Genomic DNA, 55,898 nt, shown 5'->3' with positions numbered 1-55,898 from the left:
GGGAAAGCGCGGCCCGGCCGGGGCCGAGTGCAGAGACGACAGGAAAGGGGCCAGCCGCTAGAATGCCTAACGAGCGTTAGCCAGACCCTGGAGCTGGAGTGCCGCCCGACCCGGCGGCGCCTGCGGCCCCGGCGCTCAGGAGGCTTCCCATGATTCAGCCGTTCACGTCTGACCCCCTGCGCTGGGTGTCTGAAGACGGCCAACCAATCCGGGAACTGCCCGCGCGCTTCACGCCCGAGCTGCTGCGTGAACTGCACCGCGAGATGGTGCGCGCCCGGGAGTTCGACAAGAAACTCGTCACGCTACTCAGGCAGGGCCGCACCACCTTCTACGCGCAGGCCAGCGGCATGGAAGCCACCCAGGTCGGCCTGGCGCGGTCGCTGCGCATCGGGCACGACTGGGTGTGGCCCTACTACCGCGACCACGCGCTGGGTCTGGCGATGGGCGTGTCCATGCTCGACATCGTCAGCCAGTGCCTGGGCACCAACTCGGACCTCTGCCGGGGCCGCCAGATGCCGCACCACTTCGGCTCGGCGGCCCAGAACTTCGTGTCTATCAGTTCCTCCATCGCCTCGCAGGTGCCGCCCGCTGCGGGCAACGCCATGGCCCAGAAGTACCTCGGCGTGGACGAGATCACCGTCTGCACCTTCGGGGACGGCGCCACCAGCGAGGGCGACTGGCACGCGGGCATGAACATGGCGGGCGCGGCTGGGGCACCCTGCCTCTTTGTCTGCGAGAACAACCAGTGGGCGATCAGTACCCACCTGCGCGAGCAGACGGCCAGCGAGACCATCCACATCAAGGCCAAGGCCTACGGGATGCCCGGCTACTACGTGGACGGCAACGACATCGTGGCCGTGATCGAGGTGCTGTCGCACGTGGCGGAGGGGGTCCGTTCGGGGCAGGGTCCGGCGCTCGTCGAATGCCTGACCTACCGGGTCGGTTCGCACTCCAACGCCGACGCGGACGCCGAGAAGAACTACCGCACCCGCGAAGAAGTGAACGAATGGCTGGCCCGCGACCCGATTGTGCGGGTCGAGCGGCTGCTGGAGCACCTGGGCGCGCCCATCGACGCGGGAGAGATCGCCGAGTTGACCCGCGCCACCCACCGCGAGGTGGACGAGGCCGTCCTGGCCGCCGAGGCGACCGGGCAGCCCGACTGGCAGATCATGTTCGAGGACGTCTACGCCGACATTCCGGTGCATCTGCGCGAGCAGGAGGCCTTCCTGCGCGCCGAGCAGACGGGTACAGCCGTGGGAGGCCGCGCATGACCGCCACCCAGAGCAAACCGGCGGCGGCGGGGGAGACCCGCACCCTCACCCTGATCCAGGCGATCACCGAGGCGATGCACGAGGAACTCGCCCGCGACGAGCGGGTGGTCGTCTTTGGAGAAGACGTGGGCGCGCGCGGCGGGGTTTTCCTGGCGACGGCGGGCCTCCAGGCCAGCTTCGGCAAGCACCGCGTCTTCGACACCCCGCTGTCCGAGGCGAGCATCGTGGGCGCGGCGGTCGGCATGGCGGTGCGCGGGATGCGGCCCATCGCGGAGATCCAGTTCGCGGACTACATGGGTCCCGGCTTCGACCAGATCATCAGCCAGGCGGCCAAGATCCGTTACCGCTCGGGCGGGCAGTTCACCGCGCCGCTGGTGATCCGCACCCCCTCGGGCGGCGGGGTCAAGGGCGGGCACCACCACTCGCAGAGTCCCGAAAGCTACTTCGCGCACACCCCCGGCCTCAAGGTCGTGATGCCGTCGACCCCGTACGACGCCAAGGGGCTGCTCAAGGCCGCCGTGCGCGGGGGCGACCCGGTGATCTACTTCGAACCCAAGCGGCTTTACCGCGCGGCGAAGGGCGAGGTTCCGGCGGGCGACTACACCGTCGAGATCGGCAAGGGGGCGGTGCGCCGCGAGGGCAGCGACCTCACCCTCATCGGCTACGGCGGCGTGATGCCCGACGTGGAACGGGCCGCGCAGGCCCTGGCCGCCGAGGGAGTGCAGGCAGAGGTGATTGACCTGCGCTCGCTGGTGCCCTGGGACCGCGAGCTGGTGCTGGAGAGCGTCAGCAAGACGGGCCGCGCCGTGCTGGTCAGCGAGGCGCCGCGCACCGCCAACTTCATGGGCGAGGTCGCCTACGTGATTCAGGAGCAGCTGTTTGACGGGCTGCTTTCTCCGGTCATGCAGGTCGCGGGCTTCGACACGCCGTACCCCTACGTGCAGGACAAGGTGTACCTTCCCGGCCCCAACCGCATCGCGGCGGCCTGCGTGCAGGCGCTGAACTATTAGCCGGGCCGGACGACGTGAAACCTGACCTGTGGCGGCCCCTGCTGGGAATGCTGGGGCTGGCCATCGGCTTCGGCGTGTATCCGCTGATCGGGCGGCTGCCGGAGCCGTGGCCCCCAGTCGTGGTCGGTCTGCTGTTTCTGGCGCTGGGCGCCGCCGCCTGGGTCTACGCGCAGGGAGAGCGCTGGATTCAGGTGCTGGGCCTGCTGCTCGCGCTGTACGGCCTGGCCCGCATGTTGTTTTTCCGCTAACCCCACTGAATCGAGGTCCGAATGAAAGAAGTGCTGCTGCCCGAACTTGCCGAGAGCGTGGTCGAGGGCGAGATTCTCAAATGGCTGGTGCAGGAGGGCGAGACGGTCGCGCTGGAGCAGCCCCTCTGCGAGGTGATGACCGACAAGGTCACGGTCGAGCTGCCCAGCCCCTACGCGGGCGTGCTGCACAAGCGTCTGGCCCAGGAAGGCGACGTGGTCGCCGTCCACGCCGCCATCGCCGTGATTGCCGAGGCGGGCGCGGCAGGTGGCGCCCAGGCCAGCGGGGGAGGGGAGAGCGTGCAGAACGCTGCCGCGAGTGCGGCCCCCAGCGCCACCCAGGCGATTCAGGAGACGGGCGAGAACCCGGCGACCGTGGACGCCGAGCTGCCGGTTCAGGCGACCGAGGAGCGCGAGCAGATGGGCGGAAGCATCGTGGAGGCCGGGCACGTGGCCGCCAAGGGGGAGGACGACACCAGCCTCTTCAAGGCCTTCGCCTCCGACGAGGCCGTGCGGCTGGAGGGGCTGGGCAACCGCAGCGGCAGCGGGGCGCCGGGCACCTACACGGGCGGCACGGGCGCGATCCTCAACCGCGCCCAGACGCCTTCCGGGCGCACCGACGGCCGCGTCCTGGCCGTGCCCGCCGCCCGCCAGATGGCCCGCGAGCTGGGCGTGGACCTCGCGCAGGTGCAGGGCAGCGGTCCCAACGGGCGGGTGCGGGTGGGCGACGTGATGGCGCATACCCAGGGCAACAGCGCCCAGACAGTCCCGGCTCCGGCCGCTCCGGCCCCAAGCGCCCCCGCTCCGGTGGCGGCTCCCACCCAGGCCGCCCCCCAGCCTGCCCCGGCCCCCGCCGCGCCCGCCGCCAAAGGCACCGGGGGAATGCCCGTCGCGCCCGTGCAGTACCGCACCCCCAAGGGCTACGAGCACCTCGAAGACCGGGTGCCGCTGCGCGGGATGCGCCGCGCGATCTCCAACCAGATGCAGGCCAGCCACCTCTACACCGTCCGCACTCTGACGGTGGATGAAGTGAACCTGACCAAGCTGGTCGAGTTCCGCAGCCGCGTCAAGGACGACGCGCAGGCGGCGGGCGTCAAGCTCTCGTACCTGCCCTTTATCTTCAAGGCGGTCGCGGCGGCGCTGAAAAAGTACCCCAGCCTCAACTCGTCCTTCGACGAGGCGACCGGCGAGATCGTGATGAAGCGGTACTACAACCTCGGCATGGCGGTCGCCACCGACGCGGGCCTCACAGTGCCGGTGCTGCGCGACGTGAACCACAAAAGCATCTTCGAGCTGGCCTCCCAGGTCACCGATCTGGCGGGCCGCGCGGGCGCCGAGAAACTCACGCCCGACGAGCTGGCAGGCAGCACCTTCAGCGTCACCAACATCGGCTCCATCGGGGCGCTGTTCTCCTTCCCGATCATCAACGTGCCTGACGCGGCGATCCTGGGCGTGCACTCGATCGTGAGGCGGCCCATCGTGAACGAGCAGGGCGAGATCGTGGTCGCGCACATGATGTACCTCTCGCTGTCCTTCGACCACCGCCTGGTGGACGGCGCCGAGGCCGCGCGTTTTTGCAAGGAAGTCATCCGCCTGCTGGAAAACCCCGACCGGCTGATGCTGGAAGCGATGTAAGGTCCACTTTCCCGGCGGCTGGCCCCCCAGGCTGGCCGCCCCTCTGGTGCGCGGCGGCGGGCAAACAGGGCCTGCGCCGCTGTAAATCTCTGCTCAAAGGCGCGTCACGGGGGCGTCAGCTTGGGCCGCTAGGGTGGGAAGTCATAGGACGCCCCCTCTCAGTCGGGCGCCCGAGGATTGGATACAGTGACCCCGATGACCCGCACCCTCGCCCTGCTGACCCTGTTTGCCCTCGCCAGCTCGGCGCAGGCGCTCAAACTCACGGTCTGGGATCCCGAGCTTCAGCTCAAGGTGGGGTACGGCGAGACCAGCGGCAGCCGCATGACCGTGCAGCTTGTCAAGGACTACAGCGGCCCGGTCAAGGTGGTTTTTTCCCGTGAGGAGGACGAGAAGGCCCGTGGCCTCTACCCCAGCCTGCAAAGCAGCTATCCGGGCACCCTCAGGGCCGGACAGCTCACGCTGGAGGTCGGCAACACCACCGTGACCCTGACCCGCTTTCTAAGCAGCCTGAAGCTGACCCTGACCCCGCAGCCTGCCGGACAGGTGTTCAGCCTGCCGGGCCTACGCAACGTGACCGACAAGACCCCCGACCGCCCCGAAGGAGGCCGCTGAATGCTCGCCCAGATTCTCGTGGTGGAGGACGATCCCCACCTCGGCCCGCTGCTCAAGGAATACCTCTCTGCCGACTACCTCGTTCACCACGCCGCGACCCTGAGGGACGCCCAGGCCTGGTTGGGCACCCACTCGGCGCAGCTGATCCTGCTCGACCTCAACCTGCCTGACGGCGACGGCCTCGATCTGGTACAGGCGCTGCGGCAGTACTCCAGCACGCCGGTCCTGGTGCTCTCAGCGCGCTCGGGAGTGCAGGAGCGGGTCGCGGGGCTGAATGCCGGCGCCGACGACTACCTCACCAAGCCCTTCGCGATGCCTGAACTCGACGCGCGGATCACCGCCCTGCTGCGGCGCACCGCCGCCGGAACGGGCGTGAACCTGGGCAACACCAGCCTCAGCACCAGCAGCCTGCTGCTCACGGTGAACGACAAGAACGTGAACCTCACCGAGCACGAGGCGCGCATTCTGGAGCTGATGATGCGGACCCCCGAGCGGGTCTTCTCGCGCGCCGACATCGAGTCGCACCTCTACGGCTGGGAGACGCCCAACAGCAACTCGGTCGAGGTGCGCATCTCGCAGCTGCGCAAGAAGCTGGAGCACGCCGCCAGCGACCTGAGAATCCGCACGATCCGCAATGTCGGGTATGTGCTGCAAGCGTAAGACGCCCCGGCCTACACTCCGGATATGATCCCGACCCCGCCCCACCCCGCGCCTCCCCGCCGGAGTGGGGCGTGCCGGTTCCTGCGGGAGGCCCCGTGACCCGCGCGGCCCCGCTGCGCTCGGCGCGGGTGGCGTGGCGCCACAGCCTGCGCTTCCGGCTGGCGCTGGTGTACACGCTGGTGGCGCTGGCCCTGATCAGCGTGATCGGCCTGGGCGTAATGACGCTGCTGCTGCGCAGCATGGACCGGCAATTTCAAGCGAGGCTGGAGGACCGGGCGGAGGCTGTGGCCGAACGCTTCACCAATCTCGAACTGGGCCTGGGCGAGAAGCTGCCCCCCATCAACGGCTACACCACCATTCTGGACGACCAGGGCCGGGTGATCGCGGCGGCGAGTTCGCTGCGGCTGACCTCGGGCGAGCCTTTTCCGTACGCGGGCCGCAGCCGCTTTCCCATCCTGGACACGCCCATGCGCGCCGCTACCCGCCCCGCCGGGGACTTCGGAACCGTCTGGGTGGCGCTGCCCGAAGACGACCTGGTGAACGCCCGCGAGAGCGCCACCCGCGCGCTGCTGCTGGCGCTGCTGCTCACCCCGGCGCTGATGCTGCCGCTGGGCTGGTGGGTGGGCAAGCGGGCGCTGGCCGACCTGGGCGAGGCCGCCGACCTGGCCGACCGCATCGACCCCACGCGCAGCGTCGCCACCCTGCCGCTGCCGCAGCGCGAGGACGAGGTCCACCGCCTGCTGGCCGCCCTCAACCGCCTGCTGGTCCGCATCGAGGCCGGGCAGGCGCGTGAAAAACAGCTGCTGGGGCAGATCGTGCATGAACTCGGCGCCCCGCTGACGGTGCTTCAGGCCAGCCTGACCCGCGCCGCCGACCGCACCCACGACCCCGAGGTCGCCCGCGCCGCCCTGGTGGCCGACGAGCTGACCTTCACGACCCAGGACCTGATGCAGCTCGCGCGCGGGCAGCTGGAGATGAAGGTGGCGTGGCACTTTATCCCCGCCGCCACGCTGCGCGGGCGCCTCGACCGGCTGGTGCCCGGCACCACCTTCGCGGGCGGCTGGGGGGGGATGCTGCTGTGCGACCCCGACCGCCTGACCCAGGCGCTGCGCAACCTGCTTGCCAACGCCCGCCGCGCCGCCGGGCCGGAGGGCACGGTCACCCTGACCCTGACCGAGACGGCCGAGCACGCGACCTTTACCGTGCGCGACAGCGGTCCCGGCCTGCCCGCCGACCTGGGAGAACGGATCTTCGACCCCTTTGTCAGCGGCAGCGGCTCCAGCGGCCTGGGCCTGAGCGTCTCGCGTCAGATCGCGGGGCTGCACGGCGGCACCCTGCGGGCCAGCACCCCGGCGGGCGGCGGCGCCGAGTTCGTGCTGAGCATCCCGGGCGCGGCCCTGGGGGATGAGGACGACGAGCCGGAGGAACTGGACCCCGGCGCGCCGCTGCAACTCTCGTGACCCCCGCGCCGGGGGTGGTCCGGGCGCTGCTCCGGGAAATCCGGGCGGCGGGCGGCGCCACTTTCGGTCCGTCCGGACAGCCTGCCGATCCGGGCGACCGGTGGCTCTTTCCACGGCATCCCGGCCGAACCTTGATTCTGGAGCCTGCCGCGGACTGGGAGGCCGGGCTGAGGGCCTTTCTCCAGCAGCACGGGCCGCTGCTCGGGGAGGGCGGCTGCGGCTGGGCCGCCCTGGGGGCCTGGATTCATCCTGGTGGCTGCCTCTACCTCGATATCGTCGCCGGGTGCCGCTCACGGGACCGGGCCGTGCGCGAGGCCCTGAGGGCCGGGCGGCGGGAGGGACGACCGGTGGCGGCGATCTATCAGGCGTCCAGCGGGCAGACGCTGACGCTTCCCCCGCCGGGGTGAGGGCCGCGCCGGGAGAGGGGGCTCGCTATCCTGACCCGGTGACCACGACCACCGACCGCGCCGAACTCCAGGCGCTGCTGACCCTGCGCTTCACGCCCGGCCTGGGGCCCCGGCGCACCGAGACCCTGCGGCGGCACTTCGGAAGTGCGCAGGCGGCGCTGGGGGCTTCCCTGACGGCGCTGCGGAACGTGCCCGGTCTGGACGCGAAGTGGGTGGCGGGCCTGGGCACGGCGGGGCCTCGCGAGCAGGCGCAGGCGGAACTCGGCCGGGCGCGGCAGGCGGGCGTGACCCTGCTGGGACGCGGGCTGGAGGGCTATCCCGCCGCGCTCGACGCGCTGGGAGACCCGCCAGCGGTGGTGTGGGTGCGCGGTGACCTGCCCGACTTCCCGGTCGTTCCCCGCGCGGTGGGCATCGTGGGGACCCGGGGGGCCAGCCCGCACGCCCTGGGCCTGACCCGGCAGCTCGCCGCCGACCTCGCGCGGGCCGGGGTGACGGTCGTCAGCGGACTGGCGCGCGGCGTGGACACCGTCGCCCACGAGGCCAGCGTGGACGCGGGCGGCCCCAGCGTGGGCGTGCTGGGCAGCGCCGTGGACCGCATCTACCCGGGCGAGAACGCGGCCCTGGCCCGCCGCCTGACCCTGCTCAGCGAGTACCCGCTGGGCACCGGCCCCGCGCAGCACCATTTCCCGACCCGCAACCGCCTGATAGGTCAGGAGAATAGGGTAGGGAAATATCCCCGTGCATGACCAGTCTGATACTTGCTACCCGTTTCTCCCTGTCCCTCTCGCTGTAGTCGCCCACGAAAGACAGCCCAATTGCCGCCATTGTCTCATTGACGGTGGTCCAGTCCTTAGCGGCTAGGCTAGTCCTCAGGGTTCCTAGCAACTCAGTTATTTTCAAGGAGTGTGAAACAACAAGCTCTCTGAAAAAGGAGCTATTGAGTTCTCTTTCTTTTTGCTCGGCAAACGTACCCGCCTTGAGTATCAATTCTCCTAACTCTGCCACGTCTGCCCCAGCTTGAGACCTTTCTAGAATCATTTTGGCTAAGTGTACTGTTTCTTTGTCCTCCTCAATCTGCACACTCTCTAGAGCCTCTCTGCTAATACCCATGCTAGAAAGCTCACTGATTTCTTTAGCGTAGAGTTCTGTCTTTTCTTGGATGGACTCTCTCACTCTCTCTAAGTTTGTCTCAATGTTATCCAGCTTTCTTTCTAGGACTGCCCCAACTCTCCCTAATTCGCCCCCTGCTAGATTGACAATCTTATTTTCTGTTTCGGCAAGCTCATTGATAAGCTGTTCTTTTTCCTCCTCTAGTTCATCAATGCTGTAACCCGTGTGACGCACCTCACTAATTCGATTAGCAATAATCTCCTCTAGCTTAGTCTGAAAGAGACCGTCATCGAGAGTATCTAGGAATTGGTTTAGGTGTTTAATAAACTTGCTAGTTCCTATTTCAGAATTACACTTGGTTTCTTTGACTAGGTGAGGCAATCCTACGCGGGCATAGTTTTGGCTCTTGCTACGGCCAAAGCAGATAGTGTAATGATAGTCACTTACTCTTTTGGTGTTAGCTGGGGTTTTGGTGCAGACTTTGGCTAAGTTGCCGCAGCATGAACAGGTAATCAGACGGCGAAAAGGTTTAGGCAGGGTACCCGGAATATCCCTGTTTCTGAGCTTATCTGCCGTTCTTACTCTCTCGGCTAGCTGCTGAGTAATAATAGGTTCATGTTGCTGGGTCTGAGTAAGTTTCTCCCCGTTAATCTCACGGGTTACAACGTAGGGCAGACCTAAATAAAGGTCTAAATTGTCAAACATTCTTGTCATGCTTGTTGCAATGAAAGAACGTCTCCTCTCTGGGTTCTTTACTAGATTGTATTTATTTAGCATGACAGCGGCTTGTCTGTAGCTCTGAGTCTCCGCAAAGTATTCTAGGCCCTGTCTAACTAGGTCTGAGTCAATGGGATTAGGTTTAAGCTTAGTGACGTTTACCTGCATTCCACTTACAGACACTAGCTCTTTTGCTCTCTGATACCCAAATGGGGGAGACGTTAGGTAAGCTCCCGCTCTAAAAGCTGTTTTCATGCCCCGGCGAGTCTCAATAATAATCTTTCGTCTATTGTGCTCGGCTACGGCAATCTGGAAATGATACGCTTGGATAAATTCGTCAGCACTCGCAAACTCTCTAGAGTCAAGACTAATGATAGGTCTTGCCCCCTTAATCTGGTAGATATCCTCAATAAATTTCCTGAGCTTTTCCCCGTCTCTGCCTGCACGGTCAATGTCATTGATAATGACTCTTTGGACTAGGCCAGCCCGTACCAGCTCTAAGGCTCGCTGAATTCCCTTTCTTTCTTCGTAGGAGACCCCCGTTTGAGTGTCATGAATGTGCGGCTCTTTCTTGTAAGGTTTCCAGCCCTGAGAGATTCCGAACTCATGGCAGCTATTGAGCTGGGTAATCGGAGACCATGAGTCCCCCTGAGACCGGGTGCTGACTCTGCTGTACGTAATAAAGGTCAGGGCCATGCCCCAGCCTACAGCCTGACAGCGCAAAAAGGGTAGGGAAATTGAGCCAGCTCAAAGAGCAAGCCAGAACCCTACTCCGCAGAACCGAAATTATCCTGAGTAACTCTGAGTGAATAACTGCCCATTTATGCACCTGATTATCCGATGATAAAAGAAACTATCAGCGGATGGGACTTTGCATATCTGCATAGACTTTGTTTCCTGTACTCTGGCAGGTTTGGCCTCCCCCATGAGAGCAAAGACCTTTAGACTAGGGCATGAAAAAGTTCTTCCTGATGCCGCTGTTCCTATCTGGTTTGTCTCTGGCTCAAACTCTTCCCACGCCGAGTGAGTCCGTGACAAGGTACGTTGACAGCCTAAATACTTACACTGAAACCGTTAATCTCTGGCAGGCTTTAAATATTTCCCAATGCACTCTTGCCAGAGCTAGAATCATTGTTACTATGTCTGCTCAAGTCGAGTACAATAAGAGGCTTACGGCGTATTTTACTTCTACTCCGGCCACAAGCATATCAACAAGTCAGTTGAATGATTACAGAACACACGTAAATCTCTTAAACGCATTGGTGTCACTGAATAAGGCGACGGAGCTTAAATGTAACGGTAATACTGGGGATACTCCTAATCTGTATTTCCAAATAGCTGTCCTGCACGTTAGTATTGCTGATTTATTTTACTCAAAATAAATATTCCTGATTTTGGGAAACAGACTTGAAGCCGATTGATAGTCGGGTTATTCATCTTGTTCTCCTATTTAAGCCTACTCAAAATAATTGTCAATGATTACCAGTAGCTCATGATTTCAATGCCAAAGACTCCGTAAAAGACATAGTAAAAGAGCACCTAAAATGCAGAATAATCAGTGCGTATTTCTCGGCTATCCTGCTGCTCATCTATTGCTTGTTGCAAGTGCAGAAAGAGTACTCCTACTGGGTATTGAGGGAGAAATTTTAAACCTGTTGATAATGTTTTTCTTGCTTTTCATTTGTAAAGTTTTGTGATAGGGTTAGGTCATAGTAAGTACCTGCTTTTTGGTGGGTAATGCTGTGTAGGGCGGTGTTTTTGGATAGGTGACGGAGTTAGGTGGGGAGGGCATACACACAAATAACCGTCAGAATCCATGCAGTCCAACCGTGCGACTAAAGACTAGGCGTTTCGGTGGTTTGGTTACTACCTTTCCCGTTTTGATATCCAGTTCTACCCTGTAGTTCTCCTGTTGCCGTTTAGCATATTCTGAGTCCCACCAATCGGCGTAAGCGTAGGCTCTCAACTCCTTTCTACCTTTCTTTCCTCTGCTGTCAATCTCTTTTTGTTCGTAGCCAACAAACTTTCTGATTTGAGTCTCTAGCGGGATAACGGCGTAAGCTCCCACACCAATTGGGATAGCCCTTACAATCACTGGAAAATTAGCCGGGATAACTGGATGGTTGTCGAGCAGGGTTAAAGCATGGAAATGAGTTCCATTGCTCCTCACGTTTGCATGTTCTAGTTTTTCGTACCGGGGAACCTTACCCAATAACCGCTCTGAGTAATCTTTAGCCGTGTTCCATGTTTTTTCGTTGTACAGCGGCAATGAGCCAAGTTCAAAAACTATTGAGTAGAAATCCCCACCGTGGTAGCCCTGAGCGTACAGTAAGCGTTCTGCAACCTTGCTCCGTTCTCTCTCGGCTGTTGATTTTCCCTTGAGTCTAGCGGGTTCTGTCCAAACCCCAGACTCTCTCAATTTCGCAATCACACTAAAAATCAAATCTCGCTTGTTCGGGTGTTGATACAGTTCCCCAACCGTCAACCCGTGCTCGCCCATTACCGCCCTATTTATCATTTGATAGGGCGTCATTTTCTATTCTCTAAAGGTCTTCTAGGTCTAGATTACCCTCTAAGTATCCTTTAAACCTGAGTAAGTCTGCCTCATGGATTGCGTAAATGGGTTTCCTTTCTGTGCCGATATTCTGAATCCTAATAAAACCCTGCCTAATACGTCTGTGCATTGTCATTTTTGGAATGCCTAGAATCTTTGCTGCTGACTGTGCAGAATAAACTCTGCCTAATGTGGTAGTCATGTAATCACCTCTAATTGATTGTAGTAATGATACAGCAATACCGTGATTCTTTCTAGTTACTCCCGCCTGTTATCAAGTAAAATGTCTAGTCATGTCCAAGATTAATGGACAGAAACATGACAGTCAGAAATCAACAGACTTATTCCAACCAAATGTCTCTGTGAGGCTCTAGACGGCTCTGCAACCTTTTAACAGGGGGATTTCCTCCTAGTGGGTTCTCCTAAGCCTTTTAGGACGGTTCTGGGGCAAATGCAGGGGCTTACAGGGAAAAGGGAAAGGACACCTCTGGGGGTGCCCTGTCTGGTCTCTCGGCTGTGTGTTCTGGCAGGTTAGCGGGAGTAAAACTCTCGGATTTCAGCGGCTAGGAAACGCTTTACCCAGTTTCCCGCTCCTTTTTGCGTACCTGATCGCGGCGCTGTCGGCGGCGACGGTGGTCGTCGAGGGCGAGCTGAAAAGCGGCAGCCTGATCACCGCGACCCACGCGCTGGAATGCGGGCGCACGGTCTTCGCCGTGCCGGGCCGCGCCGGAGATCCCCGCGCCGCCGGGCCGCACCGGTTGCTGCGCGAGGGCGCCGTCCTGACCGAAACGGCCGCCGACATCCTCAGCGAGCTGGGCTGGGGCGAAGCCCCCGCCGTGCCCGCCCCCGACCTCCCGCCCGAGCAGGCCCGCGTCCACGCCGCCCTGAGTACCCCCGCCACCCTCGACGACCTGCGCGGGGCGACCGGCCTGGCGCTGCCCGACCTCCAGACCGCGCTGGTGATGCTCCAGCTTATGGGGCTGGCGGAGGAAATCGGCGGACGCTGGGCGCGGCGGTAGGGGAGGGGAGAGGGGAGCGTCAGGCGTGCGGCGGCCCGTCGTCCTTTTCCACGTCCACGCGCGGCGGCCCCGGGAGCGTCACGCCTTCTCGCGCCTCGTCGAGCAGCTCCGGCAGCCGCGCACGCAGGCCCACCCGCAGCGTTCCGCCCTCGCCTGAGACGCCCTCGGAAGCGGGGTCGAGCGTCAGCGCCCAGCCTCCGCCCGGCCAGTCCACCCGGGCCGCGAGGTCGTCGCCGCGCGCCAGCGCCGCGACCTCCAGATCGTCGAGGCGGACGCGCACCCGGCCAGACGTGAAACGCACCTTCATGCGTCCCACTGTAGGGCCGTGGGATGCTGCGGGCATGACAAGGCCGGGGCTAAGCGTGCTGGTGCTGGGCGGAACGCAGTTCGTCGGAAGGCATATCGTGGAAGCGCTGCTGGCCGGGGGGCACCGGGTCGCCGTGCTGACGCGCGGGCGTACGCCCGACGAGTTGCCGGACGCGGTCGAGCGCCTCAAGGGGGACCGCGACGAGGGCGCGGCGGGCCTCGCGGCGCTGGAGGGCCGCCGCTGGGACGCCTGCGTGGACGTGAGCGGTTACACGCCCCGGCAGGTGCGCGCGAGCGCCGAGGCGCTGCAAGGCCGGATCGGGCGCTACGTCTTCGTGAGCACCGTCAGCGTATACGCCGAGCAAGGTCGCCACCCCGTCCGCGAGGACGACCCCCTCTTGCCCCCCGCCGGGGAGGATGTGACCGAGGTGACGGGCGAGACCTACGGACCGCTGAAGGTCACCTGCGAGCACATCGTGGAGGAGGTTTGCGGCGAGCGCGCCACCGTGCTGCGCCCGCAGATCGTGGCCGGTCCCCACGACCCGACCGGGCGCTACACCTACTGGGTGGACCGGATCGCGGCAGGCGGCGAGTTTCTGGCGCCCGGAGACGGTTCCGACGCCATGCAGGTGATCGACGCCCGCGACCTCGCCCGCTTCACCGTGACCGTGCTGGAGGAGGACGTGCCGGGCACCTTCAACCTCGCCGGGCCGCGCCTGACGTGGCAGGAGTTCGTGCAGACCGTGCGGGAGGCGACCGCAGGAGACGCCCAGCCCGTTTGGGTGGACGCCGCCACGCTGGAAGCGCAGGGCCTGGGCTGGAGCGAGTTGCCCGTGTACGTCCCGGCCGACGGTGAACAGGGCGGCCTGATGGACGTGTCCTTCGCGCGGGCGCGGGCGGCAGGGTTGACCCACACGGACCCGGTCACCACGGCGCGGGACACCCGGGCCTGGAGCGCGGACACTCCACAAAAGTCCTTCCTGACCCCGGAGCGTGAGGCCGAGGTGCTCGCTGCCGTGCGGGGCGCGCGGGGCTGAGCCGGGGCGGCCTGCCCCCCCCTTTCCCTCAGATGGGAGAGAGACGGGCCAGTGCTATGCTGGCCGCGCAAGCTCGAAGCGGGCAAGACCACGGGGGAGGTGCGCGTTATCTCGCAGGAAATCTGGGCGGACGTGCTGGGGTACGTCCGCAAAAACATTTCGGAAGTCGAGTACCACACCTGGTTCGCTCCGGTGAAGAACCTGGGCGTGCAGGAGGGGTCGCTGGTGCTGGGCGTGCGGAACTCCTTCGCGCAGGAGTGGTTTCGCAAGCATTACCTGGAACTGCTGGAAGATGCCCTGAGAAGCCTGGGCGCGCAGAACCCGCAGGTCAGCTTCCAGGTGCTGCCCGCCGTGCAGGAGGCGATGATCCTGCCCCAGGACCCGCCGCCCGCCCCGCCTCCGGCCCGCTCCGGTCCCGGGCCGCGCCAGGCTCCCGCCGCCTTTCCCGCCGAGAACCGCAAGAGCCTCAATCCCAAATACACCTTCGAAAACTTCGTGGTGGGGCCGAACAACAACCTCGCGCACGCGGCGGCGCTGGCGGTGGCCGAGTCGCCCGGCAAGGCGTACAATCCGCTCTTCATCTACGGGGACGTGGGCCTGGGCAAGACCCACCTGATGCATGCGGTCGGGCACTACATCACCGAGAGATTCCCCGAAAAACGCATCGAGTACGTCTCGACCGAGTCCTTTACCAACGACCTGATCAACGCGATCCGGGACGACAAAATGACGCAGTTTCGCAACCGCTACCGCTCGGTTGACCTGCTGCTCGTCGACGATATCCAGTTCCTGGCGGGCAAAGAGCGCACGCAGGAGGAGTTTTTCCACACCTTCAATGCGCTCTACGAGAATCACAAGCAGATCATCCTGAGTTCCGACCGTCCCCCCAAAGACATTCAGACCCTCGAAGGCCGGTTGCGCAGCCGCTTCGAGTGGGGCCTGATCACCGATATCCAGTCCCCCGAGTACGAGACGCGGGTGGCGATCCTGAAGATGAATGCCGAGCACAACCGCATCGACATTCCGCAGGAGGTGCTGGAACTGATCGCCCGGCAGGTCACCAGCAACATCCGTGAACTGGAGGGCGCCCTGATGCGGGTGGTGGCCTTTTCCAGCCTCAATAGCGTGCCCTTCTCGCGGGCGGTGGCGGCCAAGGCACTGAGCAATGTGTTCGCGCCGCAAGAGATCAAGGTCGAGATGATGGACGTGCTGCGGGCCACCGCCGCGCACTTCAACATGCCGCCCGACGTGGTGCGCGGTTCGGGCCGGGTGCGCGAGGTCGTCGTGCCCCGTCAGGTCGCCATGTACCTGATCCGCGAACTCACCAGCCACTCGCTGCCGGAAATCGGCCAGTTTTTCGGCCGCGACCATTCCACCGTGATGCACGCGGTCTCCAAGGTCACTGAACAACTGGGCCGGGACGCCGAGCTGACCGCCTCCGTGGATGCCCTGCGCCGCCAGATGCAGGCCGTGGATGACCCCGAAGAGGGGACAGAATGACGGCGTACGGTTCTGTTGGGAGGCGAATAAGTTCCAAATCCCGTTCCAAATCCGCGTGCAAAGTTTCACTTTCTGTGGATAACCCTGTGGATAAGCTGTGGATAAGTGCCTTTTTCCTGTGGATAACCCTGTGGAAAAACCGGCCAGTTATCCACAGGTCATCCAGCCTGTGGATAACCCCCCAAGTTATCCACAGCTTATCCACAGGCTGAGGGGGTTATCCACAGGTCTATTGTGGATAACTTTTCTCCTCCCAGCGCAGCCCGAAGCCAGTTATCCACAGTTTCCACAGGCCCTATTACTACTACTACTATCTTTTTTAGTTAAGAAGAACAGTTAAAAGATAGGGAGCCAACCCAGAGAGGGGCAGCATGAGAGCACACGTCACGAAGAAAACCCTGAGCGAAGGTCTCGGCCTGCTGGAGAGGGTGATCCCCAGCCGCAGTTCCAATCCGCTGCTTACCGCGCTCAAGGTGGAAGCCAGCGACCGGGGCCTGACCCTCAGCGGCACCAACCTCGAAATCGACCTGTCGTGCTTCGTTCCGGCGGAGGTGCAGGACCCGCAGAATTTCGTGGTGCCTGCCCATCTGTTCGCGCAGATCGTACGCAGCCTGGGCGGCGAACTCGTCGAACTTGAAATCAGCGGGCAGGAACTCGCCGTACGCGCTGGCGGCTCGGATTTCAAGCTTCAGACCGGAGACCTGGAAGCCTACCCGCCGCTGACCTTTCCGGGCCATGCCGACGTGAGCCTCGACGCCGCCGAACTCGCCCGCGCCTTTGGCAGCGTGCGCTACGCCGCGAGCAACGAGGCCTTTCAGGCGGTCTTCCGGGGGATCAAGCTCGAGCACCGCGCGGACGCGGCGCGGGTGGTGGCGTCGGACGGCTACCGGGTCGCCATTCGCGACTTTCCGGCGAACGGCGAGGGCCGCAACCTGATCGTGCCCGCCCGCAGCGCCGACGAGCTGATCCGGGTCCTGAGGGACGGCGAGGCCCGCTTCACCTACGGCGAGGGCCTGCTGAGCGTGACCACCGACCGCGTCCGGATGAACCTCAAGCTGCTCGACGGCGACTTTCCCGACTACGAGCGGGTGATTCCCAAGGACATCAAGCTTCAGGTGACCCTTCCCGCCACCGCGCTCAAGGAGGCCGTGAACCGCGTGGCCGTGCTGGCCGACAAGAACGCCAACAACCGGGTCGAGTTTCAGGTGTCGCAGGGCAAACTGCTGCTTGCCGCCGAGGGGGACTACGGACGCGCCCAGGACACGCTGGACGTGGTGCAGGGCGGCAGTGAACCCGCCATGAGCCTCGCGTTCAACGCCCGGCACGTGCTCGACGCCCTGGGGCCGATCGAGGGCGAAGCCGAGCTGCTCTTTTCCGGCTCCACCAGCCCCGCCATCTTCCGCGCGAGCGGGGGTGGGGGTTACATGGCGGTGATGGTCACGCTGAGGGTCTGAGGGGCCTGTGGAAGCCCGCACGGGGCATCTCCGGCCCGGCCTCCACCCCCCAGGTTCACTGAACCCGGTGTAGCCGTGGCCCCAGACGCCCCGGCGCCGGGGCAACCGGGCAGCGGGCGCTTATAGTGTCTGGGTTACACCTGGCGCCCGCAGGCCGGGACCAGGGCGGAAGGCTGAGGCAGGCACAGGCCCGCAATTCAGAGTTGACGCAGGAGGCAAGCGCATGAACATCGAGAAAGTGATCGCCCGTGAAGTGCTCGACTCGCGCGGAAATCCCACGGTCGAGGCCGAAGTTCACCTCGTCAGCGGCTTTTCCGGCCGCGCCATCGTGCCCTCGGGGGCCAGCACCGGCACCCACGAGGCGCTGGAGCTGCGCGACGGCGGCGAGCGCTACAGCGGCAAGGGCGTCCTGAAGGCCGTGCAGAACGTGAACGAGGCCCTCGGCCCCGCCGTGGTCGGCCTGGACGCCTCGGACCAGGGGGCGGTGGACGCGGCCCTGCTGGCGCTCGACGGCACCCCCAACAAGGGGAAGCTGGGCGGCAACGCGGTCCTGGCGGTCAGCCTCGCCACGGCCCGTGCGGCGGCCCAGGCCCTCGACCTCCCGCTGTACCGCTATCTGGGCGGCAGCAACGCCAAGACGCTGCCCGTCCCGATGATGAACCTGATCAACGGCGGCGCGCACGCCGACAACTCGGTCGACTTTCAGGAATTCATGGTGATGCCGGTCGGCGCCCCGACCTTCCGCGAGGCGCTGCGTTACGGCGCCGAGACTTTCCACACCCTCAAAAAGGTCCTCTCGGCGCGCGGGTACAACACCAACGTGGGCGACGAGGGCGGCTTCGCCCCCGACCTGAAAAGCAACGAAGAAGCCCTCCAGGTGCTGCTGGAGGCCATCGAGAAGGCCGGGTACGAGCCGGGCCGGGACATCGTGATCGCCCTCGACCCCGCCGTGACCGAGCTGTACAAGGGCGGCCAGTACCACCTGGAAAGCGAGGGCCGCACCCTGTCCACCGCCGAGATGGTGGACTTCTGGGCCGACTGGGCGAGCCGCTACCCGATTCTGTCCATCGAGGACGGGCTGGCGGAAGACGACTGGGACGGCTGGCAGCAGCTCACCTCCAGAATCGGGGACCGGGTGCAGCTCGTCGGGGACGACCTGTTCGTGACCAACCCCGAGCGCCTGGCGCGCGGCATCGAGACGGGCGTGGGCAACGCGATCCTGGTCAAGGTCAACCAGATCGGGTCCTTGACCGAGTCGATGGACGCCATCGAACTCGCCAAGCGCAGCCGCTACGGCACCATCATCAGCCACCGCTCGGGCGAGTCGGAGGACAGCTTCATCGCCGACCTCGCCGTCGCCACCAACGCCGGGCAGATCAAGACCGGCTCGGCCAGCCGCTCCGACCGCATCGCCAAGTACAACCAGCTGCTGCGCATCGAAGACGCGCTGGGAGACCGCGCGGTGTACCTGGGGCGGCGGGCGCTGAGGTAAGAGGCGTCCTCGCCGTCAGCGATCAGCTTGCGGAGGGTGCCCACGGCTGATCGCTGACAGCTGTCTGCCCTCTGGAAGAGCTTCCAACACCGAACTACCCAAGGACCCACCATGAAACACTTTGACAGGGCAACCAAAATCGTCGCCACCATCGGCCCGGCCAGCCGCAATCCGGACACGCTGGGGCGGATGATCGACGCGGGGCTGAACGTGGTCCGCATGAACTTCAGCCACGGGGACCCCGAAGACCACCGCCAGACGGTGCAGCTCGTGCGCGAACTCGCGGCGCGCAAGGGCGTGGCGATCGGCATCCTGCAAGACCTTCAGGGACCCAAGATCCGGGTGGGCCGCTTTGCCCAGGGCGCGGTCACGCTGGAAAGCGGGCAGCCGTTTACCATCACCATGGACGACGTCGAGGGCGACGAGACGCGGGTGGGCAGCACCTACAAGGGGCTGGCGCAGGATGTCCACCCCGGCATGCTGCTGCTGCTCGACGACGGGAACATGGCGCTGCGCGTCGAGGCGGTGCGTGGCCGGGACGTGCTTACCAAGGTGGTGATCGGCGGCGTCCTGAAAAACAACAAGGGCATCAACGTGCCCCAGGCCGACCTCTCGGTGCCTGCGCTCTCCGAAAAGGACGTGCAGGACATGGAATTCGGCGCGGGGCTGGGCGTGGACTGGGTGGCCCTGAGTTTCGTGCGCTCGAGAGACGACCTGCTGCTCGCCCGGCATTACCTCGCCCGCTTCGGCTCGCGGGCCAGGCTGATGGCGAAGATCGAAAAACCGCAGGCGGTGGACCGCTTCGACGACATCCTGCGCGAGGTGGACGGGATCATGGTGGCGCGCGGCGACCTGGGCGTCGAGATGCGCCCCGAGCAGGTGCCCACCATTCAAAAGCGATTGATCCGCCTGTGCCGCGAGGCCGGCAAGCCGGTGATCACCGCGACCCAGATGCTGGAAAGCATGATTCACCTGCCCAGGCCCACCCGCGCCGAGGCGTCGGACGTGGCGAACGCGATCTACGACGGCACCGACGCCGTGATGCTCTCGGCCGAGTCGGCGGCGGGGCAGTACCCGGTCGAGGCGGTCGCCATGATGGACCGCATCGCCCGCGAGGCCGAGTCCAGCGAGCACTACGCGGTGATGCAGCGCCAGCTGGTCGTGGATACCGAACTCGCCCAGGATTCCATCGCTTACGCGGCCTGCTCCATCGGTGAGAAGCTCGAAGCCCCCGCCATCGTGACCTTTACCAGCACGGGCGGGGCCGCGAGCCGCATCGCCAAGTACCGGCCCGCCGTGGCGATCCTGGCCCTGACGCCCAACGAACAGACCCGCAACCAGCTCGCGCTGTCCTGGGGCGTGTTCCCGATGCTCAGCGAGGACCCCCACGACACCGACGACATGGTCCGCATCGCCAACGACGAGCTGAAAAAGAGCGGGCTGGCCGAGATCGGGGACCGCTACGTGATCACGGCGGGCGTGCCCTTCGGCGTGCGCGGCACCACCAACATGCTGCGCGTCGAGCGGCTGCGCGAGGAGGACCTGAGCGACCGCGTGTAGCCCCTGTCTCCCTCTCTGGCCTGACCGCCGGGAGACGGGCAAGGACCGACCTGTCACGTCCGTGTGATGGGCCGGTCCAGTTTTTGTCCACAGGGAGGCACTTTTTCCACATGCCCGCTGTGGATAACTCCTGGCGGCCCGCCCCCAGGGGGGCGCCGGGCACGTTGTCCACACCCCGCGAGGTTGTCCACAGCCGCCCTGTGCATAACCCGGCGCGGCCAGGAGCCAGCGCAGGAGCGCCCAGACCGGGCAGGAAGGCCCCAGCCCCGTGCGGCCCGGCTCAGGTTCCCGGGGTCAGCCGCACGAAGCGGTCCTTGCCCTTCTGGATGACCACGCCGCCCGTCGGCAGCGCGACGCTGCCCTGCGGTTCGGTGTAGGTCTCACCGTCGAGCCGCAGCCCGCGGTTCTGAATCAGTTTGCGGGCCGCGCCGTTGCTGGGTTCCAGGCCTGCCAGCACCGCCAGCCGGGCCACGCTGTAGCGGCCGTCGTCGCCCGCCAGGTCGCTCGGGACAGCCACGCTGGGGATGTTCCCGGGGATGGCGCCCTGGGCCACCGAGCGGAAGCGTTCCTCGGCGGCGTCGAGGTCGGCTTCCGGGTGCAGCCAGGCGACCACCTCGCGGGCCAGGACGCGGTGCGCGGCGACCGGATGCCCGGCGAGCAGCTCAGCGACCTGGGACTGCGGCAGGTCAGTCAGCAGCGTGAAGTAGTTGGGCAGCAGCGGGTCGGGCACCTTCATCAGTTTGGCGAACATCAGGTGCGGTTCGTCGGTCAGGCCGATGTAGTTGTCGAGGCTCTTGGACATCTTCTCCACGCCGTCGAGGCCGACGAGCAGCGGCAGGGTCAGCACGACCTGGGCTTCTTGCCCATAGTCGCGTTGCAGGGCGCGGCCCACCAGGTTATTGAACAGCTGGTCGGTGCCGCCGAGTTCCACGTCCGCTTGCAGCGCGACCGAGTCGTAGCCCTGGGTGAGCGGGTAGAGCAGTTCGTGGACACTGATGGGCGTTCCGGCGTTCAGCCGCTTGGTGAAGTCGTCGCGCTCCAGAATGCGGGCGACCGTGTAGCGGCTCGCCAGGCGAATCACGTCCGCGTAGCCCATCGGTTCGAGCCACTCGCCGTTGAAGCGCACCTCCAGCACCTCGGGGTCGTCGCGTAGTACGAGGCGGCACTGCTCGAGGTAGCTCTGGGCGTTGGCGCGGGTCTCTTCCAGCGTCAGCGGCGGGCGGGTCTTGGACTTGCCGCTGGGGTCGCCGATCATGGCGGTGAAGTCACCGATCAGCATGATGACCCGGTGCCCGAGGTCCTGAAACTGCCGCATCTTGCGCAAAATCACCGCGTGCCCGAGGTGCAGGTCCGGCCGGGTGGGGTCGGCGCCCAGCTTGACGCGCAGCGGGATGCCCGTCTCCAGGCTGCGGGTGAGCTTGCGGCGCAGGTCGTCCTCGGTGACGAGGTCCACGACGCCGCGCTTCAGAAGTTCAAGTTGTTCCTCGGCGGGCAGCTGACGGCGGATGTCGTTCATGGGGTCTCCAAAGAAAAAAGGCGGCGCACTTGCCTGTCGCAGGTGCGCCGCCCCGGGGTTGGATTTCAGGCTGTGACTGACCCTCCCACCCTAGCGGCGGGGCCGATACGCACGTCGGGTCAGACGCCTCATGCGGGGCAGTGTAGCAAAGCCCGCGCGGCCTTACCCTGTCCCCCGTGAAGACGATCCACGAGTTGCGGGCCACCTTTCCCCGTCCGGGCCGCCTGGACTGGATCGGGCTGCGGGAGGCCCGCCGCGCCCCCATTCAGAGTGTGCCGGACGCCGAGGCGCATCCGCTGGTCGGTCTGCTTGGGGACCACGGCAAGGTCGCGCCGGGGCGCCTGCGGGCGCTGACCGGGCCGCCGGGCGAGGCCGCCCACGTCGCCCGCGCCGCGCCCATCCCCGGCGGCCCGGGGCGGCGGCAGGTCACCCTGATTCAGGCCGAGCACCTGCCGGTGATCGCGGCGCTCGCCGGGCTGGCGCAGGCCACACCCGAGCAGTTGCGCCGCAACCTGGTCGTGAGCGGGCTGCCGCTGCTGGCCCTCAAAGACGCCCGCTTCCGGGTGGGCGAGGTCGTGCTGGAGGGCACCGGGGAGTGCCACCCCTGCTCGCGGATGGAGGAGACGCTGGGCGTGGGCGGCTACAACGCGGTGCGCGGGCACGGCGGGCTGACCGCGCGGGTGATCGTGGGCGGGGTGCTGCGGGTGGGGGACGTGGTGGAGCCGCTGTGAGGCTGCCCTCCCTGGACGCCCGGCTGGAGGCGGTCCTGGCGCTGATCCGGGCGGGCACGCACGCCGATATCGGCTCGGACCACGCGCATCTGCCCATTCGCCTGATCGCCCAGGGCCGCGCCGAGCGCTGCGTGGTCGTCGAACTCCACCCCGGGCCGCTGGCCCACGCGCGGGGGAACGTGGCCCGCGCCCGGCTGGCGGCGCGGATCGAGGTGCGCGCAGGCGACGGCTTCGGCCCGCTGGCCCCCGGCGAGGTGGACAGCGCCAGCGTCACTGGCATGGGCGCCGGGACCATCGCGGGCATCCTGCGGCGGGCGGGCGAGGGACGGCTGCCGCCCGCGCTGGTGCTTCAGCCCAACGACTCGCCGGGACCGCTGCGCGTGTGGGCGCGCGAGCACGGCTACCACCTGCGCGCCGAGCGCCTGATTCCCGGCCACTGGCCCTACCCGGTGCTGCGGCTGGAGCGGAGGCCGGGCGACGACCCCGCCTACCAGGGACTCCCCCTCGCGGCGGCGCTGCGTTACGGGCCGCACCTGCTGCGGGAGGGGGCCACGCTGCTCCGGCGTCAGGTGTGGGCCGATATCGTGCGCCTGACACCGCTGGCCGCTCCGGGCCGCACCGCCCAGACCCAACTGGAGACGGCGCGGGCAGCGCTGGAGGTCCTGGGCGGAGACGGCCACTAAAGGACGGGCAATAAAAAAGCCGCCTCTCTGGGCGGTGATGTCCAAAACTATAGCCCGGAATGCAGCCGCAGTCAAGCTTCTCACGTCTTGCCAGGCGGCTCAGAGGCTTGGAGGGCCAGGGAAGCTCTCCTGCCGCGCATTTTCGCGGTCCGTTCCTGCCTCGCCCACCCTCCGGCGTATGCAATCTGGGGAGGGGAGATATTCAACCCTCTGGACCTGCCCCGCGACCTGAACAGGGAACAGTCGCCTTCCGTTCGGGGCGAAATCGGATGGGTGCGAGAAAGGGGAGACGCCCATAAGCCTGACTGGAAGATAAGGGGCTAGACGCGCGCCCAGAGGGACTAAAAGGAGGGTCTCCAGCAGGCTCCGGAGCCTTTGAAGGTTATGTTTTTAGCGTAAAGTGTGCTAAGATATTCGTATGAAGACCGTTCCCCATACCCTGGAATTCGGCACGCACCGGCTGCCTGCCAGTGCGGACGGCCTGCTTCACGCCGCCGCCGCCCTGCTCGCGCTGGGCGTTCCAATGCCTGCCGACTGGCCCTCGTTTGCCGCCGAACATGACCTGACCAGCCCCGAGCGCGACTTCGGCGTGGGGCCGGAAGCCACGCTGGACGCGGGCGAGTTTGCCCGGCTGGCCTTCACGCTGGACACCCCCGAGGCGCGGCGCTGGCGCAAGCGGGCGCAGACGCTGCTGGCCCGCGCCCTGACCGGCGACGTGCGGCTGGCCGCCGAGATCGCCGAGCGCAGCGCCAACCCCGAAGCGCGGCGCTGGCTGGCCGCCCGGCTGGAGAGCACCGACGCCCGGCGCGAGCTGATGAGCACCGTGGCCCGCCACGGCGGGGAGGGCCGGGTGTACGGCCAGCTCGGCTCGATCAGCAACCGCAGCGTGCTGGGCACCGACTCGGCCACCATCCGCCGCGAGCGCGGGGTCAGGCAGACCCGCGACGGCCTGCGGAGTGACGAGCTGCTGCGCCTGGCCTACCTCGACACCGCCACCGCCCGCGCCATCGCCGAGCGCGGCGCCCACGGCAACGCGGCCATCTTGCGCCTGCACGAGGGGGTTGCCCAGCGCGAGCGCCACCTCTGGGACAACCCGCTGCCCTCACAGGTGGGCTAGGGCCACGGCGTGAGGCCGCCTCGGCACTAGCTCTCTTACTCACCCTTTCCAGCGTCCGCTCGGCCCGAGTGGGCGCTTTGTGCTGGCCGCGCTGGGACCGGGCAGGTGCGGTTTCCCCGCCCCGCTTCCTCATGCGTCCCCGCTAGAATGCCGCGCGTGCCTGTCACCCTGACCCGCTCGGTGCTGCGCGAGGTGCTGCGCTGGTACGCGGCGGGCGTCGCCCTCTTCCTGATCTTGCAGCTGACCGACGCGCTGAGCACCAGCGTGGGCGCCTTTCTGGCCTACAACGCGACTCCCCGGCAGGCGCTGAACGTGTTTGGCACGCTGGCGCCCAACGTGCTCAACCAGGCGCTGGTGCTGTCGGTGCCGTTCGCGGTGCTGCTCGCCTTCGGGCGAATGCAGGGGGACAGCGAACTCAAGGCGATGTTCGCGGCAGGGGTGCGGCCCCTCAGTCTGGTGTGGCCGCTGGCGCTGCCGTTCATGCTGGTGGGGGCGCTGACGTACCTGAACGCGGGCTACCTGGTGCCTGCCGGACTGGCCCGCTTCGATCAGGCCTGGTTTGCCATCTACGGCGGGCCGGTCCCCGCGCCGACCCAGGACAACTACACCTTTGCCGCGCCGGACGCGCTCTTTTACGCCGGGCGGGTCCACAACGAGGATGGCGGCCCGGTCGCCGCGCTCGACGGGGTGCTGGTGCAGCGCGGGAACGAAACGGTCACCGCCCCCAGCGGCCTGTGGGACACGGCGGCCCAGACCTGGACCGTGCAGGGCGCCTGGATCACCCGTCCGGGGGCCGATCCCCGGCTGGAACCCGGCCCGCTGGTCTTTGCCCAGACTGACCGCCTGCGCCCGCCCTCCCCGCCCGCCAAGCAGGTCAGCACGCCCGAGCTGCGCGCCCGGCTCGCCAGCGCCGAGGGCACCCCGGAGGAGCGGCGGGTGGACCGCCACCAGCTTGCCGCGCGGGTGGCCGATCCCCTGACGGCGGTCGTGTTCGCGCTGGCGGCGGGCACGCTGGGGCTGCTGCTGCGCAACCGGGCGGCGGCCTTCGCGGCGGTGGTGGTGTTTGTCGGGCTTTTCTACGTGCTGTGGATCACTGCCCCGCAGTTCGCGCGGGTGGGCGCCCTCCCGCCGGTTCTGGCCGCGTGGCTGCCCAACCTGGTGTTTTTGACGGTTGCCGCCGTGCTGGCCTGGAGACTGCGGTGATGGAGGCTGCGGTGAGCCGCGCATGAAGCGCTTCGAGCGCTACGTGCTGGCCGAGACGCTGCCGCCGCTGGTGGGGGCGCTGGCGGCGGTGATTCTGGTGTTCTTGCTGGTGCTGCTTCAGGAGGCCATCGCGCCGCTGCTCGCCAAGGGGGCCGACGGCCTGCTGGTGGCGCGGCTGGTGGCGCTCAACCTGCCCGAGGCGCTGGCGCAGGGCCTGCCCATCGCGCTGATGTTCGCCGCGCTGCTGGCCCTGTCGCGGCTCTCGGCCGACTCGGAGATCAAGGCGGCGCTGGCGAGCGGGATGCCCGCCTCGCGGCTGTTCCGGCCCGTGCTGCTGCTGGCGGCGGGGGTGACCCTGCTGGCCTTTGGCTTGAATGAACTCGTCGTGACCCGCGCCAAGGTGGAGGCCCAGAACGTGCAGCGCGAGATCGTGCTGGACAACCCGCGCGTGATCGGGCTGGGGCAGCGGGGGTTGGTGCTGCGCGACGCCCTGAACCGTGCGATCAGCGTCGGGCAGGCGTTGCCGGGCGGCGAGCTGCGCGACCTGCGGATCGTGACCATGCAGGCCGGGCTGCCCCCCCGCGAGGTCCTCACCGCCGAGCGCGGGCGCCTGCGGCCCGGCAGCAACGTGCTGGAGCTGGAAGCGGGCCGCCGCGTCACCTTCGAGAACGGCCGCCCGGTCACGGTGATGACCTTCCGCTCAGGCACCCTGCCCGTGCAGGACGTGCAGGCCAGTTTCGGCGGTGAGGACGGCAGCCTCAAGCCCCTTTACCTGCCCCTCCCCGAGCTGCTGGCCCGCACGAACACCTACCGCGCCCAGAACGTGCAGGCGCCCGCCGACTTCACCGCCCTGTACCGCAAATTCACCGAGCCGCTGGCGGCGCTGGCGCTGGCTTTCTTTGCCGTCAGCCTGGCGGTCTTTTCCTTTCGCAGCGGCCTGAACCTGGGGCTGGTGTGGGCCTTGCTGCTCTCTTTCGCCTACTACGCCACCTGGAGCGTCTTCCGGGTGATGGGTGAGAACGGCGCCGTGCCGCCCCTGCTGGCCGCCGCCGCGCCCGACCTGATCGCGGTGCTGGCGGGCGGGGTGCTGCTGTGGCTGGCGGGAAGACGCTAGGGCTGTGGAGCGCAGGTTGGAGCCTCAGCCTGCGCCCCACAAGCCACGCGCCCTACGCCCCGCTTTCCCCCTGCGTCGCCTGAATCGCCGTCAGCGCCACCGTGTACACGATGTCGTCCACCAAGGCCCCGCGTGAGAGGTCGTTGACGGGCTTGCGCAGCCCCTGGAGCATCGGGCCGACGGCGACCACGCCCGCCGCGCGCTGCACGGCCTTGTATGTCGTGTTGCCGGTGTTGAGGTCGGGGAAGATAAACACCGTGGCGCGGCCCGCGACCGGGCTGTCGGGGGCCTTCTGGCGGCCCACGCTCAGCACGCTGGCCGCGTCGTACTGGAGGGGGCCGTCCACCGGGAGGTCGGGACGGCGCTCGCGGACCAGCCGGGTGGCCTCCTTGACCTTTTCCACGTCCTCGCCCGCGCCGCTCTCGCCGGTCGAGTAGCTGAGCATGGCGATCCGGGGCGGAATGCCAAAGGCCCGCGCAGAGTCGGCCGACTGGATGGCGATGTCGGCGAGTTCCTGGGCATTGGGGTTGGGATTGATCGCCGCGTCCCCGTACACCAGGACCTGCTCGGGCATCAGCATGAAGAAGATGGAGCTGACGAGGGCAGCTCCCGGCGCCGTCTTGATGAGTTGCAGGGCGGGCCGCACGGTGTTGGCGGTCGTGTGAATGGCGCCCGACACCAGCCCGTCCACCTCGCCCAGCGCCAGCATCATCGTCCCGAGGACCACCGTGTCTTCGAGTTGTGCCTCGGCCTGCGGGGGGGTCAGGCCCTTGCTCTTTCTCAGCTCGACCATCGGCGCGACGTAGCTGGAGCGCACCTGCTCGGGGTCGAGGATTTCCAGCCCGTCGGGGAGGGTGAGGCCCTGGCCTTCTGCGACCTGGCGCACCCGGTCGGGTTTGGCGAGCAGCACCGGGCGCGCGATGCCTTTCTCGACGCAGCGGATCGCGGCCCGGACGGTGCGCGGTTCGTCACCCTCGGGCAGCACGATGCGCTTGTTCGCGGCGCGGGCTTTCTGGATCAGCTCGTAGCGAAAGGCGCTGGGGGGCAACCGGCGCTCGCCCTCGGCCTGGGGGGTCCGCAGTCGCGCGCCCAGCGGCACGGTGTCCAGCCGGTCGGCGATGAAATCCAGCGTGCGCTCCATGCGTTCGAGGTCGTCGTGCGGCACCCGGGGGTCCATCCGCGAGAGGGCCGAGGCGGTGTGAAAGGAGTTGGTGTTCACCCGCAAGACCGGCAAGGTGCTGGTGAGGGCCGCGCGGCTCAGGCGCTCGATGGACGGCTCCGGGCTGCTGCCGGACGTGAACAGCAGCCCCGCCAGCGGCACCCCGCTGAGGTGCGACAGGGCGGCGGCCATCACCACGTCCTCGCGGTCGCCGGGCGTGACGACCAGCGCCCCCGAGGTGAAGAGGTCGGCCATCTTGGGCACGGTGCGCGCGGTGACGACCGTGCTGGTCACCCGGCGCGCGGCGGCCTCGCCCTCATTGAGCACCTCGGCGCCCAGGTGCCGGGCCACGTCGAGGGTGCGCGGCGCCCCCAGCACCGGGGACTGCGCCACGACGCCCAGCAGCGGCAGTTCGCCGCTCGCCAGGGTGCGGCTGTGCCCCCGCAGGTCGGCCAGCAGCCCGCCGAAATCCAGCTCGCGCGGGGCGAAGTTCAGCACGTACCCCGCCAGCCCCGAGCCGTCCGAGCGGCGGTAGCCCTGTGCGGCGATCTCCAGCTCGTCGGCCAGCGCGGCGGGCGTGACCCCGGCCAGGCTGGAGACCAGCACCACGTCCGCTTCCAGGTTCCGCGCGAGGCTGGCGTTCAAGGCGCCTGCGTAGGTGTTGCGCTCGTTCAGCGCCAGCCCCTCGGCCACCAGCACGTCCGCGCCGCCTGTGACGCTCCCTGCGGCCTGCCGCGCCAGGGCGATCACGCCTTCCATCAGGTCCTCTTCCTGCCCCAGGCTGAGCTGTTCTTCGGCGTGGGCGAGCGGGAGGGGATCGGGCGCGGCGAGGTGCGCGAGGGTGCGCGCGAAATGCACCGAGTCGTCGGGGGCCGACTCGTGCGTCTGCGCGACCGGCTTGAGAAAGGCGACCTTGAGGCCCTGACGTTCCAGGGCGCGGGCGAGGCCCAGCGCCGTGCTGCTGAGGCCCACGCCGTTGCGGGTGGGGGCGACGAAGAGGGTTTTCATGGGGAAGCTCCTTTGGAAGGGGGCGTGTGAAGGCGCGGGTCAAGACTTCTCGCTTGCGCGTCCTCCACGCTACGGGCCACCCGCCACCAGTTGCGCCGTCTCGCGCGCGATCATCCGTTCCTCGTCGGTGTTCACGACCAGCGCGGGCACGCTGCCGGGCGCGGTGATGGGGCCTGCCTGGCCGCGCACCGCCCCGGCGTTGGCAGCCTCGTCCAGGCGGAAGCCCAGCAACGAGAGGCGGGCGAGGGTGGCCGCGCGCACGGCGGCGCTGTTCTCGCCGATCCCGCCCGTGAAGACCAGCCCGTCGAGGGTGCCCAGCGCGACCGCCATCCCGGCGACCGTCTTGGCGAGGCGGTAGACGAACACCTCGGTGGCGAGCTGCGCCCCGGCGTGCCCGCGTGCGGCGGCCTGCTCCAGCTCGCGCAGGTCGTTGGTCAGGCCCGACAGGCCCAGCAGCCCGCTGTCCTTGTTCAGCGCCGCCGTGATCTGGGTGAGGCTCAGGCCCGCTTGCCGGGCGAGATAGTCGGGCAGACCGGGGTCCACGTCGCCGCTGCGGGTGCCCATGACCAGGCCTTCCAGCGGGGTCAGGCCCATGGAGGTGTCCACGCTGCGCCCGCCCTGCACGGCGGCCACGCTGCACCCGTTGCCCAGGTGCGCGGTGACCAGGTTCAGTTCCTCCAGCGGGCGGCCCAGCAGCCGCGCCGCCTCGCCCGCCACGTAAGCGTGGCTGGTGCCGTGAAAGCCGTAGCGCCGCACGCCATGCTGGCTGTACCACGCTTCCGGAACGGCGTAGCGGTAGGCGACCTGCGGCATGGTCTGGTGAAAGGCGGTGTCGAAGACCGCCACGTGCGGCAGCTCCCCAAAGGCCGCCTGCGCCGCCTCGATGCCTGCCAGGTTGGCCGGATTGTGCAGCGGCGCCAGGGGCACGCAGGCCCGGATGGCCTCCAGCACCTCCGGCGTGATCTGGGCGGGGGCGCTGAAGCGCTCGCCCCCGTGCACGACCCGGTGCCCGACCGCCCGGACCCGCTCGCGCAGCCCCAGGGCGTCCAGCTCCGCCAGCAGCACGCCGAACGCTTCCGGGTAGCTGCCGCGCGGCAGGGGCACCGTCACCCGCTCGTCTCCCCGGTCCACCCGCACCGAGGCGCCGTCCGACCCCAGCCGCTCCGCGAGGCCCGAGAGCGCCACCTCGCCCGAGTCCGACTCCAGCAGCGCGAATTTCAGGCTGCTGCTTCCTCCATTCACCACCAGCGTCCACATGGGGCCATTCTGGCCCACCTCGCGTCGGGCGGGAGGCGGGAAGCAGAAGGCGGGGCCGCCCAGACCGGGACCCCTCAGCGCACCCGCGTCACCTGCCGCACCTCCGGCTCGCCCTCCAGATGCTCCAGCCGCAGCACCGGAGCCGCCGGGTAGTCGGCATACAGACCCTCGCCCCACTCCACGATGCTCAGGCGGCTCCCCGCCACCAGGTCCTCGAGGTCCATCTCGTACAGTTCCGCCACATCGCGCACCCGGTAGGCGTCCACGTGCAGCACGCGGCCCGCCGGGGCCGGATAGGCGTTCATCAGGGCGTAGGTGGGGCTGGTGACGGCGCCCGCAAAGCCCAGCGCCCCCACCAGCCCCTGGGTCAGGGTGGTCTTGCCCGCGCCGAGTTCGCCCTCCAAAAACAGCAGCGCGCCGGGGGGGAGAGCCGCCGCCAGGGCCGCACCCAGCGCACGCTGCTCGCCGGGACCGCGCAGCCGCCGCGTCTCGCCGGGCGCCAGGGGAAAGGAAGGAAGCGTCACGCCCGCAGGCTAGCGCCCAGCCTCTCCACCCGCCGCCTCCCCGGTCGCCAGCCAGGCGCCCACCCGGTCATGAATGGCGGCGGCGTTCGGCCCGCGCGCCAGCCGCCAGCCGCCCGCGCCGTCCGAACGGGCCGCCCACGCGCCGCGCTCGTCGTCCAGGGCCAGGGTGCGCGCGCCCAGGTACCCCGCCTGCTCCAGCAGGGCGGCCACGCTGCGCGCCGCCGGGTCGTTCGGTCCCCCGGTCAGGGCGCTGCCGCGCACCCGCCAGCAGTCGTCGGGGAGCGCGGGCGTGAGCGGATCGGCGGCAGGGGCCAGGGGCGTCAGGCTGGCGGCGGCAAGACCGCCGGGGGCCGGAGCAGGCGCCTCCTCCATTCCCCCGAAGTCGAACACGCCCAGCAGGCCGCTGAGGGCGTCGGCGCCGAAGCTGGCCGTCACCTCCTGGGCGGCCTGGTACTCGGCGCGGGCCTCGGCCAGCAGGGCCTCGGCACCCTCCAGGGTCTGGGCGTAGCGCCCGCGCGCGTCGGCCGACATCGGCCCCAGGCGGCGCTGGGCACGCAACGTCTCGGCCAGGCGCCCGAGTTTCTGGATGGTCTCGCCCGCCAGGTCGCGCACGTGGTCGTACTCGGCCACCACGTGGTCGGCGCGGGCGTCGAAATCCTGGCGCTGCTGGGCGGCCTCGGCCATGCGGCGCTCCAGCACCGCCCACAGGGCGCCCACGTCGGTCGCCTCGCCGCGGGCCAGGGCGGCGCGGGCCTCGGCCAGCGGGGCGGCCAGGTCGGCTTCCGCGCCCGGCACGTCGCGGCTGGCCCGCTCGACCTCCCCGAGTTCGCGCTGGGCCTCCAGCAGCCGGGCCGCGGCCTCGGGGGCCGCCTCCAGCGCCGCCAGGGTGCCGTGCAGGTCGCGCAGTTCGTCGGTCGCCAGGCCGCCGCCCGCCAGGGTCAGGCGGGCCACCTCGAGCGCCACCCCGGCTTCCTGCCGCGCGGGGCTGAGGGGCAGCGCGGCCAGCCGGGCCTCGACCGCCGCGAGGTCCTCGCGCTGGGCGTGCAGGAGCGTGTCGCGGGCGGCTTCCAGCCTCGCGCGCCAGCCCTGCACGGCCTCGGCCTTGACCGCGCCGCGGGTGTGCTCCTCCCGCAGGGCCTGCGCCTGCGCCTCCAGCTCGGGCCGGGCGCGCACCACCGGGCCGAATTCGCGCGCCAGGTCCTCCAGTTGCCGGGCCACGTGTTCCTGTTCCAGGGCCAGCACCCGCGCCTGCGCCTCGGGGTCGGCAGGCGCGGGCGCGCCGCCGGGCGACAGCGGCTGCACCACCGACGACTCCAGCAGCTTGCGCAGGGTAAAAGTCACGCCCTGGGCGCGCTCGACCTCGGCGGGCAGCAGCACGCCCTGGCCCTGGGCCTCCACGATCTGGGCGATCAGGCTTTCGAGGCGCCGCACGTCCTTGCCGCCCATGCCCTGCACCCGGTCAAAGGCCGCGCGCAGTTCCGCGAGGTCCTGCGCCTGGGCGACCAGGCCTTCTTGCAGGCGGCGCTCCATCAGGGCAGTCAATTCCTGGCCCTCGCGAATCAGCGGCCCGATGTCCTGCCCGGCGGCCTCCTGCTGGCGGGCGACCCCCAGCACGCCGCGCAGGCGCTGGGTCTCCGGCCAGTCGAAATACAGCGTGAAGCGCCGCGCGCCCTCCTCCAGGGCGCTCAGGCGCTCGCGGCCGCCTCCGGGCAGCGCGGCGGCGGGCGTGGCTTCCAGCAGCGCCGCGATCACTTCCGAGACGCGGCGTTTGGCGAGCGCGGCGGGCACGCTGAGTTGCAGCCGCCGGAAGACCTCGCGCTTGAGCAGGTCCTCGAGCGCGGGCGCGTCGAGCGTCTCGGGGGTCAGGCCGCGCGCGTGCGCGCCGTCGGCCAGCAGCCGCTCCAGCGCCCGGGGCGAGACGAGGTCGCCCAGCAGCCGCACCGGCAGGCGGTGCAGCGGTTCGGCGGGGCTGGGCGCCGCAGTGTCCGGCGAGAGGGGGTCAGCAGTCATAGGCGGCTCCAGGGGGCAGCTTCAGGGAGAGGCGCACTCACGGCTCTTCTTCCCAGTCGAGAACCGGCTGAAGGGGCGGGGTGGCCGTGCGCTGGCGGCGTCCCAGCAGGCCGAACTGCGCGCACAGGCCCCAGAAGCCGTAGGTTGCCAGCCCGATGGCCAGCGCCGTGAGCAGCGCCCGCAGCGGCAGGCCGTAGGCCCCCTGCCAGAGGGTCAGGGTGGGCGCGGCGCGCAGCAGGGCCACCCCCGACACGTCCCCCAGCCAGCCCAGGAAGCCGAAGAGGCCCTCCAGAAAGACCGGCAGCAGCAGCAGCGCCAGCGCGGCGGTGATGGCCCGCCACGAGGGGTTGCGTCCCCCGAAGGCGAGGTGCAGCAGGTACAGCGGGAGTGGGGCCAGCAGCGCGAGCAGCAGGAACACGGCGGCGCGCACCCCCCCGCTGAAGGTCCGCGCCGAGGCCGCCGAGGCGCGGTCCACCGCCGCGCCGCTCTCGCCCGCCGCCGCGCGCTCGACGCCGCCCAGCCCCGCGATCAGGGCCTGCACGTCGCCGGGGCGCAGGCCGCGCCGCTCCTGCGCCGCCGCGAGGTCCTCGCGCCACTGCTCGTAGCCGGGCGCGGCCCGCAGTCCGGCGGGCACCGAGGCCAGCGCCGCCAGTCCGCGCGTGAGTTCGCGCCGGGCCGTCTCGGGGTCGCCGTGGCCGCTGGCGGTCAGGGCGCGGCCCAGCGCCGCGTAGGTCAGGTCCAGACTGCCGGAGCCGGCCGGACGGGCGGCGGCGCCGGGCCGCTCGGTGGGCGCCGGATCGGTAGGCGCCATCTCAGTGGGCGCTGGGCCGGTGGGCGGCTGTCCAGCCGGGCGGGCCAAGGTGGTAGGGGAATCGGTCTGGGTGGCGGCCGGGCGGGGCAGGGCGGGCGGCGCGGCGAGCGAGCGCCCCAGGGCCGCGCTGCCCCCCCGCAGCGCCGTGAGCGAGCGGGCCAGGGCGGCGCGGTCGTCGGCCGCGAGCTGCGCCAGGGCGGCCGTGAACCCGGCGGCCCGCAGGTCGTGGGCGGCGCCCGCTTCTTGCACGACCGTGAACCAGCCGCTGGCCCGCGCAAGCTGGAGGTAGGAATCGGCGCTGCGCTGGGGCCGGGCCGCTTGCAGGGCCGAGGCGACTTTCTGGGCCGCCGCCCGTTGCAGTCGCCACGCGACGCGCTCGGGTCGGCCCGCCGCCGCGTCGCGGGTCAGTGCCCCGGTGGCGGCCGCCGTCAGGCCGAACTCGCGGGCCAGCAGGCGCAGCCCCGCCGAGGCGTTCGCGGGTGCCCCGGCCAGCCCGCCCAGGGTCTGCTCGTACAGGGCCTTGCGCAGCAGGCCGCGGCCCAGCAGCACCTGCGCCTGCACCTCGGCGGGGGTGCGGGCCAGCGCCGCGCGGGCGCCGTTCAGGGCGCCGCGCAGGCTGCCCACCACCTGCTGGTTTTGCAGGGTGGGCGCGAGCTGCTCCAGGGCCGCCCCGGCGCGGTCGAGTTCGGTCAGGGTCCGTTCGGCGCCCTGCCAGGTGCCCCCGGCCTCGGCGGCGGCGTCCAGGCTGGCGGCCAGCGCCCGGTAGGCCGTGAGGTCCTGGGCGGCCGCCGATCCGGCCGCCAGCGCGGCGGCGAGCAGGCTTAGCCGGGTGCCCCGGCGCAAAGAGCGGCTCACGTGGCCGCCCGGACCTGGCCGAGTTCGGCCAGCAGGCGGCCGGTGTTCACGCCGGTGCCCGCCACCACCGCCACGCAGTAGGCCCCCAGCGGACGCATACAGACGGTGCGCCCCCCCAGGTCGGCGGCCAGCAGCCGCAGCGAGCGCTGCCGGAACAGCAGGGCGGCGGCGGCAGCCACGCTGCCCAGGCTGGCGCTGCCCTGAAGGGCGCGTTCGTGCAGCACCTCGCCACTGGCGCGGCAGACCAGCACGCCCTGCACACCCGGCATCCGCGCTAGGTCGCGCACCAGCGCTTCTTGCCCCGCCGCGCTGTCCAGCACGTAGCGCCGCTCGGACAGGGGCGTGGCGTACTCCGGGTCGTCGAATTCGAAATCGTCGGCGCTGAGATCGGCCGCTTCGGCCCCGCCGAACTCGGTCCAGCCGGGGTCGGTCCAGAGGGTGCCGGACGCGGCCTCATCCCAGGCGGCGGCGGGCGCGGCGGCGAAGAGGGTGGCGGCGCGGGGGTCTTGCGCCTGAAGCTGCCCCGCCATCCGCCCCAGTTCGGTGCGGGCGCGCGCTTCGGGCAGCAGCCCGGACAGCCGGACAAGCAGCGGGCCAGACAGCACGCGCTGCATCTCGGCGGCCGTCACCGCCTCCGGGGAGAGGCCCTGCTCGCGCAGAGCCGCGCGCAGCATGGTTTCCGCAGCCCGTTCGGACACGATGCCGGACAGGGCGCGCACGATCGGGGTGTACACGGCATTTGTCATCACAGACCTGGGGCGGAGTATAGGCAGGGCCTGCTTACACTTTTGTCTCAGCATGGTCCCTCGGCGCGCGCCGCCTCAGCGGGCCAGCGGCGGGTCCCCCACCTTCCGGGCGCCGGGGCCGCTCTAGACTGCGGGGCATGGCAACTTCTCTCTCCAGCCGTCTCCGCGCGGAGCTTGCGGGCCTGCGGGACCAGGGTCTCTCGATCCACCCGCGCGTCCTCGACGCCGCCAACCGCGCCCGCACCCGGGTGGACGGGCGGGACGTGGTGAATCTGGCGTCGAACAACTACCTGGGCTTTGCCGACCACCCCGAGATCAAGGCGCGGGCCGAGCAGTACCTGCGCGAGTGGGGGGCGGGCGCGGGCGCGGTGCGGACCATCGCCGGAACGCTGCGGATCCACGAGGACTTCGAAGAGCAGCTCGCGGCCTTCAAGCACACCGGCAGCGCGCTGGTGCTGGGGAGCGGTTTCACCACCAACCAGGGCGTGCTGGGCACCCTGCTCCAGCCCGGCGACCTGGTCGTCAGCGACGAGCTGAACCACGCCAGCATCATCGACGGCCTGCGCCTGACCAAGGCGACCAAGAAGATCTACAAGCACGCCGACCCCGAGGACCTCGACCGGGTGCTGGCTGAGAATGACGCGGACGGCCTCAAGCTGGTCGTGACCGACGGGGTCTTTTCGATGGACGGCGACATCGCGCCGCTGGGGCGCCTGATCGAGGTCGCGCGCAAGTATGGGGCGGTGACCTACGTGGACGACGCGCACGGCTCGGGCGTGCTGGGGGCAGACGGACGCGGCACGGTCCACCATTTCGGCTTCGAAACCGCAGAGGACGTGATTCAGGTCGGCACGCTCAGCAAGGCCTGGGGCGTGGTGGGCGGGTACGCGGCCGGGCATCCCGACCTGCGCGAACTGCTGATCAACCGCGCCCGGCCCTACCTCTTCTCGACCGCGCACCCGCCCGCCGTCGTGGGGGCGCTGTCGGCGGCGCTGGACCTCGTGCAGCGCGAGCCGGAGTTCATGGCGCGGCTGTGGGAGAACACCCGCTACTTCAAGGCCGAACTCGCCCGGCTGGGCTTCGACACCCTGGGCAGCCAGACGCCGATCACGCCCGTGCTGTTCGGCGAGGCGGAGGCGGCGTTCGAGGCCAGCCGCCGCCTCTTCGCGGAGGGGGTCTTCGCGGTCGGGCTGGGCTTTCCGACCGTGCCCCGGGGCCAGGCCCGCATCCGCAACATCGTGACCGCCGAGCACACCCGGGACGACCTCGACTTCGCGCTCGCGGCCTACGCGCGGGTGGGGCGGGCGCTGAGCGTCGCCCAGGGGTGACCGGGTACTGCCTGCGGGCGGAGGTGGACTTCGCCGCGCTCGGGCAACTGCGCGAGGCCGCCTGGGGCGGGCGCGATGACGGCAGCGGCTGGCCCGCCGTCCTGTCCCGCAGCCTGACCTGGGTCACCGCGCACGAGCAAGGGAGGCTGGTCGGCTTCGTGAACGTGGCCTGGGACGGTGGCGTGCACGCCTTCCTGCTGGACACGACCGTCCATCCGGGCTGGCAGCGGCGGGGCGTCGGGAGCAGGCTGGTCCGGGAAGCGGTGCAGGCGGCCCGCGCAGGCGGTGCCCACTGGCTGCACGTGGATTTCGAACCCCAGCTGGAGGGCTTCTACGCCGCCTGCGGCTTCCGGCCCACGGCGGCGGGGCTGCTGCGGCTGGGCTGAGCTTTCCCGCCTGTCCCGCCCCGGCCCACCTATCATCGGCCCCATGACCCTGCCTCCCCAGATGCCCCCGGTGGGCGACCGACCCCCCGAGGCGCGCGACAAGGGCCGCGAGGTGCAGGCGATGTTCGCCGCCATCGCCCCGCGCTACGACCTGCTCAACCGGGTGCTGAGCCTCGGGGTGGACCGCGCGTGGCGCCGCGAGGCCGCGCAGGAAGCGCTGGCGCTGAATCCGGCCCGGGTGCTCGACGTGGCGACCGGGACCGGAGACTTCGCGCTGGAACTCAAGGCCCGCGCTCCCGGGGCCGAGGTCGTCGGCAGCGACTTCGTGCCCGAGATGCTGGCCCTGGCCCGCGAGAAGGCGCGCGGGCGGCACCTGGAGGTGCGGCTGGAGGAGGGCGACGCGCTGAACCTGCCCTATCCCGACGGGTCTTTCGACAGCGTGACCTGCGCGTTCGGCTTCCGCAACTTCGCCGACTACGGGCAAGGCCTGGCCGAGATGTGGCGGGTGCTGACCCCGGCGGGGCGCCTGGTCATCCTGGAGTTTCCGCCGCCCCGCCGGGGCCTGTTCGGCCGTGTGTTCCGGCTGTACTTCCAGCAGGTGCTGCCGCGCATCGGCGCGCTCGTCAGCGGCAACGCGGGCGCCTACACCTACCTCCCCGAAAGTGTCCTGGCCTTCCCGGACCCTGGGCGCCTCGCCGGACTGATGCACGCGACGGGTTTCCGCACGCGCTACCGCCTGCTGACCTTCGGGATCGCGGCGATTCACGTGGGGGACAAGGGGTAGGGGGAGGCTGCTGCCTGTGGGGGCGGCCTTCTCCAGGCAGCAAGTTGTGGGCCAAAAAAAGCTCCCACCGGGGGAGCTTTCTTCGGGCTTCAGAGCTTTAGACCGCCAGCACCTGACGGCCGTTGTAGTGGCCGCAGCTGGGGCAGATGTGGTGGCTGAGCTTCTTGGCGTGGCAGTGGGGGCACTCGGTCAGGTTGGGGGCGACCAGGGCGTGGTGGCTGCGGCGCATGTCGCGCTTGCTCTTGCTGGTCTTCTTCTTGGGAACGGGGTGCTTCGCCATGATCTTTCTCCTCGGGCCGCGCGGCGCGTCTCTTCCTGCCGGGGCAGGTCGCCGGGGCGCGCTTCGCCCCCCAGGTGGACCTGAGCCGGGCGAGACAACAGCCGGGAGTATAGCACGCCCTCCAGCGGCCCCGGAAGAGCGCGGCAGGCGCGCGTTAGCATGGCCCCCGATGCACGAACTCGCCGTTCCCGAGGTCACCTTGCAAGTGGGCCTGCGCTGGCTCGACCTGCTGGGCATCCTGGCCTTCAGCCTCTCGGGAGCGCTGCTGGGCGTCCGCAAGAGATTTGACCTGTTCGGCGTGCTGGTGCTGGGCTGCGTGACGGCGGTGGGCGGCGGCGCGATCCGCGACACGCTGACCGGGCAGGCGCCGCCCCTTTTCCTGCGGGACGAAACCTACCTGTGGGTGGCACTGCTCGGCGCGGTCCTCGCCTTCGGCTTCGGGGAGCGGCTGGCCCGCTTCGAGCGCACGCTCAGCGTCTTCGACTCGGTGGGCCTGGCCCTGTTCGCGGCGTCGGGGGCGCTGGGCGCGCTCAATATCGGGCTGGGACCGCTGGGCGTGGCCTTTGCAGGAGCGCTCAGCGGCGTGGGCGGCGGCATCGTCCGCGACCTGATCGCCAACGAGGTCCCGGAGGTGATGTACCGCCGCGACCAGCTGTACGCCACCGCCGCCGCCGCAGGCGCCGTGGCCGTCTACCTGCTGCACCCCCACGTCACGCCCTTTCAGGCCCAGCTTGGCGGCGCCGTGACCGTGTTGCTGCTGCGTTACGTCTCGCGCCGGGGCTGGGTCAGGCTGCCGGTGCGGCGGCTGCCGGGGGGGTAGGAAGCGGTCAGCCTCGGCCAGCGCCCCCGCCTTGACCTCTGCCCAGGACTCAGCGCAGAGGGCCGGGCGCTCCCCCATGCTCTAGACTGCCTGCATCATGTCTACACAGCCTGACCGGCCCGCCGGATTCCGTACCCGTGCCGTCCACGCGGGGCATGGCCTCGACCCGGCCACGGGCGCGCACGCCGTGCCCATCTACGCGACCTCCACCTTCGGGTACGGCAGCGCCGAGCGCGGGGGGCGCCTGTTCGCGGGGGAGGAACAGGGCTACTTCTACTCGCGGCTTTCCAACCCCACCGTGCGGGCCTTCGAGGAAAAGGTCGCCAGCCTGGAGGAGGCCGGGGACGCCGTGGCCTTTGCCAGCGGCATGGGGGCGGCGAGCGCCATCGCCCTGACACTGCTGAAAACCGGGGACGAGGTCGCCTTCGTGGGTCCCCTCTACGGCGGCACCGAGGGGCTGCTGCGCGACGTTCTGGAGAAGTTCGGGGTGACGGTGCGCGAGGCCCACGACGTGGAGCAGCTGCGCGCGCTTGTTTCGGGGCGCACCCGGCTGGTCTGGCTGGAGACCCCGACCAACCCCACCATCCAGATCGTGGACCTGCGGGCCGCCTCGCAGGTGGCCCACGCGGCAGGCGCGCTGGTGGTGGTGGACAACACCTTTTCCACCCCGTACCTGACCCGCCCGCTGGCGCACGGGGCCGACCTGGTGATGCACTCGGCCACCAAGTACCTCGGCGGGCACGGCGACGTGATCGGCGGCGTGGTGGCGGCCAGCGCGGACCTGATCGCGGACCTGCGTCTGCACGGACTGCGGCACGTCGGGGCGGTGATGGGGCCGTTCGAGGCCTTCTTGCTGCTGCGTGGCCTCAAGACCCTGCCGCTCAGGATGGAGGCCCACTGCCAGGGCGCGGCGGCGCTGGCGGCGGCCCTCCAGGGGCACCCCGCCGTCCGGGCGCTGCACTACCCCGGCCTGCCCACCCACCCCGGCCACGCGGTCGCGGCGCGGCAGATGCGGGCTTACGGCGGCCTGCTGAGCCTCGACCTCGGCTCGCGGGCGGCGGCCTTCGCCTTTCTGGACGGGCTGCGGCTGTTCACGCAGGCGGTCAGCCTCGGGGACGTGGAAAGCCTCTCGTGCCACCCGGCCAGCACCACCCACCACCTGCTGGGCGAGGAAACGCTGGCGCGCCAGGGGGTCACGCCGGGGCTGGTCCGCCTCTCGGTCGGCATCGAGGACGCCGAGGACCTGATCCGCGACGTGCTGGGCGCGCTGGAGCGGGTGCCGGTGGCCGCCGGAGGCTGAGGCGGGTTCGGCAGCATCGGCCACCGTCTGAAGCCGGGGCGGCGGGGTAAAACCCGCTCATGATTCAGCCGGAACGGGTGGAAGTGCTGAGAGCGGGTTCGCCCGCGCGGGAGGGCTTTGTCCTGCTGTGGGTGCAGTCCAGCGTGCGGACGGTGGGGAACCACGCCCTGGAATACGCGGTAGGGGAAGCCCGGCGCCTGGGCGTGCCCCTCGCCGCCATCTTCGCCCTGAATCCCGCCTACCCCGAGGCGAACGCGCGGCACTTCCAGTACCTGCTGGAGGGCCTGCGTGACCTGCGGGCCGGGCTGGGGGCGCGGGGGATTCCTCTGTCCGTCCGCCTGGGCGACCCGCCAGGGGAAGTCTGGCAAGCCGCGCGGGGCGCCAGCCTCGTCGTGACCGACCGGGGGTATCTGCGCCCCGGCCGCCAGTGGCGCGCGGATCTCGCCGCCCGGCTCGACGTGCCCTTCGTGCAGGTGGAGTCCGACGCGGTGGTGCCCATCCGGGTGGTCTCGGCAAAGCAGGAGTTTGCCGCCCGGACCCTGCGCCCCAAGCTGCACCGCGTGCTGGAACGCTTTCTGGTGCCGGTGGACGTGCAGGAGGGCGCGCAGGGGCATCCCGACTGGGACCCCGGGCTGGACGTGTCCGACCCCGCGCTGACGGTGCGGGCGCTCGGCGTGGACAACAGCGTGCCTCCCGGCGAGGAGGAGGGCGGCGAGGTGAGGGCACTGGCCCGCCTGGAGCATTTCGTCACCCGCCTGCTGCCGGGCTACGACTCCGGGCGGCGCGACCCCAACGTGGACGGGGGCAGCCGCCTGAGCGCCTACCTCCACTACGGGCACCTCTCGCCCCTGACGGCGGCGCTCGCGGCGAGGGAACACTCCGGCGGCGGCCCTGGCCTGGACGCCTTCCTGGAAGAGATGATCGTGCGGCGCGAACTCAGCTTCAATTTCTGCGAGTTCAACCCCGCCTACGACCGCTACGAGGGGCTGCCGCACTGGGCACGGGAGAACCTGGAGGCGCACGCCGCCGATCCCCGCCCGCACCTCTACACCCGCGAGCAACTGGACGCCGCCGCGACCCACGACCGCTACTGGAACGCCGCCCACCGCGAGATGGTGCGCACGGGCCGGATGCACAACGCCATGCGGATGTACTGGGGCAAGAAGATCCTGGAGTGGAGTGCCACGCCCCAGGAGGCCTACGCCACCACCCTCTGGCTGAACAACCGCTACCAGCTTGACGGCCGCGACGCCAACTCCTACGCCAGCGTGGGCTGGATCTTCGGCCTGCACGACCGGCCCTGGGCGCGGCGGCCGATCTTCGGCACGGTGCGCTACCTCGCGGCCAGTGGCCTCAGCCGCAAGTTCGACGCCGAGGCCTACGCCCGGCGCTGGAGCTGAGGCGCGGGGCCTCCGGTGAGGCCCGTACACATCTCACTCCCGCGTCGGGGCCGGGTGCTATGCTCGGCCCGAACCGCTGGTGTCCGGTTCCCCTGACTGAGGGCAAACAGCAACAGGGCAGCGCAAGGTCTGCTCCCCAGGGGGGCAGAAGACGAGGTGGAGGTCAGCGAAAGCGTTCTGCGGATGCCTCCAGGTCCCGGCACGGGCCTACCCGACCGCTCACGCGGTGAAGCGCGGCGATAAGCTTTTGCGGCGACGCAGAGATAAGGCCGCGCGGTGCGAGACAACCCAGCCAGACACCGCCCGCGTCCCGGCCCTGCGCCGGGTGCGGGCCTCAGGAGTACGTATGTGCGGAATCGTCGGATACATCGGGGGCAGGCAGGCGCAGGACGTGCTGATCTCGGGCCTCGCCAAGCTGGAATACCGCGGCTACGACAGCGCGGGCGTGGCGGTCGCGGACGGCGGACGGGTTGTGGTGAAGAAGAAGGCCGGCAAACTCGCCAACCTCAGCGGGGAGCTGGAGCACGCGCCCCTGCCCGGCACCCTGGGCATCGGCCACACCCGCTGGGCCACCCACGGTCTGCCCAACGACACGAACGCGCACCCCCACGCCACCGAGGACGGGCGCATCGTGATCATCCACAACGGGATCATCGAGAACTACCTGTCCCTCAAGGCGGGCCTGATTGAGCGGGGCCACACCTTCAAGAGCGAGACGGATTCGGAGGTGCTGGCCCACCTGATCGAAGAGGCGTACTCGGGCGACCTGGAGGCAGCGGTGCGGACGGCCCTGGGGCAGGTGCGCGGCGCCTACGGGATCGTGGTGACGCACGTGGACCACCGGGAGATCGTGGCGGCCCGCACCGTCAGCCCGCTGGTGATGGGGGTCGGGGAAGGCGAGATGTTCCTGGCGTCCGACGTGCCCGCGCTGCTGGCCTACACCCGCCGGATGGTCTTCTTGCACGACGGCGACATGGTCGTGCTGCACGACGACGGCTTCCGGGTCACCGACCTGGCCGGGAACCCCCAGCAGCGCACCATCGAGCAGATCGACTGGGACGCCGAGGCGGCGGAAAAGGGCGGCTTCGACACCTACATGCTCAAGGAGATCTACGAGCAGCCCACCGCCCTGACAAACACCCTGATTGGCCGCCTGCACGACGACACGGGCGAGGTCAACCTCGACATCAACCTCGATCCGTCCTCGTTCAAGCGCATCTCGATCATCGCCTGCGGCACCGCCTACTACGCCGGGCTGGTGGGCGAGTACCTGATCGAGCAGCTCGCGCGCATCCCGGTCGAGGTGGACGTGGCTTCCGAGTACCGCTACCGCAGCCCGCTGGTGAGCGAGAACACCCTCGCCATCGTGGTGAGCCAGTCGGGCGAGACCATCGATACCCTCGAAGCCTTGCGCGAGGCCAAGAAGGGCGGAGCGAAGACCCTGGGCGTGATCAACGCCAAGGGCAGTTCCATGACCCGCGAACTCGACGACACCCTGTATATCCACGCCGGGCCGGAGATCGGGGTGGCGAGCACCAAGGCGTATACCAGCATGGTGGGGGCCTTTGTGATGCTCGCGCTGTGGCTGGGCCGCGCCCGCGGCACCCTGACGGACACGCAGGCGCAGGACCTGCTGCACGCGACCCGTGAACTGCCGCGCCTGGTGGAAGAGGCCCTGAATCCCGCCCGCGTCGCCGAGATCAAGCGGGTGGCCGAGAAGTACGCCCACGCCCGCGACTACCTCTTCCTGGGACGCGGCGTGAACGCGCCGACTGCCTTTGAGGGCGCGCTGAAGCTCAAGGAGATCAGCTACATCCACGCCGAGGGCTACGCGGCGGGCGAGATGAAGCACGGCCCCATCGCGTTGATCGACGCGAACCTGCCCGTCGTGGTGGTCGCCACCGAGAGTTTCCTGCTCGAGAAGACCATCTCCAACGTGCAGGAGGTCCGCGCCCGCTCCGGCAAGGTGATCGCCCTGCTCTCGGACGGCGACACCGAGAACGCCCAGCACGCCGACGACGTGCTGTACGTGCCCCGTGCCCACGAGATGGTCAGCCCGGTGGTGAACGCGGTCGCCCTGCAACTGTTGAGCTACTTCACGGCGAGCTACCTGGGCAAGGACGTGGACAAGCCGCGCAACCTCGCCAAGAGCGTGACGGTCGAGTAAATCACCTCCCAGCAGCACCCCTGGCTCTGAGCAGGCGCGCCGGACCACCGTTCGGCGCGCCCGCTCTGTGGTCCGGGCCAGGCCTGGGCCTCCTGGGGGGGCTGGGCCTCGTCCCCCGGCCACAGCCCCCCCCCGTCAGGGGCCACAATGCGGGGCATGGTAACCGCAATCGTGATGGTGCAGGCCGACCGCCAGCGCATTCAGGAGACCGCCGAGGCGCTGGCCGGGGTGCCGGGGGTGCGTGAGGTCTACTCCGTGACCGGCGAGTGGGACATCGTGGCGGTGCTGCGGCTGGAGCGCTACGAGGACCTCGACGACGTGGTGACCGGGCACCTGCGCAAGGTGGACGGCATCGCGCGCACCCAGACCATGCTGGCTTTCCGCACCTACAGCGAGGCGCTGCTCGACCAGGGCTTCGGCGTCGGCCTCGACGAGGGTCAGCTCGGCGGGGAGCAGCCGTCCTGAGGCCCGGGCTGCCGTGCCCCCCGCTTTCCATGTGCTGACAGTGTGCGGCACCAAAAGGGGAGAAGAGACGCCCGATGTCCGGCGCCCTGTCGCAAGGCGGCCACCCTCGCGGAAGATGGCGGAAGAAGTTTGTAGACCGCCCGCCCGGGGGCCTTTGCATGGCGCGCAGCCGTAAGCGCCGCCGCAGCTGGAGGCAATACGGCCCCCGCCTGGGTGTAGACAGCCCCCCCGCAGTGTCAAAGGCGGGGGCAACTTTACAGACACCCCGCGCCGGACCCATACTCTGGGAACGGAGGAACTTCCATGGCTTACAAGAAACTCAGCGAGCAGATTCACGACCTCAGCAACCCGCAGCGCAGTGACGCCTTCGTGAAGTTGTTTCGCGAAGCGGTGCGTCAAGGCAAGTTCGAGGCGGCTTATATGCCCGAGCGCTTCACCATGCCCAAGGAATTCAGTCGCCGGGGCGCGGAAGGCACCTACCAGCGCGACGCCAAGGAAATGCTGTTCGAGGTGACGCCCGAGTTCGAGGCCTGGTTCGAACAGACCAACCGGGATCTGGCGGCCACCCGCCGCAGCGGCGCGGTCAAGCCCAGCCTGGAGGCGGTCGAGGCCGGACTCGTGGACTTCAAGGCGATGGCCGCCGAGACCCGCAAGAAGATGCAGGCCAGCTACGAAAAGGGTCAGGCCCTGGGCAAGAGCCGGTCGCGCGGCAGCGGCACCAAAACCAAGGCGGCCAGCAAGCGCAAGTAACCGGCGCCGGGGTCTGCCCCGCAGCGTGCGGGCTTCCTGACGCGGGGACACTGCGCAGGGACACTTCTCTACCCGGCGCGGGCCGTATGCTGTCAGGAATGAAGGCTGCCGTGGCTGACACCCCCTCTTCTTCCTCTGGTTCGCCCAGCTCCCCCGCGCCAGGTTCGCGCCGGGGGCTGCTGCTGGTGATCACGGGCGCCTCGGGCGTGGGCAAGGGCACCCTGCGCGAGCGCTGGCTGGCCGGGCAGGACGTGTTCTACTCGACCTCCTGGACCACCCGCGAGGCCCGTCCCGGCGAGCGCGACGGCGTGGACTACGTGTTCGTGACGCCCGAGACCTTTCTGGAAAAGGCCCGCGCGGGCGGGTTTCTGGAGCACGCGCAGTTCGTGGGCAACCACTACGGCACGCCCATCGAACCCATCGAGGCGGCCCTCGCGCGCGGGCAGGACGTGGTGCTGGAAATCGAGGTGGAGGGCGCCATGCAGGTGCAAGGGCGCATGGGCGACGAGGCGATTCTGGTGTTCATCATGCCGCCCAGCCTCAGCGAGTTGCGCCGCCGCCTGACCGGGCGGGCCACCGAGACGCCCGAACGCATCGAGCGCCGCCTGGCCCGCGCTGTGGGCGAGATCACCCAGGCGCACGCCTTCCGGTATGTGGTCGTCAACGACGACCTCGACCGCGCCGTGCGCGAGTTGCACGCGGTGCAGCGCGCCGAACGCGCCCGGCAGCGACCCGAGGCCGAGTGGACCCCCGAAGACCGGGACGCGGCCAGACTGGCCGAGACGGTCCGCAGCCGCGCCCTGAGCCGTGAAGCCTTGCAGCAGGTCGTCGAGAGCTGAGGCGCGGGCACGGGGATGAGGGGCGCCCTCCTCCCGCCCGTGCCTGTCCCCGCTGCTTTACCCTGACGCCATGCCACTGCACCTCGTTCAGGGAGACATCGGTCAGGAGCGCACCTGCGCGGTCGTGACGGCGGCCAACAGCCAGCTTGCGGGCGGAGGCGGCGTGGACGGCGTGATTCACCGCGCCGCCGGGCCGCAGCTGCTGCGCGCGCTGCGTCCGCTGGGCGGCACCCCGACCGGGACCGCCGTCGCCACGCCCGCTTTCGGGATGGCGGCCCAGGGCGTCCGGGTCATCCTGCACGCGGTCGGGCCGATCTGGCGCGGCGGCCAGGGCGAGGCCGAACTGCTGGCCGGAGCCTACCGCCAGAGCCTGCGTCTGGCGGCCGAGCACGGCTGCGACTCGGTGGCCTTTCCGGCCATCAGCACGGGCGTCTACGGCTACCCGCTGGAGGAAGCTGCGGCCGTCGCCCTGCGGACCATCCGCGCCTTTCTGGCAGAGCAGCCCGAGCTGACGGTCCGCGTGGTGCTGCACGGCGCCGGTCCGCTCGGCGTCTTCCGGCAGGTGCTCGACCGGCTGGAGGCCGAGGAAGCGTCCTGAGACTGACGGAACGGCGGCCCGGCCAAAAATCCGCCTGCATCCCTTGACCTGCCCTGCATCCCGCGCTATCCTTTCTCTATCACCGCCTGAAAGGGCGGCTTTTTTTGTGGCCTCTCCGGCCTATGCTGCGGGCCATGAGCGAGCTTTTTTCCACCGTGTACGGCCGCGTCCAGCCGCTCGACTGGCTGTGTCTGGCGCCCCATCCCGACGACGCCGAGATCGGGGCGGGGGGCACGCTGATTCGTCTGGGCCGGGCGGGGCAGGCCGCAGGGGTGCTAGAACTCTCGCGCGGCGAGCGCGGCACCCAGGGCACGCCGGAGGGGCGCGGGGCGGAGTGCGTGGCGGCGGCGCGGGTCATGGGGCTGGCCTGGCGCGGGCAACTGGGCCTCCCCGACGGGGGCCTGGCCGACACGCCGCCCGGGGCGCACGCGCTGGCCGCCGTGCTGCGCGCCGTGCGCCCGCGCGTGCTGGTCGTGCCGCACCACCAAGACCGCCACCCGGACCACTTCGGGACCTACCACCTGGCGCGGCGGGCGCTGCACCTCGCGGCGCTGCGCAAGGCCGACCTGGGCGGCGAGGCACACCGGGTCGCCCGCGTGCTGCTGTACCAGGGCAACGGGGACATTCGCGCGAACCTGCTGGTGGACGTGGGAGACGTGATGGAAAGCTGGGAGGCCGCCATCCGCGCCCACGTCAGCCAGTTCACGGGCGGGTACGTATCCGAGACGGTCACCCCCGAGATCGTGGAGCGCCGCCGCGCCCGCCTGACCTACTGGGGCACGCTGGCGCGGGTGCGCTACGCCGAGGCGTTCGAGATCGAGGAGCCGCTGCTGGTGGACCCCGCCGGGTTGTAGGGGCCAGCGCGCCGCGTCAGGGCGCGCGGCCCCCCGGCGCGGGCGCGGCGCGGACCACGGCGCGGCCCGGCCACAGGTAATACGCCTCGGTGAGCAAAAAGACGGCGGCCCCCAGCGCGAACACGCCCGGCGGCCCGAACGCCGCCCAGGTCAGGCCCCCCAGCAGGGGACCGGCCGCGTACCCCAGCGCCTCGATCGCCATCACGGTGCCCCAGGCGGCGGCGCGGTTGGCTTCGGGCAGCACCCGGCCCACCAGCCCGTTCCACCCGGCGATAAAGGCCCCGTAGCCCAGGCCCAGCGGCAACGCGAGGAGCCACAGCCGGTCTTCCAGCCCCGGCAGCGCGGCCAGCCCGAAGGTCAGCGCCAGCCCCAGCAGCCCCGGCGTCAGGGCGCGGCGCGGGTGGGCGCGGTCGGCCAGCCTGCCGGCGCCCCACAGCCCCAGGCCGAAGGTCGCCAGCGCCAGCAGCCCCGGCCCAATCAGGTCGCCCAGCCCCAGCCCCAGCCGCGCCAGCAGCGGGTAGAAGAGGGTCGCCAGCAGCCCCGGCGCCAGCGTCTGCGCAAAGGCGGCGGGCAGCAGCGCGGCCACCCGCGTCCAGCCGCGCCAGAGTCCCCCGGCCCGGTCCGGCTCCCCAGCGGGGGCGGGCAGCCGCAGTCCCAGCAGGCTCAGGGCCAGCAGGGCGGCCAGTCCCTGCGCTCCGGCGAGCAGCGCCCAGGCCGCCCCCGGGTGCCCCTGCATCAGCGGCCCGACGCCCAGCACCCCGCCCAGGATCGCGGGGGCCACGCTGAGGCTGGAGACCGACAGCGCCCGCGCCGCGTAGCCGGGGCGCGCCAGCGCCTGCGAGGTGCTCATCACGCCGGGCCACAGCGCCGCGTAGGCCACCCCCCACACGGCGCAGCCCAGCACCCCCCACAGCGGCGAGGGCGCGAGTTGCGCCCCCAGCACCACGCCCAGCCCCAGCGCCGCCCCCAGCGCGAGCACCCGGCCCAGGCCCCAGCGCTCGGTGACCAGTCCCACCGGCCCCTTGGCGAGCGCGTCCGCGAGGTAGTGCGCGCCCACCATCGCGCCGATGGCGGCGGTGCCCAGCCCCAGCCCCGGCCCGGCGACCGGCAGCGCCGCGACCAGAAACCCGCTGCGGACAAGTTCGCTGGTCAGCAGCAGCGCGAGCAGCCGCAGCATCAGCAGGGGACGGGTCCAGAGCATCAAAGCCGATTGTAGGGCCGCGCCTGGGCCGCCTCGCGGACGTGGACCCCCGCCCCCCGGCCGCGGACTTGCCCGGGTCCCCGCCTGGGCAAGCCGGGGCCTGGGCATTCCCAGTTCCGGCCTCCCACCTGACGCGGGCGGCGCCTCCCCGGCCCTCTGTGCCGCCGCCCTGCGGAGCCTTGGCAACACGGCGGGGGAAGCAGCGCTCAGGCTTCAGCCTGTTCGCCATCGGGCGCGGTGAACGCTGCGCAGAGGGAGACCCAGGGGGGGCAGAGAGTCCGCCTCGCCCTCCGCACGCCTCGGGCGCCCCCCGACACCTCCCTCCCCCCCCCCCATCGTGGGCCAACACCCCGTCCCCTCCCCCCAACCTTCCTAGCCTGGGGCATGAAACCCGCCGCGCTGCTCCTCCCGGCCCTGCTGCCCTTGCTGCCCCCGGCACAAGCCCAGTCCGCCGCCGCCCTCGCCGCCGTGGACGCCGCCGCGATGAGCATTCCCGCCGCCCGCGAGAAGACCTATCCCGGCAGCGCCCTGACGGTGCGCCAGACCCTGCGGGCGGGGAGCAACTACCAGCGGTACGTGGTGAGCTATCTCTCCGACGGCCTGCGAATCAACGCGCTGCTGACGGTCCCGAGCGGCACGCCGCCCAAGGGAGGCTGGCCCGCCATCGTCTTCAACCACGGCTACATTCCGCCCAGCGTGTACCGCACGGCCGAACGCTACGTGGCCTACCAGGACGCCTTTGCCCGCGCGGGCTTCGTGACCCTCAAGAGTGACTACCGGGGGCACGGCGACTCCCAGGGCGAGGCGCTGGGCGGCTACTATGCGCCCGGCTACACCACCGACGTGATGAATGCCCTGGGCAGCCTGAAGCGTGACCGCCGGGTGAACGCGGGCCGCATCGGCATGTGGGGGCACTCCATGGGCGGCTTCCTGACCCTGCGCGCGATGGTGATTGACCCGGGCGTCAAGGCCGGCGTGATCTGGGCGGGCGTGGTGGCCGACTACGACGGGATCATGAACGGCTGGAGCAGCCCCGTGCCGGCCTCCATCCCGCGCCGGGTGCTGGAGCTGCGCGAAAAGGCCGTGGAAAAGTACGGCACGCCACGCAGCAATCCCGACTTCTGGAACAGGCTCAGCGCCAACTCGTACCTGCGGGACCTCGGCGGCCCCCTGCAACTGCACATCGGCACCGCCGACGAGGACGTGCCCGTCGCCTTTCACACCGCACTGGTGGGGCAGATGAAGGCCGCTGGGCAGCCGGTCCAGAGCTACGTCTACCCCGGCGACAACCACGACCTGACCCGCAACCTGAACACGGCGCTGGCGCGCAGCGTGGCCTTTTTCAAGGCGCGGCTATGAGGCGCGCGGGACCGTGAGGCGCCCCCTCCAGCTCGGCCTGCTGCTGCTCGCAGGAGGCGTGGGCTACGTCGCCTTGACCGGGCCGGAGCGGCTGCCCTTTGGGGGGCCGTGGAGCCAGACGCGGACGGCACCGGCGGGTGAGGCCCAGGCCCCCACGCCCGACGCCGCGCCCACCCCCTTCGGGGAGGTCACCGACGCGGCGTTGCAGCGGCTGGTGGCGCGCGAGCCGATCAGCCTTCAGGCGTTGCGGGCGCGGGAGTACCCCGGCAGCGCGCTGCGGGTCGTGCGGACGCTGGCGCCCGGGGTCAACTACACCCGCCAGGTCGTGAGCTACGCGTCCGACGGCCTGACCATCTACGCGCTGCTGACCGTGCCGGGCGGCACGCCGCCGCCGGGCGGTTGGCCCGCCATCGTCTTCAACCACGGCTACATCCCGCCCGGCGAGTACCGCACGACCGAGCGCTACGTGGCCTATCAGGACGCTTTCGCGCGGGCGGGTTTCGTCACGCTCAAGAGCGACTACCGGGGCCACGGCGACTCCCAGGGCACGGCGGGCGGCGGGTACAACGATCCCGGCTACACGGTGGACGTGCTCAACGCCGCCGCCAGCCTGAAGCGTGATCCCCGGGTGAACTCCCGGCGCCTGGGCCTGTGGGGGCACTCCATGGGCGGGCAGCTTTCCCTGCGGGCGATGCTGGTGGACCGGGACCTGAAGGCCGCCTCGCTGTGGGCCGGCGTGGTCGCGAGCTACGACGTGCTGGCGACCGACTGGGGCCGCGCACCGGGGCAGGAAAAGCCGGTGCTCGACCCCTTGAACCGCCGCTACCTGCGGGCGCTCAGTCCCAACGCCGCCCTCGACGACCTAAACGGGCGGCCCCTCCAGTTGCACCACGGCACCGCCGACGAGGACGTGCCCTACAGCTTCCAGCGGGCGCTGGCCGACGACCTGCGCGCGAGCGGGCAGAGCGTGGAGGCCTACCGCTACGAGGGGGACGACCACAACCTCAGCGGCAACCTGGGGCTGGCGCTGAGGCGCAGCGTGGCGTTTTTCCAGAAGCACCTGTAGCGCCGGAAAAACGAAAATGCGCCCCAGGTGGGGGCGCGGCGGCCGGGGAAGCGGCCCTCAGCGGCTGATGTCGTAGCCAGTCACCCTTCCGGCCGGGCTGGGGTTGCTGCCGCTGAGCGGGAAGTTGCGGTTGTAGAGGTTCCAGCCGCGCTCCACGGTCATGGCGGGGGTCAGCTCCTCGCCGCTGCCGGGAAGCTTCACGGCGGGAATGTCGCCGCCGAACTCGCTGTAGATCAGCCACTGACGGTTGCGCGCAAAGGTCTCGCCGGGTTCGTAGGTGCCGGTGTTGTTCGCGTCGTTGTAGGCGATGACCTGATACACACCCGCCACCGTCGCCACCGAGGGGCTGCGCGGCAGGTCGAAGCCGAAGTTCCAGGAGTTCAGGCCGCTGGAGACGACATTCTGGGGCTGGTTGCCGTCGTTGGTCAGCGCCGTCGGGAAGCCGGTGCCCACCAGCGCCAGCCGCAGGCGGGGATTCTCGCCCCAGTCGCCGCCGATGGTGCCGCTGAGGTCGTAGGCGCCGGGGGCCTGCACCTCGCGCGAGCCGCACGCCGCGAGCAGGAGGGTCAGGGGCAGCAGCAGGGTCAGGGAGCGCATGGTCCCAGCGTAGGCGCTGCGGCTGCCCGGCGCGTGAAGGTGCATGAGAAGGGGCGCGGCTGTGGCAGGCCGCGCCCCCTCTCGCCTGGGACCTACTTGCCCTGCGCGGCCAGCCGCAGGAAATACGCGCTGCTCTTGTCGGCGGGGTCAAGCTGCACGGCCCGCCCGTAAGCCTCAGCGGCCCCCGCGAAGTTCTTCGCCTCGTAGCGCACCCGGCCCAGCCACGCCCAGGCTTTGGCGTAGTCGGGATTCAGGCGGGTGGCGTCCAGAAATCCGGCTTCGGCCCCGGCCCGGTCGCCCGCCGTGTAGCGTGCGTAGGCGCTGCGGAACGTCTGCACCGCCTTCAAGCCGTACTGCTCGCCCTCCTGCGCCAGCGCGAGGTTGTAGCGGTCGCTGGCGGTGGCGCCGGGCAGGGCCGCGGCGCCCTGGTACGCGGCGCGGGCCGCCGGGGCGTTCCCCAGGTCCAGCGCCAGCCGTCCGGCCTCGCGCCACGCCTCCGCGAAGTTGGGGGCGGCGCGGGCAGCCTCCTGGAACCCGGCGAGGGCCTGGGCCTTGCGCCCCGCGTCCAGCTCGGCATAGGCGCGGCTGAAGGCGCGGGTGGCGGCGGGGCCGTAGCGCCCGGCTTTCTGCGCGAGGGTCTGGAAATAGCCCAGCGTGCGGTCGCCGGGCCTCAGCGCCAGCGCGCGGGCATAGAGGGTCTGGGCCTGCGGGTAGTTCCCGGCTTCCAGCGCGGTGCGGGCTGCCCAGGTCGCGCAGTCCACGTTTCCAGCGTCCAGTTCCAGGCAGGCGGCGAACAAGCGCGCGGCCTCGCCCGGCTGGTTGCGGGTGTAGGCCGCGTAGCCCAGGTTGTACTGCGCGGCGGCGGCCTGCCGCGCCTCGGCGCTGCCCGGCTGGGCGGGCGCCACCTGGAAATAGGCGTTCCAGGCCAGCTCGGCCTGCCGCCAGAAGCCGACCTCCGTGTAAATCTGGGCGCGCAGCCGCAAGGCGCCGGCGTTGGTGGGGGCCAGGCGCGCGGCCTCCTCGGCGGCGGCGGCGGCCCGCTTCCACAGCACCTGATCGATGCTGGCGCTGCCCGGCGGGTAGCTGCGGCGGGCCTCCTCGGCCAGCGTCCTGGCCTGGGCGGCGGCCTGCTCGGCGCTGAGGGCGGGCGCGGGTGCGGCTTGGGCAGGTGCGGGCTGGACGGGGGCAGGCTGAGTGGGCACGGTCTGGGCGAGGGCCGGGCCGCCCAGCAGGGCAGCGGTCAACAGCGGCAGCAGGGGTCTGGACATGGTGCCTCCTTTACCGTCCGAGCCTGGGGGGGCCGTGTGGGGAGGGCGTGAGAGAAGGCTTAGCCCCCCCGCCCCCCGGACCCGAAGGTGCCCCGCTGCGGGCACGCGCTGGCGGGCCTCTGGTAAAACGGAGGCACTGTGAAGGCTCCCAGCGCCCCTCCCCCTGTCTATCCGATCCGCCTGTACGGCGATCCCGTCTTGCGCCGCAAGGCCAGGCCCGTGCAGCCCACCGACCTGCTGACCGTGCCGGGCCACGGTCCCCAGACGGTGCGCGAGGTGGCGAACACCATGCTCGAGACCATGTTCGAGGCGCGTGGGGTCGGGCTGGCCGCGCCGCAGGTCGGTCTGAGCGTGCGGATGTTCGTGGCCGTCGAGTACGCCGACGACGAGGAGGAGCAGGAGGGCCGGGAGGCGCCCCTGAAGTCCCGCGTCCTGCGCGAGTTCGTGATGCTCAACCCGGTGCTGACCGTCACCGACAAGAAAAAGGACCGCTCCTACCAGGAAGGCTGCCTGAGCATCCCCGGCATCTACGAGGAGGGCGTGAGCCGCGCCCGCGCCGTGCAGGTCCGTTACACCGATCTGGACGGCCAGGAGCGCACGCTGGAGGAGGGCGACTACCTCGCCCGCGTCTTTCAGCACGAGGTCGATCACCTCGACGGCGTCTTTTTCCTCGACCGCCTCCCGCCCGAGGTCACCGAGGACTACCGCAAGGAACTGACCGCCATGCAGCGCAAGTCCAGGCAGTTTCTGAACGAACTGGCCGAGGCCGAAAAGCAGCGGCGGGAGCGCTCCCTTTGAGCGCCGGGGCCGCGCCGCGCGTCGCCTTTTTCGGCTCGCCCGCCTTCGCGCTGCCGGTGCTGGAAGCGGTCCGGGGTCAGTTCGAGGTCGTGCTGGTCGCCGCGCAGCCCGACAAGCCGGTGGGCCGGGGGCTGAAGCTCACGCCGCCGCCCGTCGCCGCCCGCGCCGCGGAGCTTGGCCTGCCGCTGGCGCAGCCGGGCAAGTTGCGCGGCAACGCGGCCTTTGAAGCCCGGCTGCGCCAGAGCGGCGCCGACGTGGCCGTGACCTGCGCCTACGGCAAGATTCTGCCCGCCTCGCTGCTTGCCGTTCCTCCGCGCGGCTTTCTGAACACCCACACCAGCCTGCTGCCCGCCTACCGGGGCGCGGCGCCGATCCAGTGGGCCTTGATCTGCGGCGAGACGGCTACCGGCACCACCATCATGCAGACCGACGTGGGGATGGACACCGGCCCCATCCTGCTGCAAGAGCCGCTCGCCATCGCGCCGGGGTGGACCAGCCTGGAGCTTGCGGACGCCCTGAGCGCCCAGGCCGCGCGGCTGATCGTGGACGCCCTGGCCCGGCTGCCTGGGCTGACGCCCATCCCGCAGGACAGTTCGCGGGCCACCCACGCCCCCATGCTGACCAAGGAAGACGGCTTCGTGCGCTGGGCGGACCCGGCCCCGGCGGTCGTGAACCGCTTCCGGGGGGTGGCCGCCTGGCCGCAGACCACCGCCTTTCTGGAGGGCGCACGCCTGAAGCTCGGCGGCCTGCGCCCCGCGCCGGGAAGCGGCCAGCCCGGCGAGGTGCTGCGGCTCGACGGGGAAGGGCTGGTCGTGGCCTGCGGTGAGGGCGCGGTGCGCGTCGGGACCGTGCAGCCCGAGGCCCGCCGGGTCATGCCCGCCGCGGTGTGGGCGCAGGCCGCCGGGATCATGCCGGGCACCCGCTTCGACCTGTGGGAGCCGCAGCGGCGGGAACCGGCCCCCACCTGAGCGCGTACCCGGCCCCGTGAACCCCACCTTTCCGCTGACGCTGGACTTTAAGTTCAGCCTGCTCACCGAGTTGCGCGTGACCGACGCGCAGGGCACGCTGCTGGCGGTCGTCAAGGAAAAGATGTTCAGCATCCGCGACGAGGTGCGGGTCTACGCCGACGAGGCCCGCCAGCAGCAGACCCACGGCATCCGGGCGCGCGGCCGGATGGCGGGCGCCCTCGACTGGCGTGCCCGGCGCGACATCCGCCGCCTGGACGGCTCGGAGGTCGGCGCGCTGCGGGCGCAGGGGATGCGGACCCTCTGGGGCGCAGGCTACGAGCTGCTCGGCCCCGGCGACCGCCTGGCCTTCACCATCCGCGACGATCACCCCTGGATGAGCGTCGTCGAGGGCGTGATCGGCGCCGTTCCCCTGATCGGTGACGTGATCGCGGTGGGCTTCGACTACCTCGTCAACCCCACCTACACCGTGACCGACGCCGCCGGGCACCCGGCCTTCCGCATCCGCAAGCGCCGCAGCTTCTTTTCACGCCGCTTCGTGGTGGAGGAACTGCGCCCCGTCCGCCCCGAGGAGGCCGAGCTGGTGGTGCTGGGGCTGGTGCAAGTGGTGCTGCGCGAGCGCGAGCGGGGGTAAGGGGCAGAGGTCGCTGGGGAGATGCCGGGAAGGGTGCTGCCCCGCCACACGCCCGCCTATCCCTTGCCCGGCTTCTCGCTGAAGCTGGGCACGTTGTTGCCGTAGAGCGCGTGGGCGTCGCAGCGGTCGCGCAGCACGCAGGCGGGGCACTTGGGGCGGGTCCAGGTGCAGACCCGCTGCCCGTGGCGCAGCAGGTTGACGTGCAGCTCGTACAGGTGCGGCGGGTCGGGCGGCAGCAGCCCCAGCAGCGCCCGGTGGGCCGCCTGCTCACCCATCCGGGGAATCGTGCCCACCCGGGTGTTGATGCGGTGGACGTGGGTGTCCACTGGAAAAACCGGGCGCGCGTAGTTGAACAGCAGCACCAGCGAGGCCGTCTTGACCCCGACGCCCGGCAGGTCGGTAAGCCACTTCAGGGCGTCTCCCACCGGCAGTTCGGCCAGGAAGTCTAGGTCGTAGCCGCCGCGCTGCTCCCGGATCGCGCGCAGGGTGGCCTGGATGCGCGGGGCCTTGCTCTCGGGGTAGTTGCTGCGGCGAATCGCGTGCGCGACGGCCCCGGTCGGGGCCTGGATGATGTCGTCCCAGCCGCCCAGCGTCAGCAGTTCCTGGTAGGCGGCCTCCTCGTCCTGGTGGGTGGTGCGCTGCGACAGGATCGTGCTGACGAGTTCGTGCATCGGCTCGCGGCGGGGAATCAGGGGGCGCTCGCCATACTCGGCGCGCAGCAGGCCGTACACCCACGCCAGCAGTGCGGCCCGTTCCGGCGCCGGGCGGGCCGCGTTGAGGCGCGGAGTCCCGTCCGGCGGCCCGAACAGCCCTTCAGTCACGGGCCGTGGTGGACGTGCTGGCGCCCGGACCCCCCGCCTCGTCGCGCCCGCCCTCGGCAGGCTGGTCCTTGTCGGCGGGGTCCACATCGGGGTTTTGCCCACGCGCCTGATCGGGGATGGGGTGACTCTGGCCCTCGGCGGGCGCTGCGTTGGCCGGATCGTAGCCCTTTTTCTGCGCGTCGTCGGTCATGGGGCCACTCTGCCCCCCGGCCCGGCGGCGCAGGCGAGACCGGCGTGAAGGGAAGTTTAGAGCCTGAGGCACAAAAAAAGCCGCCACTTCGGGCGGTGATGAAAGAAGGATAGCGCGGGATGCAGGATGCGTCAAGGTATGCGGGGCGAAGGTGGTGGATTTCGAGGCATGACAGGAGTTCAATGGAGTATGAACGCTCCACCCTGCCCCGCGTGCGGTGGCGTCTCCACCGTCAAGAATGGCCA

The 55,898-nt window shown here is 69.6% G+C and carries 51 protein-coding genes and 2 pseudogenes; 37 read left to right on the top strand and 16 right to left on the bottom strand.

The features are described from left to right. Nucleotides 1–149 precede the first annotated feature (149 nt). From HNQ09_RS16265 to HNQ09_RS16225, 9 genes and pseudogenes are all read left to right on the top strand, one after another. The gene (locus tag HNQ09_RS16265; protein WP_184031422.1) at nucleotides 150–1,271 is read left to right on the top strand and encodes a thiamine pyrophosphate-dependent dehydrogenase E1 component subunit alpha; all 1,122 of its coding nucleotides are present in this window, start codon (nucleotides 150–152) and stop codon (nucleotides 1,269–1,271) included. Continuing rightward, entirely contained in the window at nucleotides 1,268–2,281 is a 1,014-nt protein-coding gene (locus tag HNQ09_RS16260) for an alpha-ketoacid dehydrogenase subunit beta (RefSeq protein WP_184031421.1), read from the top strand. The genes HNQ09_RS16265 and HNQ09_RS16260 overlap by 4 nt, the downstream gene beginning before the upstream one ends. Before the next feature lie 14 nt (nucleotides 2,282–2,295). Then, on the top strand, nucleotides 2,296–2,529 hold the full coding sequence (locus HNQ09_RS16255) for a hypothetical protein (protein ID WP_184031420.1): 234 nt from the start codon (nucleotides 2,296–2,298) through the stop codon (nucleotides 2,527–2,529). 21 nt (nucleotides 2,530–2,550) lie between these two features. Further along, nucleotides 2,551–4,161 carry a dihydrolipoamide acetyltransferase family protein gene (locus HNQ09_RS16250; RefSeq protein ID WP_184031419.1) on the top strand — a complete coding sequence of 537 codons (1,611 nt, stop codon included), beginning with the start codon at nucleotides 2,551–2,553 and terminating at the stop codon, nucleotides 4,159–4,161. A gap of 195 nt (nucleotides 4,162–4,356) precedes the next feature. Beyond that, nucleotides 4,357–4,773 (top strand): hypothetical protein, encoded by a 417-nt coding sequence (locus HNQ09_RS16245; RefSeq protein ID WP_184031418.1) that lies wholly within the window; start codon nucleotides 4,357–4,359, stop codon nucleotides 4,771–4,773. Next, nucleotides 4,774–5,433 (top strand): response regulator transcription factor, encoded by a 660-nt coding sequence (locus tag HNQ09_RS16240; RefSeq protein ID WP_184031417.1) that lies wholly within the window; start codon nucleotides 4,774–4,776, stop codon nucleotides 5,431–5,433. A gap of 95 nt (nucleotides 5,434–5,528) precedes the next feature. After that, a complete protein-coding gene (locus HNQ09_RS16235) occupies nucleotides 5,529–6,893 on the top strand; it encodes an ATP-binding protein (protein ID WP_184031415.1) in 1,365 nt (454 codons plus the stop codon). After that, nucleotides 6,890–7,300, top strand: a complete 411-nt coding sequence (locus HNQ09_RS16230) for a hypothetical protein (RefSeq protein ID WP_184031414.1) — start codon at nucleotides 6,890–6,892, stop codon at nucleotides 7,298–7,300. Before HNQ09_RS16235 ends, HNQ09_RS16230 begins: the two co-directional genes overlap by 4 nt. 38 nt (nucleotides 7,301–7,338) lie before the next feature. Then, nucleotides 7,339–8,007: pseudogene (locus HNQ09_RS16225) on the top strand (DNA-processing protein DprA); the annotation flags it as partial. Here HNQ09_RS16225 and HNQ09_RS16220 read toward each other — a convergent pair. Then, on the bottom strand, nucleotides 7,943–9,823 hold the full coding sequence (locus HNQ09_RS16220; RefSeq protein WP_184031413.1) for a recombinase family protein: 1,881 nt from the start codon (nucleotides 9,821–9,823) through the stop codon (nucleotides 7,943–7,945). The pseudogene HNQ09_RS16225 and the gene HNQ09_RS16220 sit on opposite strands and share 65 nt — an antisense overlap. 1,111 nt (nucleotides 9,824–10,934) lie before the next feature. Beyond that, complete coding sequence (locus HNQ09_RS16215; RefSeq protein WP_184031412.1) at nucleotides 10,935–11,660, bottom strand: hypothetical protein; 726 nt, start codon at nucleotides 11,658–11,660, stop codon at nucleotides 10,935–10,937. 626 nt (nucleotides 11,661–12,286) lie between these two features. On the opposite strand from HNQ09_RS16215, the pseudogene HNQ09_RS16210 reads away from it, so the two are divergent. After that, a pseudogene (locus HNQ09_RS16210) lies at nucleotides 12,287–12,700 on the top strand (DNA-processing protein DprA); the annotation flags it as partial. Between the two features lie 19 nt (nucleotides 12,701–12,719). Here HNQ09_RS16210 and HNQ09_RS16205 read toward each other — a convergent pair. After that, nucleotides 12,720–13,007, bottom strand: a complete 288-nt coding sequence (locus HNQ09_RS16205) for a hypothetical protein (protein ID WP_184031411.1) — start codon at nucleotides 13,005–13,007, stop codon at nucleotides 12,720–12,722. Between the two features lie 34 nt (nucleotides 13,008–13,041). Here HNQ09_RS16205 and HNQ09_RS16200 point away from each other — a divergent pair, with 34 nt between their 5' ends. From HNQ09_RS16200 to pyk, 5 genes are all read left to right on the top strand, one after another. Then, complete coding sequence (locus HNQ09_RS16200; RefSeq protein WP_184031409.1) at nucleotides 13,042–14,043, top strand: SDR family oxidoreductase; 1,002 nt, start codon at nucleotides 13,042–13,044, stop codon at nucleotides 14,041–14,043. A gap of 108 nt (nucleotides 14,044–14,151) precedes the next feature. Continuing rightward, complete coding sequence (gene dnaA, locus HNQ09_RS16195; RefSeq protein ID WP_184031478.1) at nucleotides 14,152–15,543, top strand: chromosomal replication initiator protein DnaA; 1,392 nt, start codon at nucleotides 14,152–14,154, stop codon at nucleotides 15,541–15,543. Nucleotides 15,544–15,914: 371 nt separating this feature from the next. Then, a complete protein-coding gene (gene dnaN / locus HNQ09_RS16190) occupies nucleotides 15,915–16,997 on the top strand; it encodes a DNA polymerase III subunit beta (protein ID WP_184031408.1) in 1,083 nt (360 codons plus the stop codon). A 223-nt stretch (nucleotides 16,998–17,220) separates the two neighbouring features. Beyond that, nucleotides 17,221–18,489, top strand: a complete 1,269-nt coding sequence (eno, locus tag HNQ09_RS16185; protein WP_184031407.1) for a phosphopyruvate hydratase — start codon at nucleotides 17,221–17,223, stop codon at nucleotides 18,487–18,489. 111 nt (nucleotides 18,490–18,600) lie between these two features. Then, nucleotides 18,601–20,049 (top strand): pyruvate kinase, encoded by a 1,449-nt coding sequence (gene pyk, locus HNQ09_RS16180; RefSeq protein ID WP_184031406.1) that lies wholly within the window; start codon nucleotides 18,601–18,603, stop codon nucleotides 20,047–20,049. 280 nt (nucleotides 20,050–20,329) lie between these two features. Here the strand turns inward: pyk and tyrS are convergent, their stop codons facing one another. Beyond that, nucleotides 20,330–21,565, bottom strand: a complete 1,236-nt coding sequence (gene tyrS / locus HNQ09_RS16175; protein WP_184031405.1) for a tyrosine--tRNA ligase — start codon at nucleotides 21,563–21,565, stop codon at nucleotides 20,330–20,332. 176 nt (nucleotides 21,566–21,741) lie between these two features. Between tyrS and HNQ09_RS16170 the strand changes: the two genes are divergently transcribed. The 5 genes from HNQ09_RS16170 to HNQ09_RS16150 all read left to right on the top strand — a co-directional run bounded on the left by HNQ09_RS16170 (nucleotide 21,742) and on the right by HNQ09_RS16150 (nucleotide 26,413). Then, a complete protein-coding gene (locus HNQ09_RS16170; protein WP_184031403.1) occupies nucleotides 21,742–22,296 on the top strand; it encodes an MOSC domain-containing protein in 555 nt (184 codons plus the stop codon). Continuing rightward, nucleotides 22,293–22,979 carry a tRNA (adenine(22)-N(1))-methyltransferase TrmK gene (locus HNQ09_RS16165; RefSeq protein WP_184031402.1) on the top strand — a complete coding sequence of 229 codons (687 nt, stop codon included), beginning with the start codon at nucleotides 22,293–22,295 and terminating at the stop codon, nucleotides 22,977–22,979. The genes HNQ09_RS16170 and HNQ09_RS16165 overlap by 4 nt, the downstream gene beginning before the upstream one ends. 418 nt (nucleotides 22,980–23,397) lie before the next feature. Then, nucleotides 23,398–24,096, top strand: coding sequence for a DNA damage response protein DdrC (ddrC, locus tag HNQ09_RS16160; protein ID WP_184031401.1), 699 nt, complete (start codon nucleotides 23,398–23,400; stop codon nucleotides 24,094–24,096). A gap of 147 nt (nucleotides 24,097–24,243) precedes the next feature. Continuing rightward, nucleotides 24,244–25,299, top strand: a complete 1,056-nt coding sequence (locus HNQ09_RS16155; protein ID WP_184031400.1) for an LptF/LptG family permease — start codon at nucleotides 24,244–24,246, stop codon at nucleotides 25,297–25,299. Between the two features lie 22 nt (nucleotides 25,300–25,321). Continuing rightward, nucleotides 25,322–26,413 carry an LptF/LptG family permease gene (locus HNQ09_RS16150; protein ID WP_184031399.1) on the top strand — a complete coding sequence of 364 codons (1,092 nt, stop codon included), beginning with the start codon at nucleotides 25,322–25,324 and terminating at the stop codon, nucleotides 26,411–26,413. Between the two features lie 52 nt (nucleotides 26,414–26,465). Here the strand turns inward: HNQ09_RS16150 and pta are convergent, their stop codons facing one another. From pta to HNQ09_RS16120, 6 genes are all read right to left on the bottom strand, one after another. Beyond that, nucleotides 26,466–28,580: a phosphate acetyltransferase gene (pta, locus tag HNQ09_RS16145; RefSeq protein ID WP_184031397.1), complete on the bottom strand. Its 2,115-nt coding sequence runs from the start codon at nucleotides 28,578–28,580 to the stop codon at nucleotides 26,466–26,468. A 69-nt stretch (nucleotides 28,581–28,649) separates the two neighbouring features. Continuing rightward, the gene (locus tag HNQ09_RS16140; protein ID WP_184031395.1) at nucleotides 28,650–29,837 is read right to left on the bottom strand and encodes an acetate kinase; all 1,188 of its coding nucleotides are present in this window, start codon (nucleotides 29,835–29,837) and stop codon (nucleotides 28,650–28,652) included. Nucleotides 29,838–29,911: 74 nt separating this feature from the next. Next, nucleotides 29,912–30,361, bottom strand: coding sequence for a tRNA (adenosine(37)-N6)-threonylcarbamoyltransferase complex ATPase subunit type 1 TsaE (gene tsaE, locus HNQ09_RS16135; RefSeq protein ID WP_184031393.1), 450 nt, complete (start codon nucleotides 30,359–30,361; stop codon nucleotides 29,912–29,914). A 9-nt stretch (nucleotides 30,362–30,370) separates the two neighbouring features. Next, on the bottom strand, nucleotides 30,371–32,371 hold the full coding sequence (locus tag HNQ09_RS16130) for a coiled-coil domain-containing protein (RefSeq protein ID WP_184031385.1): 2,001 nt from the start codon (nucleotides 32,369–32,371) through the stop codon (nucleotides 30,371–30,373). A 37-nt stretch (nucleotides 32,372–32,408) separates the two neighbouring features. Continuing rightward, nucleotides 32,409–34,037 carry a hypothetical protein gene (locus tag HNQ09_RS16125; protein ID WP_343057877.1) on the bottom strand — a complete coding sequence of 543 codons (1,629 nt, stop codon included), beginning with the start codon at nucleotides 34,035–34,037 and terminating at the stop codon, nucleotides 32,409–32,411. Continuing rightward, the gene (locus tag HNQ09_RS16120) at nucleotides 34,034–34,783 is read right to left on the bottom strand and encodes a roadblock/LC7 domain-containing protein (RefSeq protein WP_184031474.1); all 750 of its coding nucleotides are present in this window, start codon (nucleotides 34,781–34,783) and stop codon (nucleotides 34,034–34,036) included. Before HNQ09_RS16120 ends, HNQ09_RS16125 begins: the two co-directional genes overlap by 4 nt. Nucleotides 34,784–34,920: 137 nt before the next feature. On the opposite strand from HNQ09_RS16120, the gene HNQ09_RS16115 reads away from it, so the two are divergent. The 3 genes from HNQ09_RS16115 to ubiE all read left to right on the top strand — a co-directional run bounded on the left by HNQ09_RS16115 (nucleotide 34,921) and on the right by ubiE (nucleotide 37,281). Continuing rightward, on the top strand, nucleotides 34,921–36,111 hold the full coding sequence (locus tag HNQ09_RS16115) for a BioF/Kbl family PLP-dependent acyltransferase (protein ID WP_184031383.1): 1,191 nt from the start codon (nucleotides 34,921–34,923) through the stop codon (nucleotides 36,109–36,111). Beyond that, complete coding sequence (locus HNQ09_RS16110; RefSeq protein WP_343057873.1) at nucleotides 36,108–36,497, top strand: GNAT family N-acetyltransferase; 390 nt, start codon at nucleotides 36,108–36,110, stop codon at nucleotides 36,495–36,497. Before HNQ09_RS16115 ends, HNQ09_RS16110 begins: the two co-directional genes overlap by 4 nt. Before the next feature lie 61 nt (nucleotides 36,498–36,558). Beyond that, nucleotides 36,559–37,281: a bifunctional demethylmenaquinone methyltransferase/2-methoxy-6-polyprenyl-1,4-benzoquinol methylase UbiE gene (ubiE, locus tag HNQ09_RS16105; protein ID WP_184031470.1), complete on the top strand. Its 723-nt coding sequence runs from the start codon at nucleotides 36,559–36,561 to the stop codon at nucleotides 37,279–37,281. A 97-nt stretch (nucleotides 37,282–37,378) separates the two neighbouring features. Here ubiE and rpmF read toward each other — a convergent pair whose 3' ends face one another. Then, nucleotides 37,379–37,561: a 50S ribosomal protein L32 gene (gene rpmF / locus HNQ09_RS16100; RefSeq protein ID WP_184031381.1), complete on the bottom strand. Its 183-nt coding sequence runs from the start codon at nucleotides 37,559–37,561 to the stop codon at nucleotides 37,379–37,381. A 169-nt stretch (nucleotides 37,562–37,730) separates the two neighbouring features. Between rpmF and HNQ09_RS16095 the strand changes: the two genes are divergently transcribed. The 9 genes from HNQ09_RS16095 (at nucleotide 37,731) to HNQ09_RS16055 (ending at nucleotide 46,754) form a co-directional block, all read left to right on the top strand. Next, on the top strand, nucleotides 37,731–38,381 hold the full coding sequence (locus HNQ09_RS16095) for a trimeric intracellular cation channel family protein (RefSeq protein WP_184031379.1): 651 nt from the start codon (nucleotides 37,731–37,733) through the stop codon (nucleotides 38,379–38,381). 97 nt (nucleotides 38,382–38,478) lie between these two features. After that, entirely contained in the window at nucleotides 38,479–39,681 is a 1,203-nt protein-coding gene (locus tag HNQ09_RS16090) for a trans-sulfuration enzyme family protein (protein ID WP_184031377.1), read from the top strand. 59 nt (nucleotides 39,682–39,740) lie between these two features. After that, nucleotides 39,741–41,081 carry a deoxyribodipyrimidine photo-lyase gene (locus tag HNQ09_RS16085; RefSeq protein ID WP_184031374.1) on the top strand — a complete coding sequence of 447 codons (1,341 nt, stop codon included), beginning with the start codon at nucleotides 39,741–39,743 and terminating at the stop codon, nucleotides 41,079–41,081. A gap of 346 nt (nucleotides 41,082–41,427) precedes the next feature. After that, nucleotides 41,428–43,248, top strand: coding sequence for a glutamine--fructose-6-phosphate transaminase (isomerizing) (glmS, locus tag HNQ09_RS16080; protein ID WP_184031372.1), 1,821 nt, complete (start codon nucleotides 41,428–41,430; stop codon nucleotides 43,246–43,248). Between the two features lie 156 nt (nucleotides 43,249–43,404). Further along, a complete protein-coding gene (locus HNQ09_RS16075; RefSeq protein WP_184031370.1) occupies nucleotides 43,405–43,713 on the top strand; it encodes an Lrp/AsnC family transcriptional regulator in 309 nt (102 codons plus the stop codon). Nucleotides 43,714–44,016: 303 nt separating this feature from the next. Beyond that, nucleotides 44,017–44,463: a hypothetical protein gene (locus HNQ09_RS16070; protein ID WP_184031368.1), complete on the top strand. Its 447-nt coding sequence runs from the start codon at nucleotides 44,017–44,019 to the stop codon at nucleotides 44,461–44,463. Between the two features lie 98 nt (nucleotides 44,464–44,561). Continuing rightward, nucleotides 44,562–45,302 (top strand): guanylate kinase, encoded by a 741-nt coding sequence (gene gmk / locus HNQ09_RS16065; protein WP_246363430.1) that lies wholly within the window; start codon nucleotides 44,562–44,564, stop codon nucleotides 45,300–45,302. A 70-nt stretch (nucleotides 45,303–45,372) separates the two neighbouring features. Continuing rightward, on the top strand, nucleotides 45,373–45,900 hold the full coding sequence (locus HNQ09_RS16060) for a macro domain-containing protein (RefSeq protein ID WP_184031364.1): 528 nt from the start codon (nucleotides 45,373–45,375) through the stop codon (nucleotides 45,898–45,900). A 134-nt stretch (nucleotides 45,901–46,034) separates the two neighbouring features. Continuing rightward, nucleotides 46,035–46,754, top strand: a complete 720-nt coding sequence (locus HNQ09_RS16055; protein WP_246363429.1) for a PIG-L family deacetylase — start codon at nucleotides 46,035–46,037, stop codon at nucleotides 46,752–46,754. A gap of 16 nt (nucleotides 46,755–46,770) precedes the next feature. Here the strand turns inward: HNQ09_RS16055 and HNQ09_RS16050 are convergent, their stop codons facing one another. Further along, nucleotides 46,771–47,955, bottom strand: a complete 1,185-nt coding sequence (locus tag HNQ09_RS16050; RefSeq protein ID WP_184031362.1) for an MFS transporter — start codon at nucleotides 47,953–47,955, stop codon at nucleotides 46,771–46,773. A 384-nt stretch (nucleotides 47,956–48,339) separates the two neighbouring features. On the opposite strand from HNQ09_RS16050, the gene HNQ09_RS16045 reads away from it, so the two are divergent. Both HNQ09_RS16045 and HNQ09_RS16040 read left to right on the top strand, forming a co-directional pair. Next, the gene (locus tag HNQ09_RS16045) at nucleotides 48,340–49,314 is read left to right on the top strand and encodes an alpha/beta hydrolase family protein (protein WP_184031361.1); all 975 of its coding nucleotides are present in this window, start codon (nucleotides 48,340–48,342) and stop codon (nucleotides 49,312–49,314) included. A 13-nt stretch (nucleotides 49,315–49,327) separates the two neighbouring features. After that, nucleotides 49,328–50,380: a prolyl oligopeptidase family serine peptidase gene (locus HNQ09_RS16040; RefSeq protein WP_184031360.1), complete on the top strand. Its 1,053-nt coding sequence runs from the start codon at nucleotides 49,328–49,330 to the stop codon at nucleotides 50,378–50,380. A gap of 57 nt (nucleotides 50,381–50,437) precedes the next feature. Here the strand turns inward: HNQ09_RS16040 and HNQ09_RS16035 are convergent, their stop codons facing one another. Together HNQ09_RS16035 and HNQ09_RS16030 are read right to left on the bottom strand one after the other, a co-directional pair. Then, nucleotides 50,438–50,977: a hypothetical protein gene (locus HNQ09_RS16035; RefSeq protein WP_184031358.1), complete on the bottom strand. Its 540-nt coding sequence runs from the start codon at nucleotides 50,975–50,977 to the stop codon at nucleotides 50,438–50,440. A 92-nt stretch (nucleotides 50,978–51,069) separates the two neighbouring features. Next, a complete protein-coding gene (locus HNQ09_RS16030) occupies nucleotides 51,070–52,245 on the bottom strand; it encodes a tetratricopeptide repeat protein (RefSeq protein ID WP_184031357.1) in 1,176 nt (391 codons plus the stop codon). 138 nt (nucleotides 52,246–52,383) lie between these two features. Between HNQ09_RS16030 and def the strand changes: the two genes are divergently transcribed. The 3 genes from def to HNQ09_RS16015 are packed head-to-tail and all read left to right on the top strand — an operon-like array spanning nucleotide 52,384 to nucleotide 54,642. Then, complete coding sequence (def, locus tag HNQ09_RS16025; RefSeq protein ID WP_343057872.1) at nucleotides 52,384–53,043, top strand: peptide deformylase; 660 nt, start codon at nucleotides 52,384–52,386, stop codon at nucleotides 53,041–53,043. Continuing rightward, nucleotides 53,040–54,011: a methionyl-tRNA formyltransferase gene (fmt, locus tag HNQ09_RS16020; protein ID WP_184031355.1), complete on the top strand. Its 972-nt coding sequence runs from the start codon at nucleotides 53,040–53,042 to the stop codon at nucleotides 54,009–54,011. Before def ends, fmt begins: the two co-directional genes overlap by 4 nt. Before the next feature lie 16 nt (nucleotides 54,012–54,027). Further along, nucleotides 54,028–54,642, top strand: coding sequence for an LURP-one-related/scramblase family protein (locus HNQ09_RS16015; RefSeq protein WP_184031353.1), 615 nt, complete (start codon nucleotides 54,028–54,030; stop codon nucleotides 54,640–54,642). A 56-nt stretch (nucleotides 54,643–54,698) separates the two neighbouring features. Here HNQ09_RS16015 and HNQ09_RS16010 read toward each other — a convergent pair whose 3' ends face one another. Together HNQ09_RS16010 and HNQ09_RS16005 are read right to left on the bottom strand one after the other, a co-directional pair. Further along, nucleotides 54,699–55,463, bottom strand: a complete 765-nt coding sequence (locus HNQ09_RS16010) for a monofunctional DNA glycosylase (RefSeq protein WP_343057871.1) — start codon at nucleotides 55,461–55,463, stop codon at nucleotides 54,699–54,701. Beyond that, nucleotides 55,456–55,653: a hypothetical protein gene (locus tag HNQ09_RS16005; protein WP_184031350.1), complete on the bottom strand. Its 198-nt coding sequence runs from the start codon at nucleotides 55,651–55,653 to the stop codon at nucleotides 55,456–55,458. The genes HNQ09_RS16010 and HNQ09_RS16005 overlap by 8 nt, the downstream gene beginning before the upstream one ends. Between the last annotated feature and the right edge of the window lie 245 nt (nucleotides 55,654–55,898).

It is taken from the genome of Deinococcus budaensis (assembly GCF_014201885.1).
Taxonomy (GTDB): domain Bacteria; phylum Deinococcota; class Deinococci; order Deinococcales; family Deinococcaceae; genus Deinococcus; species Deinococcus budaensis.
The sequence above is the reverse complement of the archived record's forward strand: the minus strand, read 5'-3'. Positions and strand labels throughout refer to the sequence as shown.

Coding starts and splice junctions, on each gene's coding strand:
- HNQ09_RS16260 (WP_184031421.1), top strand. CDS start 1,268: ATGACCGCCACCCAGAGCAAACCGGCGGCGGCGGGGGAGACCCGCACC.
- HNQ09_RS16115 (WP_184031383.1), top strand. CDS start 34,921: ATGGCAACTTCTCTCTCCAGCCGTCTCCGCGCGGAGCTTGCGGGCCTG.
- HNQ09_RS16240 (WP_184031417.1), top strand. CDS start 4,774: ATGCTCGCCCAGATTCTCGTGGTGGAGGACGATCCCCACCTCGGCCCG.
- rpmF (WP_184031381.1), bottom strand. CDS start 37,561: ATGGCGAAGCACCCCGTTCCCAAGAAGAAGACCAGCAAGAGCAAGCGC.
- HNQ09_RS16045 (WP_184031361.1), top strand. CDS start 48,340: ATGAAACCCGCCGCGCTGCTCCTCCCGGCCCTGCTGCCCTTGCTGCCC.
- HNQ09_RS16215 (WP_184031412.1), bottom strand. CDS start 11,660: ATGACGCCCTATCAAATGATAAATAGGGCGGTAATGGGCGAGCACGGG.
- HNQ09_RS16055 (WP_246363429.1), top strand. CDS start 46,035: ATGAGCGAGCTTTTTTCCACCGTGTACGGCCGCGTCCAGCCGCTCGAC.
- gmk (WP_246363430.1), top strand. CDS start 44,562: ATGAAGGCTGCCGTGGCTGACACCCCCTCTTCTTCCTCTGGTTCGCCC.
- HNQ09_RS16205 (WP_184031411.1), bottom strand. CDS start 13,007: ATGAAGGTGCGTTTCACGTCTGGCCGGGTGCGCGTCCGCCTCGACGAT.
- eno (WP_184031407.1), top strand. CDS start 17,221: ATGAACATCGAGAAAGTGATCGCCCGTGAAGTGCTCGACTCGCGCGGA.
- HNQ09_RS16120 (WP_184031474.1), bottom strand. CDS start 34,783: ATGACAAATGCCGTGTACACCCCGATCGTGCGCGCCCTGTCCGGCATC.
- HNQ09_RS16035 (WP_184031358.1), bottom strand. CDS start 50,977: ATGCGCTCCCTGACCCTGCTGCTGCCCCTGACCCTCCTGCTCGCGGCG.
- HNQ09_RS16140 (WP_184031395.1), bottom strand. CDS start 29,837: ATGTGGACGCTGGTGGTGAATGGAGGAAGCAGCAGCCTGAAATTCGCG.
- pta (WP_184031397.1), bottom strand. CDS start 28,580: ATGAAAACCCTCTTCGTCGCCCCCACCCGCAACGGCGTGGGCCTCAGC.
- HNQ09_RS16090 (WP_184031377.1), top strand. CDS start 38,479: ATGTCTACACAGCCTGACCGGCCCGCCGGATTCCGTACCCGTGCCGTC.
- HNQ09_RS16250 (WP_184031419.1), top strand. CDS start 2,551: ATGAAAGAAGTGCTGCTGCCCGAACTTGCCGAGAGCGTGGTCGAGGGC.
- HNQ09_RS16220 (WP_184031413.1), bottom strand. CDS start 9,823: ATGGCCCTGACCTTTATTACGTACAGCAGAGTCAGCACCCGGTCTCAG.
- HNQ09_RS16150 (WP_184031399.1), top strand. CDS start 25,322: ATGAAGCGCTTCGAGCGCTACGTGCTGGCCGAGACGCTGCCGCCGCTG.
- pyk (WP_184031406.1), top strand. CDS start 18,601: ATGAAACACTTTGACAGGGCAACCAAAATCGTCGCCACCATCGGCCCG.
- dnaN (WP_184031408.1), top strand. CDS start 15,915: ATGAGAGCACACGTCACGAAGAAAACCCTGAGCGAAGGTCTCGGCCTG.
- ddrC (WP_184031401.1), top strand. CDS start 23,398: ATGAAGACCGTTCCCCATACCCTGGAATTCGGCACGCACCGGCTGCCT.
- HNQ09_RS16005 (WP_184031350.1), bottom strand. CDS start 55,653: ATGACCGACGACGCGCAGAAAAAGGGCTACGATCCGGCCAACGCAGCG.
- HNQ09_RS16245 (WP_184031418.1), top strand. CDS start 4,357: ATGACCCGCACCCTCGCCCTGCTGACCCTGTTTGCCCTCGCCAGCTCG.
- HNQ09_RS16030 (WP_184031357.1), bottom strand. CDS start 52,245: ATGTCCAGACCCCTGCTGCCGCTGTTGACCGCTGCCCTGCTGGGCGGC.
- HNQ09_RS16155 (WP_184031400.1), top strand. CDS start 24,244: ATGCCGCGCGTGCCTGTCACCCTGACCCGCTCGGTGCTGCGCGAGGTG.
- HNQ09_RS16060 (WP_184031364.1), top strand. CDS start 45,373: ATGCCACTGCACCTCGTTCAGGGAGACATCGGTCAGGAGCGCACCTGC.
- HNQ09_RS16085 (WP_184031374.1), top strand. CDS start 39,741: ATGATTCAGCCGGAACGGGTGGAAGTGCTGAGAGCGGGTTCGCCCGCG.
- ubiE (WP_184031470.1), top strand. CDS start 36,559: ATGCCCCCGGTGGGCGACCGACCCCCCGAGGCGCGCGACAAGGGCCGC.
- tyrS (WP_184031405.1), bottom strand. CDS start 21,565: ATGAACGACATCCGCCGTCAGCTGCCCGCCGAGGAACAACTTGAACTT.
- HNQ09_RS16130 (WP_184031385.1), bottom strand. CDS start 32,371: ATGACTGCTGACCCCCTCTCGCCGGACACTGCGGCGCCCAGCCCCGCC.
- HNQ09_RS16265 (WP_184031422.1), top strand. CDS start 150: ATGATTCAGCCGTTCACGTCTGACCCCCTGCGCTGGGTGTCTGAAGAC.
- HNQ09_RS16050 (WP_184031362.1), bottom strand. CDS start 47,955: ATGCTCTGGACCCGTCCCCTGCTGATGCTGCGGCTGCTCGCGCTGCTG.
- HNQ09_RS16200 (WP_184031409.1), top strand. CDS start 13,042: ATGACAAGGCCGGGGCTAAGCGTGCTGGTGCTGGGCGGAACGCAGTTC.
- HNQ09_RS16095 (WP_184031379.1), top strand. CDS start 37,731: ATGCACGAACTCGCCGTTCCCGAGGTCACCTTGCAAGTGGGCCTGCGC.
- HNQ09_RS16070 (WP_184031368.1), top strand. CDS start 44,017: ATGGCTTACAAGAAACTCAGCGAGCAGATTCACGACCTCAGCAACCCG.
- glmS (WP_184031372.1), top strand. CDS start 41,428: ATGTGCGGAATCGTCGGATACATCGGGGGCAGGCAGGCGCAGGACGTG.
- HNQ09_RS16075 (WP_184031370.1), top strand. CDS start 43,405: ATGGTAACCGCAATCGTGATGGTGCAGGCCGACCGCCAGCGCATTCAG.